The sequence below is a fragment of the Bradyrhizobium sp. genome (assembly GCF_004799445.1).
In the GTDB taxonomy this organism is placed as follows: Bacteria; Pseudomonadota; Alphaproteobacteria; order Rhizobiales; family Xanthobacteraceae; genus Bradyrhizobium.
The window spans coordinates 1-47,011 of sequence record NZ_SSNA01000208.1 but is presented as its reverse complement, the minus strand read 5'-3'; the positions used below and the strand labels follow the sequence as shown (position 1 = coordinate 47,011).

The 47,011-nt window shown below is 62.5% G+C and carries 41 protein-coding genes and 1 pseudogene; 30 read left to right on the top strand and 12 right to left on the bottom strand.

Annotated features, from left to right (window positions below; all coding sequences use genetic code 11):
• The 4 genes from E8A46_RS27450 to E8A46_RS27435 form a co-directional block, all read left to right on the top strand.
• Window positions 1-1,074: FAD-dependent oxidoreductase (locus E8A46_RS27450; protein WP_291567871.1), on the top strand; the 1,074-nt coding region annotated here is incomplete at its 5' end.
• A 502-nt stretch (window positions 1,075-1,576) separates the two neighbouring features.
• Entirely contained in the window at window positions 1,577-1,762 is a 186-nt protein-coding gene (locus E8A46_RS27445) for a hypothetical protein (RefSeq protein WP_291567870.1), read from the top strand.
• A 210-nt stretch (window positions 1,763-1,972) separates the two neighbouring features.
• On the top strand, window positions 1,973-2,203 hold the full coding sequence (locus tag E8A46_RS27440; RefSeq protein ID WP_291567884.1) for an ATP-dependent Clp protease proteolytic subunit: 231 nt from the start codon (window positions 1,973-1,975) through the stop codon (window positions 2,201-2,203).
• Between the two features lie 107 nt (window positions 2,204-2,310).
• Window positions 2,311-2,541 (top strand): hypothetical protein, encoded by a 231-nt coding sequence (locus E8A46_RS27435; protein ID WP_363252688.1) that lies wholly within the window; start codon window positions 2,311-2,313, stop codon window positions 2,539-2,541.
• Window positions 2,542-2,590: 49 nt separating this feature from the next.
• Here E8A46_RS27435 and ppsA read toward each other — a convergent pair whose 3' ends face one another.
• From ppsA to E8A46_RS27415, 4 genes are all read right to left on the bottom strand, one after another.
• Complete coding sequence (gene ppsA / locus E8A46_RS27430; RefSeq protein WP_291567868.1) at window positions 2,591-5,002, bottom strand: phosphoenolpyruvate synthase; 2,412 nt, start codon at window positions 5,000-5,002, stop codon at window positions 2,591-2,593.
• A gap of 12 nt (window positions 5,003-5,014) precedes the next feature.
• Window positions 5,015-5,155: a hypothetical protein gene (locus tag E8A46_RS27425; protein WP_291567866.1), complete on the bottom strand. Its 141-nt coding sequence runs from the start codon at window positions 5,153-5,155 to the stop codon at window positions 5,015-5,017.
• Window positions 5,156-5,399: 244 nt separating this feature from the next.
• Entirely contained in the window at window positions 5,400-6,344 is a 945-nt protein-coding gene (locus tag E8A46_RS27420; protein ID WP_291567864.1) for an ABC transporter substrate-binding protein, read from the bottom strand.
• A 35-nt stretch (window positions 6,345-6,379) separates the two neighbouring features.
• Window positions 6,380-7,624 carry an MFS transporter gene (locus tag E8A46_RS27415; protein ID WP_291567862.1) on the bottom strand — a complete coding sequence of 415 codons (1,245 nt, stop codon included), beginning with the start codon at window positions 7,622-7,624 and terminating at the stop codon, window positions 6,380-6,382.
• Between the two features lie 303 nt (window positions 7,625-7,927).
• Between E8A46_RS27415 and E8A46_RS27410 the strand changes: the two genes are divergently transcribed.
• Window positions 7,928-8,860 carry an N-carbamoyl-D-amino-acid hydrolase gene (locus E8A46_RS27410; protein ID WP_291567860.1) on the top strand — a complete coding sequence of 311 codons (933 nt, stop codon included), beginning with the start codon at window positions 7,928-7,930 and terminating at the stop codon, window positions 8,858-8,860.
• Window positions 8,861-8,898: 38 nt separating this feature from the next.
• Window positions 8,899-9,567 carry a flavin reductase family protein gene (locus E8A46_RS27405; RefSeq protein WP_291567857.1) on the top strand — a complete coding sequence of 223 codons (669 nt, stop codon included), beginning with the start codon at window positions 8,899-8,901 and terminating at the stop codon, window positions 9,565-9,567.
• Here the strand turns inward: E8A46_RS27405 and E8A46_RS27400 are convergent.
• Window positions 9,564-10,226, bottom strand: coding sequence for an aspartate/glutamate racemase family protein (locus tag E8A46_RS27400; protein WP_291567854.1), 663 nt, complete (start codon window positions 10,224-10,226; stop codon window positions 9,564-9,566). The two genes, E8A46_RS27405 and E8A46_RS27400, sit on opposite strands and share 4 nt — an antisense overlap.
• A 162-nt stretch (window positions 10,227-10,388) precedes the next feature.
• Between E8A46_RS27400 and hydA the strand changes: the two genes are divergently transcribed.
• From hydA to E8A46_RS27360, 8 genes are all read left to right on the top strand, one after another.
• Entirely contained in the window at window positions 10,389-11,858 is a 1,470-nt protein-coding gene (gene hydA, locus E8A46_RS27395) for a dihydropyrimidinase (protein WP_291567852.1), read from the top strand.
• Between the two features lie 53 nt (window positions 11,859-11,911).
• Window positions 11,912-12,889 carry an NAD(P)-dependent oxidoreductase gene (locus E8A46_RS27390; protein WP_291567850.1) on the top strand — a complete coding sequence of 326 codons (978 nt, stop codon included), beginning with the start codon at window positions 11,912-11,914 and terminating at the stop codon, window positions 12,887-12,889.
• A 1-nt stretch (window position 12,890) separates the two neighbouring features.
• Entirely contained in the window at window positions 12,891-13,652 is a 762-nt protein-coding gene (locus E8A46_RS27385) for an SDR family oxidoreductase (RefSeq protein WP_363252691.1), read from the top strand.
• A complete protein-coding gene (locus tag E8A46_RS27380; protein ID WP_291567845.1) occupies window positions 13,649-15,085 on the top strand; it encodes an NAD(P)/FAD-dependent oxidoreductase in 1,437 nt (478 codons plus the stop codon). The genes E8A46_RS27385 and E8A46_RS27380 overlap by 4 nt, the downstream gene beginning before the upstream one ends.
• Before the next feature lie 164 nt (window positions 15,086-15,249).
• On the top strand, window positions 15,250-16,866 hold the full coding sequence (locus E8A46_RS27375; protein ID WP_291567843.1) for an ABC transporter substrate-binding protein: 1,617 nt from the start codon (window positions 15,250-15,252) through the stop codon (window positions 16,864-16,866).
• Between the two features lie 13 nt (window positions 16,867-16,879).
• Entirely contained in the window at window positions 16,880-17,908 is a 1,029-nt protein-coding gene (locus tag E8A46_RS27370; RefSeq protein ID WP_291567840.1) for an ABC transporter permease, read from the top strand.
• Entirely contained in the window at window positions 17,908-18,756 is an 849-nt protein-coding gene (locus tag E8A46_RS27365; RefSeq protein ID WP_291567838.1) for an ABC transporter permease, read from the top strand. The genes E8A46_RS27370 and E8A46_RS27365 overlap by 1 nt, the downstream gene beginning before the upstream one ends.
• Window positions 18,753-20,465, top strand: coding sequence for an ABC transporter ATP-binding protein (locus E8A46_RS27360; protein WP_291567836.1), 1,713 nt, complete (start codon window positions 18,753-18,755; stop codon window positions 20,463-20,465). Before E8A46_RS27365 ends, E8A46_RS27360 begins: the two co-directional genes overlap by 4 nt.
• Here E8A46_RS27360 and garD read toward each other — a convergent pair.
• The 3 genes from garD to E8A46_RS27345 all read right to left on the bottom strand — a co-directional run bounded on the left by garD (window position 20,423) and on the right by E8A46_RS27345 (window position 24,580).
• The gene (gene garD, locus E8A46_RS27355; RefSeq protein WP_291567881.1) at window positions 20,423-21,952 is read right to left on the bottom strand and encodes a galactarate dehydratase; all 1,530 of its coding nucleotides are present in this window, start codon (window positions 21,950-21,952) and stop codon (window positions 20,423-20,425) included. The two genes, E8A46_RS27360 and garD, sit on opposite strands and share 43 nt — an antisense overlap.
• 136 nt (window positions 21,953-22,088) lie before the next feature.
• Window positions 22,089-23,546 carry an amidohydrolase family protein gene (locus E8A46_RS27350; protein WP_291567834.1) on the bottom strand — a complete coding sequence of 486 codons (1,458 nt, stop codon included), beginning with the start codon at window positions 23,544-23,546 and terminating at the stop codon, window positions 22,089-22,091.
• Window positions 23,543-24,580, bottom strand: coding sequence for an ABC transporter substrate-binding protein (locus tag E8A46_RS27345; protein ID WP_291567832.1), 1,038 nt, complete (start codon window positions 24,578-24,580; stop codon window positions 23,543-23,545). The genes E8A46_RS27350 and E8A46_RS27345 overlap by 4 nt, the downstream gene beginning before the upstream one ends.
• A gap of 266 nt (window positions 24,581-24,846) precedes the next feature.
• Between E8A46_RS27345 and E8A46_RS27340 the strand changes: the two genes are divergently transcribed.
• From E8A46_RS27340 to E8A46_RS30515, 5 genes and pseudogenes are all read left to right on the top strand, one after another.
• Window positions 24,847-25,338 carry a TRAP transporter small permease subunit gene (locus tag E8A46_RS27340; RefSeq protein ID WP_291567830.1) on the top strand — a complete coding sequence of 164 codons (492 nt, stop codon included), beginning with the start codon at window positions 24,847-24,849 and terminating at the stop codon, window positions 25,336-25,338.
• Complete coding sequence (locus E8A46_RS27335) at window positions 25,338-26,768, top strand: TRAP transporter large permease subunit (RefSeq protein ID WP_291567829.1); 1,431 nt, start codon at window positions 25,338-25,340, stop codon at window positions 26,766-26,768. Before E8A46_RS27340 ends, E8A46_RS27335 begins: the two co-directional genes overlap by 1 nt.
• 125 nt (window positions 26,769-26,893) lie before the next feature.
• A complete protein-coding gene (locus E8A46_RS27330) occupies window positions 26,894-27,760 on the top strand; it encodes an IclR family transcriptional regulator (protein ID WP_291567827.1) in 867 nt (288 codons plus the stop codon).
• A gap of 25 nt (window positions 27,761-27,785) precedes the next feature.
• Window positions 27,786-28,952 (top strand): zinc-binding dehydrogenase, encoded by a 1,167-nt coding sequence (locus E8A46_RS27325; protein WP_291567825.1) that lies wholly within the window; start codon window positions 27,786-27,788, stop codon window positions 28,950-28,952.
• An 82-nt stretch (window positions 28,953-29,034) separates the two neighbouring features.
• Window positions 29,035-30,275 (top strand): annotated as a pseudogene (locus E8A46_RS30515) (cation:dicarboxylase symporter family transporter).
• Window positions 30,276-30,451: 176 nt separating this feature from the next.
• Here E8A46_RS30515 and E8A46_RS27310 read toward each other — a convergent pair.
• The 3 genes from E8A46_RS27310 to gspD all read right to left on the bottom strand — a co-directional run bounded on the left by E8A46_RS27310 (window position 30,452) and on the right by gspD (window position 35,748).
• The gene (locus tag E8A46_RS27310; protein ID WP_291567823.1) at window positions 30,452-32,572 is read right to left on the bottom strand and encodes a hypothetical protein; all 2,121 of its coding nucleotides are present in this window, start codon (window positions 32,570-32,572) and stop codon (window positions 30,452-30,454) included.
• 280 nt (window positions 32,573-32,852) lie between these two features.
• Window positions 32,853-33,293, bottom strand: a complete 441-nt coding sequence (locus tag E8A46_RS27305; RefSeq protein ID WP_291567875.1) for a tetratricopeptide repeat protein — start codon at window positions 33,291-33,293, stop codon at window positions 32,853-32,855.
• A gap of 124 nt (window positions 33,294-33,417) precedes the next feature.
• A complete protein-coding gene (gene gspD, locus E8A46_RS27300) occupies window positions 33,418-35,748 on the bottom strand; it encodes a type II secretion system secretin GspD (RefSeq protein WP_291567821.1) in 2,331 nt (776 codons plus the stop codon).
• 375 nt (window positions 35,749-36,123) lie between these two features.
• Here gspD and E8A46_RS27295 point away from each other — a divergent pair, with 375 nt between their 5' ends.
• The 10 genes from E8A46_RS27295 to E8A46_RS27250 all read left to right on the top strand — a co-directional run bounded on the left by E8A46_RS27295 (window position 36,124) and on the right by E8A46_RS27250 (window position 44,438).
• Window positions 36,124-37,806: a GspE/PulE family protein gene (locus E8A46_RS27295; protein WP_291567873.1), complete on the top strand. Its 1,683-nt coding sequence runs from the start codon at window positions 36,124-36,126 to the stop codon at window positions 37,804-37,806.
• 9 nt (window positions 37,807-37,815) lie between these two features.
• Complete coding sequence (locus tag E8A46_RS27290) at window positions 37,816-39,030, top strand: type II secretion system F family protein (RefSeq protein WP_291567820.1); 1,215 nt, start codon at window positions 37,816-37,818, stop codon at window positions 39,028-39,030.
• A 15-nt stretch (window positions 39,031-39,045) separates the two neighbouring features.
• The gene (gspG, locus tag E8A46_RS27285; RefSeq protein ID WP_291567817.1) at window positions 39,046-39,546 is read left to right on the top strand and encodes a type II secretion system major pseudopilin GspG; all 501 of its coding nucleotides are present in this window, start codon (window positions 39,046-39,048) and stop codon (window positions 39,544-39,546) included.
• Complete coding sequence (locus tag E8A46_RS27280; RefSeq protein ID WP_291567815.1) at window positions 39,539-40,000, top strand: prepilin-type N-terminal cleavage/methylation domain-containing protein; 462 nt, start codon at window positions 39,539-39,541, stop codon at window positions 39,998-40,000. The genes gspG and E8A46_RS27280 overlap by 8 nt, the downstream gene beginning before the upstream one ends.
• A complete protein-coding gene (locus E8A46_RS27275) occupies window positions 39,975-40,385 on the top strand; it encodes a prepilin-type N-terminal cleavage/methylation domain-containing protein (protein ID WP_291567813.1) in 411 nt (136 codons plus the stop codon). The genes E8A46_RS27280 and E8A46_RS27275 overlap by 26 nt, the downstream gene beginning before the upstream one ends.
• The gene (locus tag E8A46_RS27270; protein ID WP_291567811.1) at window positions 40,382-41,200 is read left to right on the top strand and encodes a type II secretion system protein; all 819 of its coding nucleotides are present in this window, start codon (window positions 40,382-40,384) and stop codon (window positions 41,198-41,200) included. Before E8A46_RS27275 ends, E8A46_RS27270 begins: the two co-directional genes overlap by 4 nt.
• Window positions 41,201-41,202: 2 nt before the next feature.
• Window positions 41,203-42,144 (top strand): type II secretion system protein GspK, encoded by a 942-nt coding sequence (locus tag E8A46_RS27265; protein WP_291567808.1) that lies wholly within the window; start codon window positions 41,203-41,205, stop codon window positions 42,142-42,144.
• Between the two features lie 319 nt (window positions 42,145-42,463).
• A complete protein-coding gene (locus tag E8A46_RS27260; protein ID WP_291567805.1) occupies window positions 42,464-43,222 on the top strand; it encodes a PilN domain-containing protein in 759 nt (252 codons plus the stop codon).
• Window positions 43,219-43,776: a type II secretion system protein GspM gene (gene gspM, locus E8A46_RS27255; RefSeq protein ID WP_291567804.1), complete on the top strand. Its 558-nt coding sequence runs from the start codon at window positions 43,219-43,221 to the stop codon at window positions 43,774-43,776. The genes E8A46_RS27260 and gspM overlap by 4 nt, the downstream gene beginning before the upstream one ends.
• The gene (locus E8A46_RS27250) at window positions 43,773-44,438 is read left to right on the top strand and encodes a hypothetical protein (RefSeq protein WP_291567802.1); all 666 of its coding nucleotides are present in this window, start codon (window positions 43,773-43,775) and stop codon (window positions 44,436-44,438) included. The genes gspM and E8A46_RS27250 overlap by 4 nt, the downstream gene beginning before the upstream one ends.
• 14 nt (window positions 44,439-44,452) lie before the next feature.
• Here the strand turns inward: E8A46_RS27250 and E8A46_RS27245 are convergent, their stop codons facing one another.
• On the bottom strand, window positions 44,453-44,923 hold the full coding sequence (locus tag E8A46_RS27245) for an A24 family peptidase (protein WP_291567800.1): 471 nt from the start codon (window positions 44,921-44,923) through the stop codon (window positions 44,453-44,455).
• 359 nt (window positions 44,924-45,282) lie between these two features.
• On the opposite strand from E8A46_RS27245, the gene E8A46_RS27240 reads away from it, so the two are divergent.
• Window positions 45,283-46,995, top strand: a complete 1,713-nt coding sequence (locus tag E8A46_RS27240; protein ID WP_291567798.1) for an alkaline phosphatase family protein — start codon at window positions 45,283-45,285, stop codon at window positions 46,993-46,995.
• Window positions 46,996-47,011 lie beyond the last annotated feature (16 nt).

The window sequence follows — 47,011 nt, the reverse complement described above, 5'->3', positions numbered from 1 at the left end:
GCAGACCTCGGCGTCGCCATCAGATACAACGCAAAGGTCGCCAATATCGGGAAATCCGTGGCGGATGGCGGCTTTGACGCGGCCTTTTTGGCCGTGGGCGCCCACATCGCCAAGCGCGCCTATGTTCCCGCGGGCGAGGCGGCAAAAGTGCTGGACGCCGTGCAAGTGCTGCGCTCGATGGAGGGCGAAGACAAGCCGCTGCTCGGCCGAAAGGTTGTCGTTTACGGCGGCGGCAATACCGCGCTCGACGTCGCGCGAACCGCAAAACGGCTCGGCGCGGAGGAGGCTGTCGTCGTTTATCGCCGCACCCGCGACAGGATGCCCGCCCACGACTTCGAAGTCGAGGAGGCGCTCGAAGAGGGTGTGATGATGAAATGGCTGTCGACGATCAAGAACGTCGAGGCCGGATCGATCACAGTCGAGAAAATGGCGCTGGACGAAAAGGGCTTTCCGCAGCCGACCGGTGAGTTCGAAACGCTGCAGGCCGACTCGGTCGTGCTCGCGCTTGGCCAGGATGTCGATCTGTCGTTGCTGCAGGGTGTCCCGGGCCTCGAAGTCAGGGATGGCGTGGTTCAGGTCGGCCCCAATATGATGACCGGGGTGGCCGGCATTTTCGCCGGCGGCGACATGGTGCCGTCCGAGCGCACGGTGACCGTAGCCGTCGGCCACGGCAAGAAGGCCGCCCGGCATATCGATGCTTGGCTGCGCGGCGAGGTTTACACGCCGGCCCCCAAGCACGAGATCGCCACGGCCGATAAGCTCAACACCTGGTATTACGGCGAGGCGCCCAAGACGCTGCGGCCGGTGCTTGAGCTGGCGCGCCGCACCTCGACCTTCGAGGAGGTGGTCAAGGGCCTCGACGAGAGCAACGCGCTCTACGAGGCGCGCCGATGTCTATCCTGCGGCAACTGTTTTGAGTGCGACAATTGCTACGGCGTATGTCCCGACAATGCCGTGATCAAGCTCGGGCCGGGCATGGGTTTCGAGTTTAACCTGGATTATTGCAAAGGCTGCGGCATCTGCGCCCAGGAATGCCCGTGCGGTTCGATCCAGATGACACCAGAAGCGATATGAAACGAAGCGTGAGTTTCGAGAGAGAAGGAACGTCGCATCATTCACCGCGAGGCCAAAGGGCGCGGGACAGGTTGCGGTCCAACATCGAGGGGATTGGTCGGCAACGAAGCACCGTCGACCCGCATCACCTTGCTCAAAGGCCGGCGTTGACCGGAGTAGTCGATGCTCTGGGCGCCCATGGTCGCATGGAGGCAATACCGGCATGGTCGCGGCGCTTGAGGACGATGCCAGCCGAGAGTCGGCAGAAGCGGCCGTTATAAAAATGGGGCGGGCAGCTCGGACTGATCTAATTATGTCGGCGCGACAGCGCCGGCCTTCACCCGAGTGCGAGTCCAAACTAGCAATTGTACTATTCGTTGAGTTCGACATGACAATCACCAATGCTGCTGAAGCTTGGGCTCGCGAGCGAATTCATGCAGGACTCCAGGCTGTGGTGTTGTCCATATTTGACCCCGGGTGTCCTAAGTTCCACATTGCGGTGTCCTAATCTAAGGGAAAGCCAATGGTCGCCGAAGATGATCAAGCTTGGGATGAGTGGAGTGCCGCGCACCAAAAGCTCGGAAAAACACGAGCGGCTCTCAGAGAACTGAGGGACCTTCCATTGGAAAATCCCAAGCGAATGAAAGCAGCCGCAGCCGTAAAGCTTGCAGAGGCTGAACTTGCCTCCGCTGCAGCCAAAATCGACTGAGGCCACCCCAGAAGTTGGCGGGCTCTTTCATTCCTGTCTTTATTCACTCGTGGTTCTCGCGATCGCGGCGTTCGGATTGACGCTTTGCTTTTGCTTGTCGGCTAGTGTGACAATTTTCACCTTGTTGACGGAAATCAAGTCAAGGCCGGCTCCTCGTGTCAATTCTTATTTTTTTGCGCTGTCTTCCGACCTCCATGACATCGCGCTTTCATACCGCTCCAGGGCCACGCTACCGACATCATGCTGCACGCCCAGGAAATCCTGAACCTGAAGAAGCGGCTGAACGAGATTTACGTGAAGCATACCGGTCAGACCTTCAAGGCGATCGAGGATTCGCTGGAACGCGACAAATTCCTCACCGCCGAGATGGCGCGCGACTTCGGCATCGTCGACAAGGTGATCGACAAACGCTCCGAAGAGTCGACGCCAAAAACGCCGTAATAGGTCGTCTCGACCGACGTTCCCCAGATGACCACGGATCAGCATGAACGCTGGCATTCTGCTGGGTGCACGGAAGCCATAAGGCGGCGTCGGCACGGCTTCGGGCGTTGGTTGCGGCCCTATCAGTGGTCGGCTATCACTGGTTCGAGCATGCCGATCAGCCGGCCGAAGGACGTTTTGACGGTGAAAATTCGAACTACGGCTCGGTGACGATCGAAGATAACCCCTATGTCGAACTGACCGAGACGATGACCAGGATCAATGCCGCGGCGGAGCAACTTCAAGCGAAGGCCGCCCAGCCTCGCGAGCGGCGCAGGAGAGACCGGGCCGAATGTTGAAGGCTGGCACTCCCGTCGATGCCTGAGCGTCGCAAGCGCCCGGTTCCGTTCAAGCCTTGGCGTTCGCCGGATTGGCTTCGGCCTCGAGAACCACGGCCATGGTGCGAAACACGCTTGCGGGATTGACGCTGATCGAATCGATACCAAGCTGCGTCAGGTAGCGCGCAATCTCCGGGTAGTTCGCAGGCGCTTCCCCGCAGATGCCAACGTGACGTCCGTTACGCTTGGCGCCCACCACGGCCTGTCTGAACATCTCCAGCATGCCGGGATCGCGTTCATCGAAATCGAAGGCGACAATATCGGAATCCCGGTCGACTCCCAGCGTCAGCTGGGTGAGATCGTTCGAGCCGATCGAAAAGCCGTCGAACAACTCCGAAAACGCGTCGATCCGAATGACGTTGTTCGGAATCTCGCACATCACGTAGATCTCAAGCCCGTTCTCGCCGCGCTTCAGCCCGTTGGCCGCCATCGTCGCGATCACGCGCCGGCCTTCCTCGACGGTTCGGCAGAACGGCACCATGATGCGCAGATTGGAGAGACCCATTTCCTCGCGCACCCGGCGGAGCGCGGCGCATTCGAGGGCAAATCCCTCGGCATAAGCCGGGTGGCTGTAACGGGAAGCCCCCCGGAATCCCAGCATCGGATTCTCTTCCTTGGGCTCGAAGGCCTCGCCGCCGAGCAGGCTGGCGTATTCGTTGGTCTTGAAGTCGGAGAGCCGCACGATCACCGGCTTGGGATAGAATGCCGCGGCAATCGTGCCGACGCCTTCCGAGAGCTTCTGAATGAAGAAGTCGGAGGGGCTTTTGTAACCTTCAACCAGACGGGCGATCGCAGTTCTCGCCTTGGCCGAGGCGATCTTCTTCGGCTTGAGCAGCGCCATCGGGTGCACGCCGATATGCTCGCTGATGATGAACTCCATGCGGGCGAGGCCGACGCCGGCTTGTGGTTGCATCGCTACCCGGAATGCCATTTCGGGGGTGCCGACATTCACCATGATCGCCGTGTGCGGCTGCCTGAGCGTGCTCACGGGCGTTCGCGTAACGTCGAAAGCAACCGTTCCTTGATAGACATTGCCAATATCGCCTTCGGCGCAGGAGATCGTGACATTGGTCCCGGTCTTGAGCTTCTTGGTCGCATGCGTCGCCCCGACCACGGCGGGGATGCCCAGTTCCCGCGCCACAATGGCCGCATGGCAGGTCCGGCCGCCCTTGTCGGTGATGATGCCGGCAGCGATCTTCATGACCGGCTCCCAATCCGGACTGGTAGCCGGCGCGACCAGGATCTCTCCCGGCTTGAAGGCTGCGAGGTCTCGCGCGCTCGCAATCCGGCGCGTGCGCCCGGAGGCGATTTTTTCGCCCACCGCGCGGCCGGCGACGACGACGGAGCCGCGCCTCTTCAGCGTGTAGGTTTCGTAGACGTCCGGCGAGCGCTGCGAGGCAACCGTCTCCGGCCGCGCCTGAATAATATAGAGCTTGCCGTCGGAGCCGTCCTTGGCCCATTCGATATCCATCGGCATCGGCCCGCCGGCATGTTTCGAATAATGCGCCTCGATCCGCACGGCAAAGTCCGCAAGGCTCAGCACCTCGGTATCGGAAATGCAAAATCTCCGCCGCTCGGCTTCAGGCACCGTCCGGGTGAGCGTGGCATGCTTGCCGCCGCGCTTGCCGTAAATCATGCGGATCTGCTTGCCGCCGAGCCGGCGCCGCAGCACGCGGCGAAAGCCTTGGCTCAGGGTCGGCTTGTGAACGTAGAACTCGTCAGGATCGACCTGGCCCTGGACGATGGTCTCGCCGAGGCCGTAACAGCCCGTGATGAAGACCACGTCACGAAATCCGGATTCGGTGTCGAGCGTGAAGATGACGCCACTGGCTCCAATATCCGAGCGGACCATTTTCATCACCGCAACAGAGAGGAAGACTTTGAAGTGGTCGAAGCCGTTGTCGATACGGTAGGAAATCGCGCGATCGGTGAAAATCGAGGCAAAGCAGCGCCGGCAGGCTTCGAACAGATCCTTCGCGCCGCGTACATTGAGGAAGCTTTCGTGCTGGCCGGCAAAGCTCGCGGTCGGCAGATCTTCCGCCGTCGCGGAACTTCGCACGGCGACAGCGACGCCGGTCCCGGCCTCCCGTTCCAGCTGCCGATACGCTTCCACGATCTGTTCGCGGATAGGCCCGGTATCCATCGCCATGTAGATGACTTCGCGAGCTTTGGCGGCCCGGGCCGCAAGCTGCTTGATGTTGCGCTTGTCAAGACCGTCGAGCAGCCGATGAAGCTCGTCCGCGATGCCGGGTTGCGTCAGCGCGTCGCGATAGGCGTCTGCCGTGACGGCAAATCCATTGGGGACAGCGACCCCTTCGGACGCGAGAGCCGAATACAGTTCGCCAAGCGACGCGGTCTTGCCGCCGACAAGTCCGACGTCGCCCAAGCCAATTTCGAGAAAAGATCTGATATATTTTGCCATAGTACCAGTAAATCAGGCCGGATCTGCCCGGTATTGAGGGAGGTCAATCCTCTGGTCGAGATAGGCGATGAAGGCGTCCTCCAGTGTCTTGACTCCGCGCTTCTCGACCAGGGCTGCGGGCTTGTCCGTGACCAGAACGCGGCCTGCATGCATCAAAATTCCCTGTTACCCGCTAAAAATTCCCTGTTTCTTGAAATATTTTCCCTGTTAATTTTCATAGGGAATTGCGTGAGAAGTCACTGCAGCACAGCGGTTTGTTGCTGGGGAATCGGCTCTCAAAGCCCCAGGATCATAGAATTCCCTGTAAAATTCCCTGTTAGCAGGGAATTTGCATGGAGACGGGTGCTATCAACACTGCGTCGCCAGCCAGCCGCCTCATACGGGGTTTTCTGCCTGGTCACCGCGTCGCTTCGCTGTAGCCGAGATCGCAATATTTGGCCGGATCGTTTAGCTGCCTGGATGGAAGGCCGTAACGGCTGCGCAGGTCGAGAACGCAGTTGAGCCCCTCGCGGTCGATATCGCCGCTCCGGAAAAAGCCGTTCTTGGGATCGAGCAGTTCTGCGTAGCTGGCCTCGGCGATCTCCGGCTCCATCTGCGGAAGATGCCGACGCAGGATCGCGATCGCCTCGTTGCGGTTGGACGGATCATAGAGCCATGCAATCGAGCTGCGGTAACCGCTGATATAGGCGACGATCCGGGATCGGTTTTGCTGCGCCCAGGGCCGACGCACTGCCGCGACATTGCCCTGGTAGGCTCCGATCACGTCGGTGGCTTTCACGAGCTCGGTGAAGCCCTGGTTTTTCGCAAGGATATTGTAGGGCGCGGACAGCAATGTCGCCGCGTGACGGCCATCGCGCAACGCGTTCCAGCGCTGCACCATGCCGCCGGCGCGGACGATCTCGTAGTCGCCGCGGTCCTTGTCGAGGCCGTTCCGGCGCATGATCTCGTAAAGGACAAAGGCATAGCCGGTGGTCATCGCATCCACCGAGAGGGCTTTGCCCGCAAGCTCCGCGATGTGCTTGATCGAAGGCGACGCGACAAGGCTGAGAAACCCGCTGTCGCTCCCCATCACGGCCATGAAGTCGGGCTGCGGCCCGATCGGGGCCTCACCCTGTCCCTCGACATAAGCCACGATATTGTCGACGGCCGTCATTGCGATATCGAATTTGCCTTGGGAGAAATCAGTCATCTGCGTGACGGAATTGGGCGTGTCCTGAATCTGCACGGCGATGCCACGCCGGGCGAAGAAGCCTTTGTCCTCTCCGACGTAGAGGCCCCAGTTGAAGCCGCCGGGAAACACGTTGACGGTCATGACCGGCAGATCGCTGGCTTGGTGCGGCATCGGTTACTCGCTGCTCTGTTTGCTGACGCGGCCGGTCAAGCGGTCCGCATTGCCATCCGCTCCGGCCGCAGGGCGAGCGAAATCATCGCGCCGGCGAGGCAAAGCAGAACGAGCTGAACATTGCCCGCGACCGTCCATCCGGCGAGGCCAACGATCCAGCCGATGACATATCCGGCGATCGTCGCGGAGCCATACAGGCTCGTCACAAACACGCCGGAGGCGCGGCCGGCGAGATCCGCCGAAACCGACTTCACATGACAGGCGGCGAGGTTGACGAAGATTGTTCCGCTGAAGGTCGCGCCAAGCACCAGCGAGAGCGTGGCCTGCGTCGCGAAATCGATTGGGCCGTTGAACAGCAGGGCGGCGATCGCGCTTGCGATCAGGAAGCTCGTGCCGAGAATGAGTCGCGGCGAGAAGCGGTCACCCAGCCACCCGGACACGACGGATACCAGAACGCCAAGTCCATAGATACTCATCACCCGTCCTGCATCGGCCGGCGCGTAGTGCAATTGCTCGCGCAGGAATGTCGGATACATGCCGAGATACCCGTACAGTGCAAGGCCGAAGATGATACTCAGAATCACCAGCACGCTGGTATTGAGATTCTTGAGCGTTGTGGCCCCGCCTGTGGACAGCGTCGCTTCCCGTTGATTGGCGGTATTGGTTTCGCTCAGCCTCGGCCGCACCACGGCGGCGATCAGCGCCATCATCCCCAGTCCGATGACGCCGAAGATGATCATGGGTGCGCGCCACGTCGCATATTCGACCAGCAATTTGGCTCCGAGCGCCGGCCCGATCGCCGCTCCGCCCGCATAGGCGTAGTTCAGGATGCCGACGCCGGCGGCGCGATAGCGCGAGAAATAGCTGGAAAACACCGCGAGCAGCGCGGTGAGCTGCATCGCCTCGCCGATCCCGGTGATCGCCCGATAGAGCAGCATGTCGGCGAATCCGAACGCAACCACGGTGATGATCGTTGTCGCCGAATAGATCAGGATGCCGACCTGGATCACGGTCTTTCGGGAGTATCTCGACATCAGGTAGCCGGTCGGAATTCCCGCGAACGCCATGCCCAGCGTGAAGAACGTCGACATCAAGCCGGCCTGCGGCAGTGTGAAGCCGTATTCCCGTCTCACATCCGTGAGCATCAGCGGGAATAACGTGCGGTCCATCGCATTGATGCAATAGGAGCAGATCAGGACGGCGATGGCGGCAACGGCGATCGCGGTGTCGGAGGTGCGCGGCGTCTCTACGACATTCGCCGGCGCTGCAGTTTGGTCCATGATCCAGCCCTTCGTGATGCCAGTTCTGAGTTCATTGCCTGGGGTCCTTATGACCTTTCGGCAGCTCCGGATCAATTGCCGCGGCAGGGAACGTGACACCGGAGCAAGGCGGCCGGCAAGCGGCGTGCCGAGTCGATTTGCGAGGTAGGCCCCAGTTTGCCGGCCGAACCGAATTGACTCAGGGTTAGTCGGAATTCTAATACTCAAATCGATACCGGAAGGGACGGCGGAGTGCTTGTGTCCCTGAAATGCTGCATTTTTGGTCGCTGCAGCGCGAAATGAAGGCAACCAGAAAGCTCATCCATGCGCGTCATCAATGTCGCCGCCGCCCAGATGGGTCCGATCCAGCGCGCCGAAGGCCGGGAAGCCGTCGTCCCGCGCATGCTCGCTTTGATGGATCAGGCGAAGGCGCGCGGTGCCGATCTGATCGTTTACCCGGAACTGGCGCTCACCACGTTTTTTCCGCGCTGGTACATGGAGGATCAGGCCGAGGTCGACACCTGGTTCGAGCGCGAGATGCCGAACGCGGCGACGCTGCCGCTGTTCAAGCGCGCTGCGGAGTATCAGATGGCGATGAGCCTCGGTTATGCCGAGCTGACGCCGGACGGGCATCATTTCAACACCTGCATCCTGACCGACAAATCGGCCAGGATCGTCGGCAAGTACCGCAAGGTGCATCTGCCGGGCCATTCGGAATTCGATACCGAGCGCGCCTTCCAGCACCTCGAAAAGCGCTATTTCGAGCCCGGTGATACCGGCTTTCCGGTGTGGCGCACGATGGGCGGCATCTTCGGCATGGCGATCTGCAATGACCGGCGCTGGCCCGAGACCTATCGCGTGATGGGCCTGCAGGGCGTTGAGATGATCCTGCTCGGTTACAATACGCCCTCGGTCAATTCCCAGAAAAGCGAGGAGGGGCCGGAGAAGCGGCTGTTCCACAATCGCCTGTCCGTGCAGTCCGGCGCGTATCAGAACGCGACATGGGTCGTGGCTGTCGCCAAGGCCGGCGTCGAGGACGGCTTCCCGCTGATCGGCGGCAGCCTGATCGTGGATCCCAACGGCGAGATCGTCGCGGAGGCCACAACCGAAGGCGATGAACTCCTGGTCCACGCTTGCGATCTCGACGCAACCAGCTTCGGCAAGAACACCATCTTCGACTTCGCCCGTCACCGGCGCGTCGAGCATTACGGGCTGATTACCAGCCGCGTCGGTGCGGTCCCGCCGCCGGAAACCTGAGATTCAACGCCCCTTCGAAGGGGCTCAATAGGCTGCCGATGTCTGGATTCCTGCTCCGCGATCTCAGCCCGCATGACCGGTACAAGCTGCTCTGTGGGGTCGTGGTGCCGCGTCCGATCGCGCTGGTGACGACGCTCGACGCCAATGGCGCGGTCAACGCCGCGCCGTTCAGCTTCTTCAACGTGTTTTCCGAGGACCCGCCTCTGGTCGTGCTGGGGCTGCAGCACAAGGCCGACCGTACCCCAAAGGACACCACGCGCAACATTCATCGCGACGGCGAGTTTGTCGTCCATATGGTGGATGAGCCACTGGCGTTGGCGATGAACGATTGTGCGGTCGATTTCCCGGCCGGCGAAAGCGAGGTGGCGGCGACAGGGCTTGCGACCGTGCCATCGGTCAATGTCAGCGTTCCGCGGCTCGCCGCAGCACCTTTCGCGCTGGAATGCAAACGCAGTGTTGCGCTGGCCTTCGGGCCGGGGCGCGAGCTTCTGGTCGGCGAAGTTCTCCGCATCCATGCGCGCGATGGTTTGGTCAACGAGGCCAACATGTACGTCGATCTCGCGGCTTACCGGCCGATCGGCCGGCTATTCGCCAATCTCTACACCTATCAACGCGAGTCATTCGCGATGGATCGCGAGAGCCACGCGCAATGGAGCGCGCGCGTAACCGCCGGCAACGGCGCGGGCGAGGCGCCCAAGGAAAGCTAGTGCCGCGAAAACCGCACCGCGCCCAGCGCCATGGTAGCGGCGGCCTGCGTCGGATCGATCACGGGAATGCCGAGGGCGTCTTCGAGCTGATTTCGCAGGCGAGCCATGCCGGCGCAGCCCATGACAATGGTGCCGGCGCCGTCCTCGTCCTTCAGGGCGCGGCCGACCTCGATCATCTTGGCCAATGTTCCGTCGCCCGAGGCGGTTTCCGCCACGCTCATGTTGAGCGGCCGCTCGCCGGCCAGCCGGTCCATCAGCCCCATCTGGCGCAGATAACGGATATGCCGGCGTATCGAGCGTTGCGCGATGGCGATGACGCCAAAGGTTTCCGCGCGCGTCATCGCCGTCAGCACGCCGCATTCGGCGATGCCGAACACCGGCCGATCGGTTCCTTCCCGGCAGACATGCAGGCCCGGATCGCTGTAGCAGGCGATCACGAAGGCGGCGGCGCTGTTGTCGCTTTCGATCAGCCGGCGCAGCGGAATCGCCACGCTGTCGACATCGGACTGGCTCTCGATCCCGTAAGGTCCCTCGGCCAGCGTCGTGCAGACGATCTCCGGCCCGTCCACGAAATCGAGCGGCTTTAGCGCCTGTTCGATCCCCCTGGTCACGGTGACGTTGGAATTGGGATTGATCACGAGGATGCGCGGGCGGGACATGGTCTCTTCCTTGCAACTAAGCATGGCTTGCAGCAACGATCGTAGCTTGCAGCAACTTGCATAGTTTGCATAGTTTCGATTGCGCGGTCTCGGCCGTCCGACGGTTTCCCGCCGCGATCATCTTTTCCGGCCGGTTGGTCGAATAACGCTCTGGAGGACTTCATGACCGAACCCGCCTACGACGTCGTGATCCGCGGCGGACGCGTCGCAACCGCTGTCGACGTGTTCGAGGCCGATGTCGCCGTCGCGGGCGAGACCGTCGTTGCCATCGGCCGCAGCCTGCCGGCCGGCAAGCGGGAGATCGACGCGCGCGGCAAACTGGTCCTGCCCGGTGGCGTCGACAGCCACGCCCATATCGAGCAGCTGTCGGCGGCCGGTGTCGTGAATGCCGATACGTTCGAAAGCGCCACCACTGCCGCCGCTTTCGGCGGGACCACCACGGTCATCCCGTTCGCGGCCCAGCATGTCGGCATGGCGCTACCCCAGGTTCTGGCCGATTATCATGCACTCGCGAAAAAGGGCGCGGTGATCGACTATGCCTTCCACATGATCATCGCTGATCCGACCCGGGAGACATTGCAGAACGACATCCCGGCGTTGGTCAAACAGGGACACGGTTCGATCAAGATATTCATGACCTATGACTTGCTGAAGATCGACGACGAACCTTTGCTCGATATTCTGGTCGCGGCGCGCGAATCCGGCGCCATGCTGTGCGCCCACGCCGAGAACCATGGCATCATCGCCTGGATGGTGAAACGCCTGCTGGCGCGCGGCTACACCGATCCGAAATACCATGCCATCAGCCATGCGAGGTTTTCGGAAGCGGACGCCTTCAACCGCCTGATCGGGATGGCGGCGCTGGTCGATCAGCCGATCATGATCTTTCACGTCTCGACGGCGGAAGGTGCCAAGGTGATCCGCGACGCGCGGGGCGAGGGCCTGAAGGTCTTCGCCGAGACCTGCCCGCAATATCTGTTTCTGACCAAGGAAGATCTGGACAAGCCTGGCGTCGAAGGCGCGAAATGGATGTGCAGTCCGCCGCCGCGCGGCAGATCGGACCAGGACGCGCTGTGGCAGGCCCTTGCGCTCGGCGATCTCCAGACCATCTCGTCCGACCATGCGCCGTATCGTTTCGACGAGACCGGAAAATTGCGCGCCGGCCCCAATCCCAACTTCAAGCAGGTGGCGAATGGCTTGCCGGGACTGGAGGTGCGCCTGCCGCTGCTGTTCGATGCGATGGTGTCGAAGGGCCGCCTCAGCCTGGAGAAATTCGTCGAGTTGACGGCAACCGCGCCCGCCAAGATCTACAATTTGCATCCGCGCAAGGGTTCGATCGCGGTCGGAGCCGACGCCGACATCGCGATCTGGGACCCGGCGCGCGAAGTCACGCTGACGGATGCGATGATGCATGACCTTGCCGGCTACACCCCTTACGCCGGCCGCAAGCTGCGTGGCTGGCCGGTCACCGTGCTGTCGCGCGGGCGCGTGATCGTCGCCGACGGCAAGCGGACGGCCGAGCCCGGCTCCGGCCGCTTCCTCGCGCGCTCTGGCGGCGAAGCGGCGAAGCCGACCGGCCGGCTGGTGGCCGATATGGATCCGGCGCGGAATTTCGGCGCGACCTTGTTGTGAAAACGATGTGATCCAAGGCGCTTTCTGAAAAATCTGATGCGGGGGCTGGGCATTTGAAAATCCTGATCTTTGGCGGCACCGGTTTCGTCGGGATCAATATCGCCGCAGCCCTGCTCGCGCGCGGGCACGATGTGACGTTGTTCGACCGCGCGGCGTTGCCGCGTGCCGCGCAGCGGGTTTTCGCCGGCTACGGAGCGTTGCTGACGGTCGTTCAGGGAGATGTCACCGAGCCGCAAGCTGTCGAGAAAATCATCGCATGCGGCTTTGACGCGATCATTCTTGGGGCCGCGATTACCGCAAGTCCCGTGCGCGACGCGGCCGACCCCGCGTCGATCCTGCAAGTCAACCTGCTGGCTCAGGTGCCGATTCTGATGGCCGCGCGGCGCAGCGGCGTCGGACGTATCATCAATCTGTCGTCGGCCGCGGCGTATGGCGCTGCCGCCTTGCGAAATACATTGCTCGACGAAGAGACGGCGTGCGATCCCGTCTCGCTCTACGCTATCACCAAATATGCTTCCGAAAAGGTGGCGGCGCGTCTGGCCGCGTTGTGGCAATCCGATATCGTCAGTGTTCGGCTGAGCGCCGTATTCGGGCCATGGGAGCGGGCAACCGGGACCCGCGACACACCCAGCGCGCAAATGCAAATCATGGCGGCCTTGCAGCAGCGAGGGGAGGCCATACTGTCTCGCCCGGGGTTGAGGGACTGGATTTATGCGCTGGACGTCGCCGACGCCGTGGCGTTGCTCGTCGAGGCGGCAAGACCCAAACATCGCCTCTACAATATCTCGACCGGGCGTGAATGGTCGGCGCTGCAATGGGGACAGGATCTCGCCGCCCTCCATCACGGTTGGGTTTGCCGGCTGGCCGAGCCTGACGAAGCACCGACGATCGACCTGTTTAGCGAAGCCGATCGCGCGCCCTTGTCGGTGGTGCGCCTGGAACAGGAATTCGGTTGGCGTGCCCGGTTTGGCTGCGCCGATTCCGCGGCCGATCTGAACAATTGGTGGGCGCATCATGGGGAAGGAACGTGACATGCGGCTGAAGGGACGGATCGCTGTTATCACCGGGGCAGGGTCCGGCATCGGCCGTGCCAGCGCGCTGCTGTTCGCGGCGGAAGGCGCGTTCGTGGCACTTGTCGATCGCGATTCCGCCGGCCTGCAGGAAACGCTTGCAACCGTTCGTGCCGTGAATGGCGACGGATCGGAGCATTTGGGCGATGTCGGTAACGGTGATTTCGCCAAAACCACGGTCGAGGCGATCGTGTCGCACCACGGCCGGCTCGACGTGCTGATGGCCGCCGCCGGCTGGTCCTGCGGCGGGACGGTGGTGACGACCGATCCCACCGATTGGGACGCGGTGTTCCGCACACATGTCGGCGGCACCTGGCTGTGGTCGCGGGCCGCCGTGCCGCAGATGCAGCGACAGGGCAAGGGCTCGATCGTCACGCTCGCCTCACAACTCGCGATCGCCGGCGGACGAAACAACAGCGCCTATATCGCCGCCAAGGGCGCGATCATCAGTCTGACGAAAACGATGGCTGTGGATTTTGCGACCGACGGAATTCGTGTCAATGCGATCGCGCCAGGCGCCATCGACACGCCGATGCTGCGGCGAAGTTTCGCGCGGCATGCCGATCCGGAGCCGGTCCGTGAGGCGTCGCGGAATCGCCACGCCATGAAGCGGTTTGGCAGGGCGGAGGAGGTCGCCGAGGCCGCGCTGTATCTGGCCAGCGATGCGTCGTCGTTCACGACCGGAACGGTCATGGCGGTTGACGGAGGTTGGCTGGCCGCATGAGCAGCGCACTCATCGAACTCGAAGCTCAGGTCCGCGCCGATCTTGCCAGAACGTCGCATCCAAATGCGCCCTGGCTCGAACCGAAGCCGGCGCCGAATGGCAGGCCCGCGCTCGACGTGCTCATCGTTGGCGCCGGCCAATCAGGTCTGGCCACTGCCTTCGGCCTGATGCGCTCGCAGGTGACCAACATCCTGATCCTGGACAAGGCGGAGGAGGGGAAGGAAGGCCCATGGCTTTCCTACGCCCGCATGCACACGCTGCGCAGCCCGAAAGATTTTACCGGGCCCGATCTCGACATCCCGAGTCTCACCTATCAGTCGTGGCACGAGGCGCGATTCGGAAAGCAGGATTGGGAAAATCTCGACCTGATACCGCGCGATATGTGGGCGGAATATCTGCTGTGGTTCAGGCGCGCGGTAGGCTTGACGGTGCGCAACGGCTGCGAATTGCTCGAGATTGCGCCCGCGAAGGATGGACTGCTCGCCGCCACGGTGCAGAGCGCCGGCGCGGTCGAAACGCTCTATGCGCGGAAAATCGTGCTGGCGACCGGCCAGGAGGCCATGGGTAACTGGACTGTCCCTGAATCGCTACGCCATCTGCCGGCCAGGCGATGTGCCCGCACCTCGGACCCTATTGATTTCGAAACGCTGGAAGGCCAGAAGGTTGCCGTGATCGGCGCCGGCGCGACCGCCTTCGACAACGCGGCGACCGCGCTTGAGGCCGGGGCGGCCGAGGTACACCTGCTTTGCCGCCGAGCCGAAATCCAGTTGGTCCAGCCCTATCGATGGCTGACGTTTCGCGGCTTTTTGCGTCACTTCTGCGATCTCGACGATGCCTGGCGCTGGCGTTTCATGCGCGCCATCCTCGAGTTGCGGGAGGGATTCCCGCAGGCGACTTATGATCGCTGCGCGCGGTTTGCCAATTTCCATCTGCACGAGGGCTCGCCGGTCGAGGCGGCCCGCGAGGTCGGAAACGCGGTCGAATTGCGGACGCCGCACGGTATCGTCTTGGCGGATTTTGTCATCTGCGGCACCGGCACCCATATCGACTTCGCCGAGCGCCGCGAATTGAGAAGTTTTGCCGATAACATCGCGACCTGGGCCGACCGCTATCGGCCGCCGGAGAATGAGCGCAACGCGCATCTGGGCCGCTATCCTTATCTGGCCGACGATTACGCGCTCACCGAACGCGTGCCGGGAAAAACGCCATGGATTTCCGACATTCACCTGTTTGCATTCGCCTCAACCATGAGTTTTGGCCCCTCCGGCTCGTCAATCAACGCCATGACGACAGCCATACCCAAGCTGGTGTATGGTCTGACCCGAGGGTTGTTCCGCGCTGACCTTGAGCGGCACTGGCGGTCTTTCAAGGCGTACAATGTGCCGCAGGCCGTCATTACCCGGCAAAAACAAGCCGTAGAAGAAGGTGGGTGATCGTAATTTGCATGAACGTCATGAAAATGATCGGGTGCGGGCGGCTGGACTGCTCTGAAAGAATACCGCTTGGCGCATAATTTGCTTAGGATTGACCGCGGGATTGGTCGCGATCCCGAGACTCTTCTCGGGCGGGTTTCGTTATTGAATTCGGGGGATCAAGGATGCGGTTAAGGTATTGCGGGCCCTTTTTCAGCGCGGTCGGCGCGCTGGTGCTTCTGCTCGCCGCGGAGCCGGCTCTGGCGCAGTCGCGTGCCGAGACGCTGCGGTATGTCACCGGCGCATCGGTCAACACCCTCGATCCCAACGTCCCAGGCTCGACCCGCGAGGCTTTCGCGGTGAGTCTCAGTACCTATGACCGGCTGGTCTCGTTCGGCCGCAAGCAACTGAACGGTAAGTGGGTGTTCGATCTCGACAAGATCACCGGCGAGCTGGCTGAATCCTACGACGTCAGCCCCGATCTGATGAAAATCACGTTCCATCTGCGCAAGGATGCCAAGTTTCAGGATGGGACGCCGGTCACCGCTGATGACGTCAAGTGGTCGCTCGACCGTGCGGTAACGGCGCCAGTGCTCGGCAAGGCTCAGCTCCTCACGGGATCCCTGACGAGCGCCGATCAGTTCAAGGTGATTGATCCACTGACTTTCGAAGTGACGCTGCCGAAGCCCGACAAGCTCGCGCTGCCGAATCTCGCCACCGTCTATCCGATCATCATCAACTCCAAGGTCGCGAAGGCGAATGCGACGGCCGAAGATCCCTGGGCGATTTCGTGGCTCAAGGAGCACGCCGTCGGCAGCGGCGCCTATGTGATCGAGAGCTTCAAGCCCGGCGAACAGGTGATTATGAAGCGCAACGAGGCCTGGAACCGGGGATCGCCTGACAAGTCAGCATTCTTCAAACGGGTGATCGTGCAGACCGTGCCGGAGCCGGCGACCCGCGCCAACCTGGTTGAGCGCGGTGACGCCGATATCACAGTCGATCTGCAGGCCAGCGACATCCAGTCGCTGGAGAGCAAGGGCACCCTCAAGGTGATCTCGACGCCGCAATACAATTCCGTCACCTTCATTTCGATGAACAATACGATTCCGCCGTTCGACAACATCAACGTGCGCCGCGCCGTCGCCTACGCGCTGCCTTACGACGATATGTTCAAGGCGGCTCTGTTCGGCCGCGGAACGCCACTGTTCGGCGCCAGCTGGACGGATGGCAAGCCGACGACCAGCGCCTTTCCTTTTCCGCAGCCCATCAAGCTCGATCTCGACAAGGCCAGGGAGTATTTGAAGGCGGCCGGGATGCCCGACGGTTTTTCGACGACATTCAGCTTCAATGTCGGCCAAGCCTCGACCGCCGAGCCGATGGCTGCACTGGTCAAGGAATCGCTCGCCAGGATCGGCATCAAGGTCGATATCCAGAAACTGCCCGATGCGCAGATGTCGACGCAGATCAACGAGAAGAAGCTGCCGTTCTTCACCGAAGGCATCGTCGCCTGGCTGCCGTCGACCGACTATTTCTACCGCAATTTCTATACCGGCAATCAGCGCTGGAATTACAGCAGCATCAATAATGCGGAACTGACAGCGACCGCCCAGGAAGCGCGCTTCGAGCCGGACAAGGCCAAGTACGACCAGGACGGCCTGAAGCTCAACGCGATCCATTTCGCCGAGATGCCGCAGATTGCGCTTTGGCAGCCGAGCCAGGACGCCGTGATGGCAACCTCGATCGAGGGCTACACGTACCAGTTTCACCGCCAGGTCGATTATCGCGACCTTCGCCGCAAGTGACCCGCCGGCCGTCATGAAAAGCTTTGTCGCAACGGTGATTCGGGCGGGGAGGCGTTTCATGTCCTCGCTGCCCGCATTGTTCGGTGTGCTGGTCTTCACGTTCCTGCTGATGCGGGTTTTGCCCGGCGATCCCGCGGTGTTCTTTGCCTCCGGGCCCAATGCCGGCAAGGAGGAAATCGAGGTCATTCGCAAGCAGATGGGACTGGACAAGCCGGTGCCGCAGCAATTGCTGCTTTATTTGTATGATGTCGGCCGCGGCAATCTCGGCCGCTCCCTGATGACCGGGCAGGCGGTTACCACCGATCTCAGGGATCGCCTGCCGGCCTCGCTGGAGCTGACCCTGACCGCATTGCTGATCGCCCTGGTATCGGCGATCCCTCTCGGCGTGCTGGCGGCGTTGAAGCCAGGCTCCGTCATCGACCATGGCGTGCGGCTGTTTTGCGCGCTCGGCGTCTGCGTGCCGACCTTCGTATCGGGCCTGTTGCTGATCTATGTTTTCTATTACCTGCTGGGTCTGGCGCCCGATCCGACCGGGCGTATCGACGTCTTCACGTCGTTGCCGCCTTCGCGCACCGGTTTCCTGACCATCGACTTCCTGCTGGCGGGAGACCTCGACGGGTGGTGGGCGGCGTTTCGACAATTGATCCTGCCGGCAGCAACCATGGCCCTGTTCGTGATCGCGCCGCTGGCGCGTATCACGCGCGCGTCGATGCTGGTCTCGCTTGGCAGCGATTTCGTGCGCACGGCGCGCTCGGTGGGGCTTTCCTGGTGGCGCATTGTCGTGACCTATGCGTTACGCAACGCGATCCTTCCGGTCATTACCATTGCCGGCATCGTATTCTCGACCATGCTCGGCGCCAACGTGCTGGTGGAGAAGGTCTACTCCTGGCCCGGTGTCGCCTCCTATGCGCTGGATGCGCTGCTGTCGTCCGACTATGCCCCGGTGCAGGGTTTCGTGCTGCTGATGGCCAGCATCTTTGTCGTGGTCAATCTGCTGGTCGATGTTCTCTATGGCATTGCCGATCCGCGGGTGTCGATCTGATGGCCAGCGCGACCTTGCGTCACACCGTTTGGATCCTGCGCGGCAACCCGCTGACCGCGGTTGCCGCGGCGGGCGTCGTCCTGCTGATCCTCATCGCCATCTTCGGGCCGTCGATCGTGCCTTATGACCCGATCGCCTCGAATGTATCGCAGGCGCTGGCACCTCCGAGCGCGGCGCACCTTGCCGGCACCGACCAACTCGGCCGCGATACGTTCAGCCGGCTTGTGGTCGCAACCCGGCTCGATCTCGTCATCGCCGTCTCGGCGGTCGGCATCTCTTTCGTGCTTGGCGCCGTGATCGGCGCTTTCTGCGGTTATGCCGGAGGCCGGCTGGATCGTGCGGTCGGCCGTTTCGTCGATGTGATGATGGCCTTTCCGCTGTTCGTGCTCGCCATGGCCATGGTCGCGGCGCTCGGCAACCGCGTCGAGAACATCGTCATCGCCACCGCCATCATCAATCTGCCGTTTTACATTCGCTTCGCCCGCGCGGAGGTCAATGTCCGCCGCAACGTCGGCTGGGTGGAGGCGGCGCGTGCCGGCGGCGAAAGCAATTTTTCGGTGGTGTTGCGTTTCCTGTTGCCGAATGTGCTTCCGGCGATGGCGGTGCAGATGTCGCTCAATTTGGGTTGGGCCATCCTCAATGCGGCCGGGCTCTCCTTCATTGGGCTTGGCGTCAGGCCGCCGACTCCGGAATGGGGCATCATGGTCGCGGAGGGCGCGCGCTTCATCTCGACCGGAAAATGGTGGCTGGTCGCGTTTCCGGGGCTGGCGCTGATGCTGGCCGTACTGTGCTTCAATCTGCTCGGCGACGGGATGCGGGACATTCTCGATCCCCGAATGCGGACATGACCGGGCCGCTGCTGCAGATCGAAGACCTGCACGTTACGTTCTCGACACGCCGCGGCCTGGTCGAAGCGGTGCGCGGGGTGACGCTCTCGCTCGATCAGGGCGAAATGCTCGGGCTGGTCGGCGAAAGCGGTTCAGGTAAGTCCGTCACCGGATTTGCGACGACGCGGCTGCTGGACGTGGCCGGGCGGGTGACCGCCGGCCGGATTCTGTTTCGCGGGCAGGACATCACGAAAATCGCGGACAGCGACTTCCGCGTCCTGCATGGCGCCGCCATGTCGATGATCTTTCAGAACCCGCGCGCGGCGCTCAACCCGATCCGCGCGGTCGGCCTGCAGATCGCGGATGCGATCCTGAGTCACAAGCGCATGTCGAAGGAAGACGCGGCGGAGGAAGCGCTGAAACTGCTGCGCGCCGTTCAAATCCGCGATCCCGAAAAGCGAATGACGGCCTATCCGCACGAGCTATCCGGCGGGATGTGCCAACGGGTAATGATCGCGATCGCGATTTCCTGCAACCCGATGCTGTTGATCGCGGACGAGCCGACCACCGGCCTCGACGTCACCACGCAGAAGGTGGTGATGGATCTGTTAGTCAGGATCGCTGCCGACCGCGGCATGGCGACGATCCTGATCACGCATGATCTCGGCCTTGCGGCCCGCTATTGCCAGCGTGTCGTGGTGATGGAACAGGGCCGCCTCGTCGAGGAAGCCGCACCCCAGACCCTGTTCCGCCATCCGCGGCATGCCTACACTAGGCGCCTGGTGGCGGCGTCACCGACCGCGACCTCGCGGATTGCGGATCTGGTGACGGACGACGAGAGAAGTCATTACCTGGCCATGCTGGCGGCGTGCAAACCCCGGCCGGCGCCGGCGGCGGGCACGCCGCTGCTGCTGGACGTGAAAAATCTCGCCAAGCGCTACGATCAGGGACCGCCGGCGGTGGCCGACTTTTCCATGGCCATGGCGGCGGGCGAGAGCGTCGGTCTGGTCGGCGAATCCGGCTCCGGCAAGACAACGACGTCGCGCATGATTTGCCGCCTGATTGACCCCAGCGAAGGCACCATCCTGTTCGACGGGGAATCGATCGGTCATCTGCCCGCGCGCGACTTTCATCGCTCGCCGGTCCGAAAGGACATCCAGATCGTATTCCAGGATCCCAACGAAAGCCTGAACCCGCGTTTCACCGCCTTTGATTGCATCGCCCACCCGCTGCTGCGGCTTTCGGGGATGCGCCCCGGCGACGTGTTGCGGCAACGGGTCGAGCAATGCGCGCAGCGGGTGGGATTGCCGGCGGAGCTTTTGCCGCGTTTTCCGCATCAGCTTTCCGGCGGCCAGAAGGCGCGCGTCGGAATCGCGCGGGCGATCGCCTGCCAACCGCGCCTGCTGGTGCTGGACGAGCCGACCGCCGCGCTCGACGTCTCGGTGCAGGCGGTGGTGCTGCAACTATTGGACCGGCTGAGGCGCGAGGATGATCTGGCGCTGCTGTTCGTCAGCCACGACCTCAACGTGGTTCGCATGATGTGCGATCGCACCATCGTCCTGCGCAACGGCTGCGTTGTCGAGCAGGGCGAGAGCCGCGCGCTGTTCGACAACCCACAGACCGCTTACACGCGCGAACTGGTCGACGCCGTGCCGCATATCGGAGGGGCGCCGGCTGCAGCCGCGGCTCAGGTCACCGGCCCGGGCGTGAACAACGTCAGGTCGTTATGAATGCCCCAACGGTCGGACCACACTTTGGTGCGACCGCTCGCCACCTCCAGGATCAGCCGGAACAGATCCCAACCGGTTTGCTCGATGGTGGCTTCGCCGGTGGCGATGCGGCCGGCGTCGAAGTCGATGAGATCCTTCCAGCGTCGCGCCAGTTCGGTTCGCGTCGACACCTTGATGACCGGGGCGGCGGCGAGCCCATAGGGCGTGCCGCGCCCGGTCGTGAAGACCTGCAACGTCATTCCGGAGGCGAGCTGCAATGTACCGCAGATGAAGTCGCTCGCGGGCGTTGCCGCAAAGGTCATGCCCTTCCGGCGCACCCGTTCGCCCGGCGACAGCACGTCGACGATCGGGGTAGTGCCGGACTTCACGATCGATCCCAGCGACTTCTCGACGATGTTGGCAAGGCCGCCCTTCTTGTTGCCGGGCGTGGTATTGGCGCTCCGATCCGCGTCACCCTTGGCGAGATAATTGTCGTACCAGTCCATTTCGCGGATCAGCGCGCGGCCGACGTCCTCGTTGATGGCGCGCCGCGTCAGCAGATGAATGGCGTCCCGCACTTCCGTGACTTCGGAAAACATCACGCTCGCGCCGGCGCGCACCAGCAGATCGGCGGCGAAGCCCAAAGCGGGGTTGGCGGTCACGCCGGAAAATGCATCGGAGCCGCCGCACTGCAGGCCGACGACAAGGTCGGAAGCCGGACAGGTTTCGCGGCGGCGCTGGTTGAGCACTTTGAGCCGCGCGTCCGCCATCTCCATGATGGCATCGACAATGGCGCCGAAGCCGTCGAAAGCCTCGTCCTGCATCCGCACGATATTGCCGTCTGATCCCTCCGGCAGCAGCCGCTCGGGAACCAGTTTCTCGCAGCCGAGCCCGACCACCATGACTTCGCCGCCGAAATTCGGATTCATCGCGAGGTTTTGCAGGGTTCGGATCGGCACGATCGCCAGCGGCGCGGTGATCGCGACGCCGCAGCCATAATTGTGCGTCAGCCCAACGACGTCATCGACATCAGGATATTTGGGCAGCAACTCCGACTTGATGCGTTTGATCGCAAACTGCAGCGTCCCGGCGACGCATTGCACGCTGGTGCTGATGGCCAGCACGTTTTTCGTGCCGACGGAACCGTCGGCGTTGCGGAAGCCTTCGAACGTGTAACCCTCAAGCGGCGCTTGCGGCGCAGGAACCGACGTCGCAAGCTCGAGCTTGTCCAGTTCGGGCGGCGTCGGCATCTGGATGCGCGCCTCGTCGACCCATTCGCCGGCCAGGATCGGCTTCGCCGCCGTTCCTATCACCTCATTATAACGGCGGATCGCGGCGCCCTGCGGGATATCGGCAAGCGCGACCTTGTGGCCCTGCGGCACGAAGTTGCGCAGCTCAAGACCGCAGGCAAAGCGGGTCTTTGCAGGAAGCCCGAGATCGTTGACCACGATAGCCACGTTGTCGTTGGCGTCGAGCCTGATGTAGCGCGGCTCGTAGGCCTGCGCCATCGCACTTGCTGTCACGACGCTCTCCGTTTTGGCCCCATGCTCAGCCTGATAGGTATAGGCCTTTTCCACGATTGTATAGATTTTCGCACCCGGCACTCGGCGATGACGCGCCGTGGGAACCTTGCGGCGGCGATATTCAGCAGCAATGCGGCTCGGGAAGATAATGCCGGGCGACGGCTTGGTCGAGCGCCGACAACGCAGAGAGGAGTGTTGCGTTCTTGGCCATGCCCGATCGCATCTGCGACAGAACCTCATGTCGAATGGCGGACCTATCCACTCCGGTTACGCGGTCATCCCGGACGATGGTTCGGCCCCCGACGATCAATTCGCGGATGTGCCTGGCGGTTGCGCGCGAGAAAAGCATATTGATCGGTTCGATATCCTCGCGAAGGGCATCATTGTCGAGCGCCGTCCAGTCCAGGAGCAGCATGTCGGCGGCGGAGCCGGCCTCGATCAGGCCGCCATCGCTGACGTTTGTCACGGCAAGCCGGCCGTTGCCGACGGCGGCCTCAAGGGCTTGCTGGCGGGTCAGGGCGCGATCAAAGCCGGTACCTGCGTGCAGCAGGTAGGAGAGCCTCAACTCGCGCAAGGCATCATCGTCGTCATCGAGTGCCTTGCCGTCGATCCCGAGCGCAACAGAACAGCCGCGTTTTCTCATCTCTATGGCCGGCGCCAGGCCGGAGTGAAGGTGCAGATTGGAGCTGGTATTGACGGAAATGGTGACGCCGCGTTCGGCGAGCAGTTCCAGTTCTTCGGGCCTCGCCCACACGCAGTGGGCCAGCGTCAGGCGGGGCGAAAGCAGACCGATGTCATCGAGCATGCGCACGACGCCGTTTGGATAGGCGGTGTCGGCCCACTGCCGCTGATATTTTGTTTCCAGCAAATGCATGTGGACGCGCCGGCCGGTGCGCTGCGACGCCTGGGCCACGGCTTGCAGAAGTTCGTCGCTGCACCACTGCACGCCGTTCGGCCCATATTGGACATTGAATCCAGGTCCGTCCGCCGCAGCCGCGACGTCATCGACCAGCGCCATGTAGTCGGCCGGCGACAGCGGCTTGTAGATCAGGCGCCGTCCGATTTCGGATCGGGCTTCCGCAGGGAGCGCGGCCAGCAAAGCTTCGGAGCCGCCATAGACCAGCGGATTGCGGTCCTTCATCGATACCGCAAAGCCTGCGCGAATCCCGACATCGCGTGCCGCGCGCGCAACCTCTGCGGCCTCTGTCGGAAGGTCGGTCAATCCTTGTGTGCGCGTATAATGCACCATCACGGTGCCGGTGCCGCCGAGCGCGCTATTGGCGAACGTCAGGGCCGCGGCGAGATACGGATCGACGGAAGGAAAAAGTGCGAAATAGTGCAGCCATGATTCAAGCGGCTTGGCGTCGGCGCCGATCGAACTGGTGCTGATCGGCCGCCCGTGATCGTGCGCGTTGACCAGTGCGGGCATCGCCAGCAATCCGTCCGTGGCCGGCGCCGCGGCGGGCTCGATCGAGGAAAACCTGTCGCCCGTGATGGTGATGGCCTGTGTGCCCGTCGACGGCCGTGCGGTGCCGATCGCGTGCGCGCAGACGATGGTTCGCGAATTATCCTGGCTCACGGCACAATCACCGGCGGTATGCGGTCGGCCCTGGCGGGCAAGAAGGAGCGGTCAAAAATGTCGCTGGGAGGGGGCTGCCGCGACAGCTCGAACGACGTCGCGATCGTCGCGATCGCGGATTTCAACCGGATATCGCTGACGTCACCGATGCCAAGTTCACGCGCTTCCGGCGTGTCGATCAGGGTCCCGTAGACGTACAGCAAGCGACGCCGCTCGATGTCCTTGTTGATCAATGGTTCTTCGCCAGGCAGAAGGTCGATGGCGGCATCGGGATTTGCAACGGTTTCCTTCAATGACCGGTTGATGGCGCGCAACAATCCCTTGACCGCCTCGGGATGCTCCGTGGCGAGCTTCGGCGACACCATGATGCCGTTGGAATAGAGGTCGAGACCGAGATCCGAATAATACATCCAGCGAAAATCCTTGTCGGGGTCGAGCTTGAGCGAGACCAGGTTCATATAGCTCGTCGCCGTGAAAACCGCGACCGTATCGACCTGTCCCTGCAGGAGCATCTGCTCCTGCAGGCTCGGTGACAGCTGCGTGATGCTGATCTTGCCGTAGTCGATGCCATTCTGTTCGGCCAAAAGTGGCAATAGCTTGAACGAAGCGCCGCCGGCGGGTGAACCCAGCCTGGATCCTTCCAGGTCCTTCACACTCTTGATCGGACCGTTCGCCCTGGTCAGCAGCGCGAAGGGGGCCTTGCTGTAGATCATATAGACCATGACCGGTGTTTCGCCGGGCTTCGCCGCCGGGTTCTGGATGATGGCGTTGATGTCGCCGAAGCCGGCGTCATAGGCGCCGGACATGATCCGCGTCACCGTGGCGGCCGATCCTTCACCCTGGTCAATCCTGACATCGAGATTTTCCGCGGTGAAATATCCCTTCGCTTTGGCCCAGTAATACCAGGCGTGAATACCCTGAAGCTTCCAGTCCAGCGTGAACTTGATCTTGACCGGTTCGGCCGCAGCAACAGCGGTCGTCGCGGAAGCCAGGAGACAGCTCGTGATAGCGAGGGCTGACAAAAATCGATGCACCGTCGGGTTCTCCGCAGGTCTTGCCGTCCGTGACAACACCATGATGCCGCGGCCCTATCAGATCCGGATTTTCGGCAACGGACGACGTGCCGTGGTGGCTTGTTCGAGAGCTCGCTGACTTTGAGGTGTGGGGGTGAGCCTTTCAACAGCTAATTTTCTGGCACAGCGGTGCAGAAAAGGCAGCGCTCTGGCGGCGAGGGGATAAAGCCGGTAGCGTTGCGGTTGAGCGCCGTGCTCGGCCGGAATGCGACAGGAGCAATGGCAACGTGACGGTTTTCCTGCGCGGCCTCGATCGCCTGATCGGCTGGGTTGTGGCCGTCGCCAAATGGCTTGCGCTGCCTTTGATTGTCCTCTTGTTCCTGCAGTGGCCGTTGCGCGATCTGTTTCGCGGTTTCTCGCGGGAGGCCAACGATCTCGGGCAGGTGGCCTTTGCGCTTTTCGTCGCCGCAAGTGTCACTGCGGCGACGCGTGCGGGAACTCACCTGGCCGCTGATCTGCTCGCCCAGCGCTATTCCGCGCGAACGCGGCGACGCCTGAAGCAAATGGGTGCCGCCGCCGGGCTTCTGCCGTGGGCATTGTTTGTCCTGATTGCGAGCAAGACCACGGTCCTTTCCAGCCTTCGCGATCTTGAGTCATTCCAGGACAGCGGCAACTCCGGCTATTTCCTGGTCAAGCTTGCCCTATGGGTCATGGCGGCCTTGATCCTTGGCCAATCGCTGGTCGATATCTTCCGTCCTCTTGCGGCGGACGACACCTGATGGAATGGACCGGACTTGCGCTTCTTGGGCTGGTCGGCGTCGGCATCATTTCCACCGGCTTGCCCGCCGCGATCGTTCTTATCGCCGTGGCGACATTCGGCGCGATCATCGGCGTTGCGGCAGGCACCATTGAGGGTTCTACCCTTTGGGCGCTGCCGAGCCGGCTGATCAATCTGTTTGAAAACGATTTGCTGCAGGCCTTGCCGCTCTACGTGATGATGGGCCTGTTGCTTGACCGGTTGCCGGTCGCAGACGCGCTTTATCGCGCCGGCAATGCCGTACTTCCGCGCAGCCCGTCAGCCCCGCTGGTGTCGGGCATGATGCTCGGCGCGCTGCTCGGACCGATGAATGGTTCGGTCGGCGCCAGCGTGCTCGGTCTTTCGCGCGTCGTCTCGCCGCGCCTGGCGGCGGAGGGCATACCGGCGCCAAACCGTCACGCGATCATTGCGGTCGCCAGCACGCTTGGCGTGCTGGTGCCGCCCTCGCTGGTTCTCATCCTTCTGAGCGACGCGATGCTGTCGGCGCACACCATGGCGGTGACCGCCACCGGAAGGAGCGACCGCGTCGTCAATACCCAGGACATTTTTCACGCCGCACTTGTGCCGGGCGGGATCTTCCTGGCGCTGTGCCTGGCGTTATCCTGGATCGCGGGACGGACCGCGACAAAGTTGCCCGACCGCGAGCGCCTGACGGCCGGACAAGGATTACTCGCCGCCGTCGCGCTCGTATCGTTGATCGCGCTTCTTGGTGGGGTCGCGCTCGGCTATTTCTATGCCGTCGAGGCCGCCGCGATGGGGGCTTTTGCGCTGCTGGCCGCGGGTCTTTTGACCGGGCGTTTGCGCGGTGTGGTGCTGAATAAAGTGCTGAACGACGCGATCGCTCTCACCGGCGCGCTGTTTTCGTTGTTGCTGGCGGCAACGACATTCACCATGGTTTTGAGGCTGCTTGGGACCGCAGATCTCGTCGGCAAGATGGTTTCGTCGATTCCGGGCAGCGACATCACGGCGGTCGCCGTCGTGCTCTCTGTGATCGGGGTCAGCGCCTTCGTCCTCGATGCTTTCGAAATCATTTTCGTCATCGTGCCGATCGTGATTCCGCCGCTGCTGATCCGCATCGCCGATGCGCGTTGGGTGTCAGTGTTGGTGCTGTTGACCTTGCAGTCGAGCTTCCTGCTACCACCCTTTGGCTACGCGCTCATGATGGTACGCGGTGTTCTCAAGGAAACCGTCGCCTTCCGCTCCTTCGTGCGTTCCTTGGCGCCGTTTCTCGCGGCCCAATGGCTCTTGCTGCTGCTGGTGTTGTTCTTTCCGCAGTTGACCCATGTGGGGCAGTCTTCGGAGGACGGCTCGCGGCTGCCGGCGGCGCCCTTGTCCGATGCGGAATTCAACAAGCGTCTCAATGAGATGATCAAGCTGCCCGAACCCGAATAGCGCCCGCCTTGTCCACCATGTTTCATCTAATGAAAATGGTGTCTGCGATGTGAAAATTAAGTTGCGCCGGGAGCGGAGATTGGCCCTACTGGACCGATAAAAGGAAGACCGGGAGGACCGCGGCGATGGAATCCGAACGGGGCAGGGAGAAGCACGGCGTCATGCCGGCTCGTCCGCCCATGGGGCGCGACCATGGCGGCATTCAGGCGCTCGATCGTGCGTTCCTAATTCTGGATATTATCGCCGACGCAGGTGGCGAAGCGAAGCTGACCGAAATCGCCGGTATCGCCGGATTGAACGTCTCGACCTGCCACCATCTCATTTCGACATTGCACAACTGGGGCTACGTCGCGCGCGGCATCAATAGCCGCAGTTACGTTCTGGGCTCCCGGATCCTCTACCTCAGCGCGGCCTGCCTGCGCCAGGTCGACTTGCCGCGGCGCGCGCAGAGCTTTGTCGATCGCCTGAACGATCAGACCCGCGAAGCGGTTCAGCTTGCGATCATGCAGGATACCAATCTGGTCAATGTCCTGCATCGCGAGGCGAGGCATGCCGTTCGCGTGGATGCAGGCCGCGGCGGCAATTCGAATGCGGCCCACGCAACGGCCACGGGCAAGGCCATTTTGGCCTGGCTGCCGCCCAACGAACTGGATCGGATCGTCGCGGACAAGGGGCTGACGGCGTTTACGCCGCACACCATTACCGACATTGAGAAGCTGAAGGAAGACCTGCGGCTCACGCGCCGAAACGGTTTTGCAATCGATCGCGAGGAGTTTCAACTGGGTGTGATCTGCCTTGGCGCGGCCATTCGCGACCATGCCGGCGCTGTCGTTGGCTCGATCAGCGTCTCTTCTCCGGTTTTTCGCGCCACACCGGCATACATCGATCAAATCAAGGTTCATCTCATCGCGGCAGCCGACGAATTGTCGACGGAGCTCGGTGCGCCGGGCGCGATCCTGCGGGGATCAACCAAAAGCGTAGCGGCGGAATAGCGGTCAAACATACTCAGGAGAAACCATGTACAAGCCCGATTACGTCAAGACCTCGACTGATTTTCCTGTTCCTGAAACCATGCGCGCCTGGGTATTGGGTGATCCCGGTCAATTGACCCTGACGACGAAGCCCGTGCCGGTGCCGAAAAGGGCCGAGGTTCTGGTTCGCATCGACGCGGTTGCGATTTGCGCGACGGATCTCGAGATTATCCACCACGGTCCGCCGGCGATGATCCAGGGCGGGCTGCCCTACAACAAGAATTTCACGCCGGGCCATGAATATATGGGCACGGTGGCAGCGCTCGGACCCGGCGTCGATGAATACAGGATCGGCGAGCGCGTTACCGTCGAAATCCACGCCGGATGCGGACAGTGCAAGCGCTGCCGCGAGGGGATGTACACCGCGTGTCATAACTACGGTCTGAATTACGGCGACGTCGATAAGGGTCATCGCGCCAACGGCTTCACGACTGACGGCGGCTTTGCGGAATACGCCGTCAACAGCATCAACACGCTGGTTCGCATCTCGGACGAGATGTCGGACGAGGAGGCGACCCTGGTCGTCACCGCGGGTACCGCGATGTACGGGCTGACGGAACTCGGCGGCCTGGTCGCAGGCGAGAGCGTGGTCGTGACCGGTCCGGGTCCGATCGGTCTGCTCGGCGTGGCGGTCGCCAAGGCGCTGGGGGCGCAGCCGGTGATCCTGACCGGAACGCGCGACAACCGCCTTAAGATTGGTCTGGAACTTGGCGCCGATCACGTGGTCAACGCCAAGAACGAGGACCCGGTCGCCGCGGTTCGCAAGCTCAACGGCGGCAAGGGCGTCGACTATGTCATCGAATGTTCGGGGGCACCGGAGGCCGTTAACGAAGCCGCGCGCATGGTCAACCGTGGCGGCCGCATCTGTCTCGCCGCGTTCCCGGGCAAGCCGGCCGAGGTCGATATCGCCTACATCGTGCGAAACAACATCTACGTCTACGGCATCCGCGGCGAAGGCAAGAGCGCCACGCATCGCGCCGAGGCGTTCATGGCGCAGAAACGGTTCGACGCCACCAAGGTGCATACCCACACCTTCGCCCTGGAAGACCTGCCGACTGCCCTGCGATATGCCCGCGAGCGCATCGAGGACGCCATCAAGGTCGTCGTCAAGACCCATGGCCATGCCGCGATCAAGAGCGTGGCCGCCGAATAGTCCGGGATCGTTGCCGATGCGCTGACCACGTTCGCGGCCAGCGCATCGGCACGGTTCACGTTGATCAAGGCATTCATGCTGACTGGTTTGGAGTAGAATTGATGTCCGCGCTGGAAATCGATCATCAGTCCTCCAAAATCGCCGTCGCGGAATTGCCGACCGCAGCAGCGTCGCCCTCGGCGCCATCATCGGTTACATCGATCCGGATTTATCGATCGCCCTCAAACCCTATGGCGACGCCTTTGTGCGAGCAATCAAGGTCGTGGTCGCTCCGATCATCTTCACGACGATCGCGGTCGGTATCGCCAAGATGGGAGATATCCGCCACGTCGCCAATGTCGGGGTCAAGGCGCTGATTTATTTCGAGGTCGCCTCGACGCTTGCCCTGATCGTCGGAATGACCGTCGGCAACTTTTGGCAGGTTGGCGTCGGGCTCAACGCCGATCCGGCCGCGTTCGACCCCAAGGCTGTCGAAGCTTACGCGAAGCTCGCCAAGAACGTCACCATGTCGGACTTTTTCCTGTCGATGATACCGACTTCGTTTGTCGAGCCCTTCGTGAAGGGTGACATCATGCCGGTGCTTTTCATCGCCGTGCTGCTTGGATTGGGGCTCAGCCTGGCGCAGGCCCGGGCAAGCCGATGGTGGCGTTTCTGGAGTCGGCGTCGGTCGCGCTGTTCGCCATGGTGCGGATCATCATGCAGTTCGCGCCGATCGCAGCGCTTTGCGCCATGGTTTTCACCGTGGGCAAATATGGCCTGCGGACCCTGCTTGATCTTGGCCGGTTAGTCGCCTCCGTCTACGTCGTCAGCATCCTGTTCGTCTTGATCGTGCTCGGCGCGTTCCTGCGGCTGTCCGGATTCAATATTTTCCGGGTGCTGAATTATTTCAAGGACGAGATCCTGTTCGTGTTCGCGGCGACCTCGGCCGAAACCATGATGCCGCGTTCGATGCAGAAGCTGGAGGAAGTCGGCGTATCCAGGGAAGTGGTGGGGCTGGTGATGCCCGGTGGCTTCTCCCTGAACATGGATGGCACGGCGATCTACATGACCATGTCGGTGCTTTTCCTGGCTCATGCCTTCAATGTCCAGCTCTCGATCTGGCACCAATTGAGCGTGCTGTTCGTGATGCTGTCCACCTCGAAGGGCGCCGCCGGCGTCACCGGTGGCGGTTTCATCGCGCTCGCGGCCACGCTTCCCGTGGTGGACGCGGTGCCGGTCGCCGGCATCGCGCTGCTGCTGGGCGCGGATCGTTTCATGGCGGAAATCCGCGCCGCGACCAATCTGACTTCCAACATCATCGCGACCCTCGTGGTGGGGCGCTGAGTTGACGGCGTCGACATGAAGGTCGCGACCGCGGAGCTGCGGGCCGGCTTCGTTGAAACCGAGGAGACACAGGTCTCCGACGCCGTTCATGCCAGCGAAATGCGGCGCGCGCCATAAGCGCCAGAAAAAACCCGCCGGGTGTACCGGCGGGTCCTGTTGTTTCACTTTCCCAGGAGTTAGCGGTCGTCGTGACGTTCGTGATCACGATCATGATCGGCCAAATCCTGGACGCGATCGATCAACGCCCTGGCGCGGCGGCCAAGGCCATCTTCCGAATCTTCGTCAACCGGACGGTTGCCGAACGCCGCAGCTTCGAGCACTGCCTTGATCTTATTGGCCAGCTCATTTCGATCTTCGGTAATATCGGCGATTGTGTTGAGGTAACGGCCGTAAACCTTGTCAGTGTCCGTGACAGAGCGATTGGCATAAACCAGGCTCGCCCGGCCGAGTGCACCGAGAGGCGCATTGAGCTGCTTGTAAAGTTCCGCGAGTTCAACAAAGTTTTCCTGACGCTGACGAATGCCTGAAGGCAGCGCCCGTTGTTCCAGCCATTCCGACAGCACCCGGCCGTCATGCACATAGCTGTCTTTCAGGCCGAGCAGCGCCAGCAACGTGGGCCGTACGTCGGTGTGATCCGAGAACACCGCGTCGTGGCGGCCGAGTGGCTTCACGCCTGGGCCGACCATCGCAGCCCAGGTACGGGTGATATCCTTTTGGAAATCGCCGTGGTTCCAGGCAAAGCCCGGACCCACGAAGATGCAGTCGGTCTGGTTGACGCAGGCGCCGCCGTTTCCGGTCTCGAAGAAGTAGTTGTCGTTGCCGAACATGGTAAAGGTCGGGGTCCGCGCCGGGCTTGCGGTCACCATGTGCAGCAGTTTCATCTCCGCTTGATCGGCGAGCAGACGGGATAGCTTGTCGGTGTTGCCGGTCATCGGATTGGTGGCGACCAGCGCATTCAGGTCATGCTCCAGGGTGCGGGTAACGGTATCGGTCGGAGCGGGATTGCCGGTAATATAGACCGTTGGCGCGTCGTCGCTGTGCACCGAGAACGCGGTGGTGTTGGCGCGCTGCGTGATTACCAGCCGATTGATCAGCGCGTCGATCTCGCCCTTCTGACCCGTCGCGTAGGTGCAGGGGACGGTAACGCCATCGCAATTCGCGGGGCTTGGAGTGCCGCCGACGAAGTGGTCGTTCTCGTCCGGTACGACGACAAACAGCGTGTTGTCCTTGGTGATGCCGTCTGTCGCGAGCCGGGCAAAGAATTTGCCGAACGCGGTGTCGTATGACTTGAGCTGCGTGACGTAGCCAGCTTCGCCGGGGCCGAAGGTGCCGGACCCAGCATGGTTGTCGTGCGCGTCGGCGATGTAGAGGTACACCACCGGCACGCCGGCCTCGAGCATCGTTGCCGCATAACCCAGCGATTGGGTGGCAGACGGGTTGAAGGTATTGGGGAATCCGGGATTGCCCGCGGCGGTCTGAATGACGTTGCCGTCAAGGTCCTTCACCGGGCCGCTCGGCGAGATCACTGGTTGTACGTGGAGATTGCCGTACAGCGCCTTGAAGCCGGCATACCCGCCAGGCTCGTCGGCGAGCAGATCATCCCTGCCATTGCTGTTGTTGCAGAGCGGGCTGTTCTGCGCGCAGTGAATGGCGATACCGAGGAAATCGGCGTTGGCCTTGTCGCGCAGCGCCGAATTGTTCGCCTCGATGCCTTCCGGCGAGCTGGCGCCAAATACGGTGTTGACGTCAGCAGGCACGCTCTCGAACTCGATATTGGCGACGGAGAATGCCCCGACGTCGCAACCAGCCCGGGTGAATGGCACCCAGGGTGCCGGCGAGGTCTTGCCGAGTTCATTGATCATTTCAGGCTTGCCGTCACCGGCCAGCGCCGTCCAGTACAGGAACGAACTGTTGAAGCTCACGTTGCCATCGGGCTTGAAAAAGCCGTAGCTGTTGGCGACGGGAATTCCCATACGCTCGCCATATACGCCGGTCAGCGCGGTAAGAATGTCGGTCGCGGTGTGGGAAATCAGCGGGGTGTGATGATTGCCGCTGATCGTGCCGTTGTTCTGGATGAAGTTGAACAGATTCGGCATCTGTTCGAGGTCGGACGGAACGTTGGGGTTGTCGCGCCGCAGGTGCACGTTGTCGAACGTGATATAAATAACGTGTTTGACCTGACCGCCCGGAGCGTTCAACTGACACGCCGCGGAGGCGGATTGCGAAGCGGCGCCCAGAAATACAGCGCCAAGCGCCAATGGAATTGACGCGCCAAGAAGAGCCTTCAATCGTTTCATCGTCATCTCCTGCTGTCGGCCAGGATGATTGAGTGAAAAAAGCGCAGCATATCTGCCGACGTCGGGAGATTACATTGCCGGATGTTTCGGGCGATTGACGCGCACATGACGCTTGCAAGGCGCGCGTTGATCCGGCCCCCTAAGTACTTTTCAGGGAAGGAATTTGCGTCTCAAAAAATACGCCAGGAAAACACGGGGCGTTCTTGTTTGTCGGTCCGATGCTGTTGCGCGACCGGCGGAACGTTCATAGCCCTCTGCGCGGCGCGCCGCAGATTGGTTTTCACCATCCTCCGGTGGCCCAGATCAAGGCGAGCCGCTGGCCTTCAACGATCTGATCGGACGTCATTTTCGAAGCCACCGCATCGCGCAGTCGCCGGTAATAGTCGCGTTCGCGCTCGGACGCCTTGGCCGCAGCCAGATCAAGCCATTTGTAGGAAAGAATCACGTTCTTCGGCACGCCGTGACCCTTGTCGTAGCTCAAGCCGAGCCTGCTCTGGGCGAAGACATCACCCTGAACGGCCGCGCTCCGATAGAGGTCGGCGGCGGCGGCGAAGTTCTGCGGCACACCGAAGCCGTTCTCGTACATGAAACCGAGCTGACCCTGCGCACGGGGATTGCCACGAGATGCCGCCGGAGCTAGTTCGCGGACAGCGCGCGAGTAGTCACCCCTGGAATAGGCCGCGGGCCCGCGCGTCGATGCGCCCGCGAAGGCGGCCCGCATCGTTCCGGTGCCGAACACGAGGACGGCAAACAAGATCGCCAGCAGGGTCGATCTCGCCGCGATCAAGTTCAGGATTGCTGAGCAAGCCCTCTCGAAGGGGATGCTGGGCAGTTGCGTTCTCGTATCAGTGAACGCTTTGAACGCGATTGTCATTTGCAACACTCGTGCTGATGGTGCCGCGGAGCCTTGATCGAAGTTCCTCGGCAACGAAATGCGCGTCCAGGCTGTCGCGGATAATCTGGGGACGGATGAAGATGATCAATTCGGTGCGGTTGACCGTCTTGTCCTGATGCGCGAAGGCGTCGCCGATTCCCTGAAGTTGATCGAGCAGGGGAATCCCGTTTCGATTGAGGTTCTGCTGCTCGCTGATCAGGCCGGCCAGCAGTACCGTCTGCCCGTTGGCCACGGAGATCGAGCTCTTGACCTTTCGTTCGGAAACCGTCGGGGTCAAACTTGTGGCGGTTTGCGGCGAGACGTTGCTGATCTCCTGTTCGATATCGAGTCTGACGTTTCCGTTGACGTTGATGCGTGGAGAAACCCGCAGAATGATGCCGGTGTTGCGATAATCGATGGTGTTGACGACCGTGTTGCTCGTCGTCAGCACGGTGGCGCTGCCGGTGGAGACCGGTACGACGTCGCCGACCTGAAGGGTTGCGGCCTGATTATTGACCACGACGAGGGACGGATTGGACAACACTTTCACGCCGGTGACGGTATGCAGAGCGTCCAGGATGGCGCCCGGCTGTGCTTCCGACCCGAGCAGGAAATTGAACCCGGGTACCGCGCGACTGATGAACGTGTTGACCGCGGTTCCGGCGACCGCCGCGGTGCTGGCGGCGGCGCTGGTGGCTGGTGTCGGAACGGACGTCGATTGAGTGTTGAGGAGGGAGCCCTGGTCGGGTCTTAGTCCCAGATTGTGGCTGGTCAGGTAGAACTGAACGCCGTAGGAAAGTTCGTCGCTGAGGGTGACCTCGGCGATGGTGGCGTCGATCGAGACCTGCAGCTGCGGTTGATCGACCTGCTGCAGCGTCGATTCGATGATCCGGTAATTGCCTTGATCGGCGTAGATCAGCAGGGTGTTGTTGACGCTGTCCGCGGTGATCCGCACGCCCTGCATCAGTGGCTGACCGTTACCGGACCCGGAGCCGCCCTTATCGAGTGATCCGGCATTTCCGCCTGCCGGCGCACTAGCCGTCGGCGCGCCAAAGCCGGAATTGGTTCCGGACCCCGAGCGCGAGCCAAAGCCGCCGGATGACGAAGCCGGACTGTTGGCGACGCTGTTCAGAGAAAGCCGGTCGCCGGCGCTCGCCGATGAACCCGACCCGGGCGCGATCTGGTTATCGGCGCTGTCGAGCAGGCTTCCCGAGGAAGCGCCGCCGCCGAACATGTCGGTGAGCACGCGCGCGATCTGGCGGGCATCGCCGTACTTCACCCGGTACACATGGACGCTGGTCCGGGTGCTGTCGGAACGATCGAGCCGCTTGATCCAGGTCGCGGCGGTATGCAGCAGTGCCGGCTTCTTGCTGACCACCAGGATCGCGTTGAGCCGACCGACCGCCTGAAACTTGACCATGCTCTGGCTGAGGCCGTTTTCGCCGGAATCCACAATCTTTTCGAGTTCCGCGATAATCGGCTCCGGACCGCTGTTGACGACGGGGAAAATCCCGACCGATTGCCCCCGCATCCAGTCGAGGTCGAAGCTCAACGCGGTATCCACCGCCGTCCGACGCTCCGCGCCGCTACCCTGGATCAGAAGCAGGTTTCGCGTCGCATCGGCGCGCACCATTCCGGGCTTGGTCGCGAAACTGTCCATCAGCTTGAGCAGCGTCGGCGCGGAGACAAATTGCAGGGGCACCACGGAGACACCGTAGCCGGGTTCAGGGCTGGAGGCCGCGGCATCGACCCGGCCAGTGCCGATGGCGTCGCCGAGCGGCGTCAGACGGTAGCCGGCGGTGTCGCGAACAAGCACGATCCCGCTGATCCGAAGGGCATTTTCGAGCACGTAGATAATGTCAGACTTGGCCACCGGCCGCACTGAAACCAGGCTGACAGTGCCTTGCACCCGCGGATCGATCGTGTAGCCGGTTTGCAGAATGTCCCCCAGAACCACTTTGGCCACGGTGGCGACCGGCGTGTTTTCGAAATTGAGCTCGAAGCCGCCGCCGGATGAGACCGGTTGCGGGCGTGCCTCCGAGATGTCGGTGACCTCAGTGCCCTGGAACACGGCCGGCTGAGCTCGCTGGCCGGTATTGGTCGCCGGGGCGTTCGCCTGCTGGGGATAACGAGGCAAGGTGTCGAGCGAACGCACCTTGTCGAGCACGTCGATATCGCCGCTGTTGGAACTCGTGGTGGCCGAGTTGCAGGACGCCAGCGCGACGACGGACGACAATATGAAGGCAGCATAAACGCTGCGACCGACCGACGGGGGAAGGCCCCGGTTGCCGACACCTGTCATGTTTCAGCCGATCCAACTCTTTTTACTTCGGGGCTCAGGGTCCTCAGGGGGGAGGGGGACGCGAGCTGGTCCGCACTATTAGCGGCGGAACATGACAGTAATAATTGCGGACCGAGGCCGATGGATCAGGGCCAACGCGGGCAGCGCCGATCCTTGATCCAGGACAGGGGGTCCAAGGCTGATCTTAATGCCTGATTTTAATGGCTGTTTTTCAAGACTGGTTTTCTGATGAGGCCGATAGTCCTCGCGCTTCGTACAGCTGTCATGTTTCGGATCAATAACCTCTCGGCGGCCGACAACTGGCGGCCGACGGGTGACCCGGTGCGCCGTGGTCCGCTGATCGGCCCCAGGAAACGCGGCGCGACTGGAATGCCAATGATCAGCGACGAATCCTTACAGTTCGCGGAATATCTTCGTCGTCACAATCATCTGACGAAGGCCGCCGCCAATGGCGAGCCGGCCGAGCAGGGCGGTGCCGGGCGTCAGCAAGGCAAGCTTTGGGAGCTTACTGACCTTTCGGCCAGCGAGTTCGCGGACGAAGCCGCTCGTTTCGCCGATCTCGATCGGGTCTCCTTGCAGGACATGCTGTCTGCACCGGCCCTGGGGGAGGCATTCTCCCAGCGTTTTCTTCGGGAAATGATGGTTTTCCCCTATCAATCCGCCGATGGAGGCGCCGTGTTGGCGGTCGCGGATCCGACCGATACGGCGGCACGGCGTGCCGCGGAAATCGTGCTCCGGACCGAGGTCACGATCAAGGTGGCGTCCGTCGAGGATCTCACGGTGGTGCTCGATCGCCGCCTCGGCGACGACGATATCGAGCTCGGCGGCGGCAGCGAGCCGCATCGGCCGCGCGAAGATGATATCGAAAGCTTGCGGGACCTCGCCAGCGGCGCGCCGGTGGTTCGCGCCGTCAACGATCTCCTGGAAAAGGCGGTGGAGCTTCGCGCCAGCGACATTCACATTGAGCCGTTTCAGGCCGGGCTGGTGGTCCGCATGCGCATCGACGGCTTGCTGCGACCGGTCGCGGCGCCGGCCGGCGTGTTGCCGCAAGCCGTCATTTCGCGCATCAAGATTGTCGCGAACCTCAATATCGCGGAGCGCCGGCTACCGCAGGATGGCGCCGCGCGGCTGCGCGCCGGGCGCGCGGATATCGACATTCGTGTCGCGATCATGCCGATGCAGCATGGGGAATCCGCGGTCATACGCATCTTGCCCAAGGATCGCGGGCTGCTGGTCGTCGAGAAGCTGGGATTCTCGCCGGCCGATGATGTCACGCTCAGACGATTGCTGAAGCTGCCCCACGGCATGATCGTCGTCACCGGTCCGACCGGAAGCGGCAAGACCACGACGTTGGCGACAATTTTGTCGATCCTGAACGAGCCGGGCCGGAAGATCCTGACGGTCGAGGACCCCGTGGAGTACGACCTGCCCGGGGTCAATCAGGCCCAGGTCAAGCCCGCGATCGGCTTGACCTTCGCGGCGGCGCTGCGCTCGTTCGTGCGCCAGGATCCTGATGTCATCATGGTTGGCGAGGTGCGCGATTCCGAAACCGCGCATGTCGCGGTTCATGCGGCCCTTACCGGTCACCTTGTTCTGACCACCCTGCACACCGAGTCGGCCGCCGCCGCGGTGCCGCGTCTTCTCGACCTCGGCGTCGAAGGGTATCTGCTGCGCTCGACCTTGAGAGCCGTGGTCGCGCAGCGGCTGGTTCGGCAACTGTGCGACCGCTGCAAAACGCCAAAAATACTGAGCGAGGCCGATTTCGCCGAAGATCCTCGACTCGGCGCGTTCGGCTTCCAATGCGGCGAGACGTTTCAGGCACCTTTCGGGTGCGAACGCTGCGGCGGCACCGGCTATCGCGGCCGGCTCGGCGTGTTCGAGATCCTCGAACTTAGCAACGAGATCCGTGAACTGGTCGGGGAGAAGACCGATGGACTCAAAATCGACCAGGCGGCGATCCGCGCCGGAATGACGACGATGCTCGACGACGGCGTTGCGAAATGTCGCGCCGGCCTGACTTCGCCTGCGGAAATACTCCGCGTTACGACCGTGCGGTGAGGTGAGATCGTGCCGAATTTCCGCTACCGGGCGCTGACGCAGAACGGAGAGATCGTGCATGGCACGCTCTCGGCTCCGACCGCAAGGGAAGTTGCGCACCGGATCGAGTATCTCCGGCTGCTGCCAATCGAGACCATCGAAGACAAGGCGACGGCGGCCGCAGCGGGCGGCGGTTTCGGTCTTTTCGGTCGGCCGGGCCCGGCGGAAGTGACGACCTTCACCAGGGACCTCGCGCTTCTGCTGAAGGCGGGGGCGCGTCTGGACGATGCACTTGAATTGCTCGCGTGCGACGCGGATGTCGGCCGGCTGCGTCCGGTGGTCGGCAAGCTGCGGGCCGCGGTTCTGACCGGCGAAAGCTTCGCCGGCGCGGTTGCGGGACACCCGGCGCTGTTTCCCGCCATGTATGTCGCGCTGGTTCGCGTCGGCGAAGTATCGGGCACGCTCGATCAGGTGCTTGAGATGCTGGGAACGGAGCGGGCGCGGGCCGAGCAAATGCGCCGCAAAGTCACGGATGCGATGCAGTATCCGGCCTTCGTTCTGATCGCCGCGGCCTGTGTCATGCTGTTCTTCATTCTGTTCGTTCTGCCGCAGTTTTCGTCAGTACTGCAGGACTTCGGCGCAAAATCGGACTCCGCGCTCAGCGTCTTCATCAGGCTGTCGGATTTTCTTCGGGCCAACGCCGCCGGCGTGATGCTCGCCGCCGCTCTGGCCGTGGCGAGCCTGTGGTGGCTGCTTCGCCGGCCGGGCGCGGGTGCCGCGATCATGACCGCGGTCTCCGCCGTGCCCGGCATAGCCAGCGTCTTCCAGTTTTACCGCACCAGTCTTTTTTGCCGCAATCTCGGCGTTCTGCTCGGCTGCGGCGTCAATCTCACGGCCACCCTGCGCATCCTGGTCGACATCATGGCGGTCACCGGAAACGTCGCGACCTGGACGGCGGCGGCGGATCGCGTCCGTCACGGCGGCAAGCTTTCGGACGCTCTGCTCGCGTCGAGCAACATGCCGCCGATGGCGATCCGGATGCTGCGGCTGGGCGAGGAAACCGGGCAATTGCCGGTGCTGGCGGGCCGGGTCGCCGAGTTCTATGAGGCGAAATTGCAGCGCAGCCTTGACCGCATCGTCGGCATCATCGGGCCGCTCGCCATCATCACCATCAGCACCGTGGTCGGGGGATTGATCGTATCGGTCATGACTGCGCTGCTGTCGGTTACGCAACTGGTCGGATAGAGCAAGGGTTGGTTCATGATGCAGTCGGCAAGACGGGTTGGCAGGTTTTTCGCCGGGAGCGCCCACGACAGGCGCCGGCAGGATTTGGGCCAGCAGGGCTTTACGCTGGTCGAAATGCTGGTGGTGATCACCATCATCGGTCTCATCATGGGTCTGATCGGTCCGCGGGTTCTCAATTATCTCAGTGAATCGAAGGTCAAGGCGGCGAAGATCCAGCTGCAGAGCTTCTCCAGCGCGCTCGACCTGTTCTATCTCGATGCCGGCCGTTTTCCCTCGACGTCGGAAGGCCTGACGGCGCTGGTCCAGCGTACGCCGGGTATCGCTGCCTGGAACGGGCCGTATCTCAAGGGCGGCGCCGTGCCGAACGATCCCTGGAATCATCCCTATTTGTATCGCTCGCCCGCGGAACGCGGACCCTACGATATCATGTCGTACGGATCGGACGGCCAGGAAGGCGGCAGCGGGATTGCGGCCGACATTTCGATCGACAATCTGACCAACGCTAAAAATGAGTAACGACAGGGAAAACGGCTTCACCTTGCTTGAGATGGTGTGTGTGCTCGCGCTCATCGCCATGATGGCGGCCGTGCTGTTGCCGTTCATCCCGCATCAGACATCCCGCTCCCGGCTGCAGGCCTACGCGCTGCAGACCGCGACGCTGCTGAAGGCGGATCGCAACGCGGCCATCCGGCGCGGGGTGGATGTTTCCACGCTGGTTGACACCGGAAGCCGCTCGATCCGGTCAGGCGCGACCGCGGATACGATCCGGATCCCGGACGACGTCCGTTTCGACGCGCTGCTGCCGCAAACCTGCAACCGGCGTGCCGCCCTGTCGACCATCAGCTTCTTTGCCAGCGGCATGTCGTGCGGCGGCGCCATCGCACTGACCCGACTCGATGCGGGCTATGAAATTCGCGTTAACTGGCTGACGGGAAGGATCGAGATTGTTCCACACACCGCCACAAATTGACCGTCGCGATGCCGGCTTCACGATCATCGAAGTGTTGATCGCGCTGGCGGTCGTTGCCGTTTCGATTCTGGCGATCGGATCGGTGATGTCGACAAACGTCCGTGGTGTCCGCTTGCTCGAGCAGCACGTGACACTGATGCAGACCGCGCGTTCGGTCATGACCGCGGACATCCCGCCACGCGCCGAACTGGGCCTCGGCGCGGTGTCGGGCCAGGAGAATGACTACCGTTGGAAGATCGATATCGGCCCGCTCGGCGAAGACTGGGCCGTGCCAGGCGCGGACGTCGCCTGGATTCCCGCGCTGGTCAGAATTCAGGTGCGGTCCCCTTCAGGGGCGGTGTCGGACCTTACAACGGTTCGCCTGATGCGGGGGCCGCCGAAATGAGCGGCTTGCCTGCAAAGCCACGGGCCGGCGAGGGCGGCTTTACGCTGATCGAGACCCTGGTGTCGTTGGCGTTGATGGGGCTGGTGCTTTCGGCGCTGGCCAATCTCACCGCGCAATGGCTTCCGAACTGGAATCGCGGCTTTGAGCGCATCCAGCGCAGCGAACTGATCGGCATCGCGTTGCAGCGGATCGGCGCCGACCTCGCGGCCGCCGAATATGTGCCGGCCAATCGCCGCGAGCGCCATCCGTTGTTCGATGGCTCGGAACTGTCGGTCACGTTCGTGCGCACCGCATTGGGTCCGAACACCGGGCCCGGGTTGGATGTGGTGCGGGTCGGCGAAACCACCGATCCTCTGGGCTTCGCAACGGTCCGTTCGCGTTCGTCGTTCCGGCCGTTGCCGCTGGGTCCTTCATTGTCCGAACAACTTCATTTCGGCGAACCGGTCGTGCTGCTGCGCGCGCCGTTTCGGCTGTCATTCGCTTATGCAGGCCAGGACCGGGTCTGGAAAAGCAGCTGGCACGACTCCGAAAAACTCCCGGCGGCGATCAAGCTGACGGTGCGGGACGCTGCGAGCGAACGTATCCTTTCGATCTCGACGATTGCGCCGGTTCATGTCCAGTCGCCTGCGCAAGCCGATTGCGCGCAGCCGGAGGGCGGCTGCGAGGCCAAACCGGATGCTGCGATCAATCCCCAGGGAGGTTCACAAGGAAGTCCGCAGGCAAACTCCCAAGGAAACCCTCAAGGAAACCCTCAAGGAAACCCTGAGGGAAGTTCGCCGCAAATGGGCAATGCCACGACCGGGCAGGGAGGTTAGCGATGGCAGGGCAATCTCGACGCGCGGACGCAGCAGCCTCGGAGCGGGGCTTCATCATCGTTGCCGTGCTTTGGATTCTGGTGGCGTTGTCGGCGCTGGCGACGATCTTCTCGGTCTATCTGTCCAATTCGGCTCAGGCGCTGGCCGTCACCGATACCGGATTGCAGACGGAAGCTCTGATGTCGGCCAGTCTCGAACTGACGACCTATCAGTTGCTGCTCGCAGGTGACAAGGCGCGCCCGGCGCAGGGGTCATTCCACTTCCGGCTCGACAAGGCCGAGGTTCTCGTCAGCTTTACGTCGGAAGCCGCGCGCGTCGATCTCAATTTCGCGTCCAGGGAAATGCTGGCCAATCTGTTTGCCGTCCTCGGCGCCAATGAAAAGATCGCCACCGAGGCTGCCGACCGGATCATCGGGTGGCGGACGCAGCCCAAAGCCAACGCCGCCAACGAGGAGGAGGCGCTGTATGGCGCCTCGGGCCTCACTTACTCGCCACGACAGTCGTTGTTTACCCATGTCAACGAACTCAGCCTCGTTCTCGGCGTGCCTCCGGAACTGGTCGACCGCGCTTTGCCGTTTGTGACCGTCTTCAGCGGATCGCCCGAGATCGATGCCCTGACCGCGCCGCCCGAGGTGATTGCCGCATTGCCCGGCATGACGCCTGCGGCCCTGAATGATTTCCTGAAGCAGCGGCCGGCCTTGCCGAGGGACCAGTCGGCGATCGCTGCCGCACTCGGGCCTGCCCAGGCCAGCGCGGCCATTCCCAAGAGTAAATCCTTTCGCGTCCTGACGACGCTCAGCTTCGACAATGGTCGCCGGACCTCCTCGGAGGTTGTCATCGCGTTGGGCGAGGACAAGGAAAAGGACAAGGATCCCTACCAGGTGCTGTCGTGGCGGGACGACGTGGAATCCGGCCACCGGCCGCGGAAACTGGCGGGCGGTTGAGATCATGATATCCGAAATCAAAACCCTGTTCGATGAATGGATCGCAGCCGTGGCCCGGGCCGTCAATTCCGGGACGGGTCGGTATGCGCTCCGGCGGCGGATCCTGCTTAGCGAAGATAGCGACAACACGTTTACGGCCAGGATGATATCGGCGCGAAAGGACCCGGCGCTGCCTGAAATTTCGTTTGGCCTCTCGCATGGTCAGCCCGATCCTCCCTTGCCGGCGGATTGGCAGGCGGCGTTTCGTGGCAGCCGCATTGAAGCGCTGATGACGCCCGGCCAGGTATTGTTTCGATCGCTCGATTTTCCAAAACAGGCGGTGGATTTCCTCGATGGCATGATCCGCGCGCAGATCGACCGCCTGACGCCCTGGACCGCGGACGATGTGGTATTCGGCTGGAGCCCGCCCCAGGCCAATCCCCGCGAGCGGGTCGAGTTGACACTGGCCGCGACATCGAGACAGCAAATCCAGCCACTGCTTCAGCTCGTGACCGACCTGGGGGCGGCATCGATTGCCGCGTTCGCCCTGCTTCCCGCCGCGACGGGGGCGCCGGCGAAGATCAAGGTCTTCGACCAGCCGCTCCGCGGAGCCGCCGGTCGGGCGCCGGATGTGCCGCGCATGTTGCGCCTCGCATTGCTGTCCGCCGGTCTTGCGGCCGCGGCCTCGCTGATCGCCGCGGCCTACATCGGCGGCGCGCTTGAGTCCGAGCAGCAACAACTGACGCGCCGGATTTCGGAGCGTCGCGTCGCGCTGCGTCTCAACCCGAACGCCGGCGGGTCGGCGCTGAGCCTCCTTGCCAAGCGCAAGCAGACCAGCCCATCGAGCGTCGTCGTGCTCGAGGCGCTCTCGCAGGCGCTGCCGGATAGTACCTATGTGACGGAGCTGCGGATCGAGGGCGACAAGGTTCAGGTGATCGGCCTGACGCAGGATGCGCCGTCGTTGATTCGATTGATGGAGCGGTCGCCGCAATTTGCCCGCGCGACGTTTTTTGCGCCAACCACGCGTGCGCAGAATGACCCGGGTGAGCGGTTCCACATCGAAGCCCGTATCACGCCTACTTTTGGATCGGGCACATGAACCTCCCTGCGACTTTAAGAAAATCGCTCACAACCTCGCCCTCCGTGGCCGCGGCGGCCTACGCCGGCCTGATGCTCGCGCTGCTGGCGATGGTTGCAAGCTCCATTGTCGACATGCTCGGCCAGCGGGAAGCGGTGGCCGCTTCGGCGGCGATGCTGGAGCAGCTTGAGGGCCGCAAGGCGCGCGCACCCGGCGGAGGTCCGGCCGAAACGGGCATGCCGTCCGGCTCGGCATTTCTGGAAGGGGCGACGGTCACCGTCGCGGGAGCCGCTCTGCTGCAGCGCGTTGCGGGCGCGGTGACGAAACAGGGCGGCAATGTCCTGTCGTCGCAGCTCGATGTGCAAGGCACGCCGTCCAAGGCAGGATTTGTCAGCATGGTCGCGAGTTGCGAGCTCGATCAGCCAGCCCTGCAACCGCTAATCTACGATCTCGAAGCCGGAATGCCGTTCCTGTTCATCGATCAGCTCGCTGTTCAAGCCCCGACGACCTCGTCCGGTGAGGGGAAATTGCGAATTCTGCTGGCGGTGTCGGGGCAATGGCAGGGTGCGAAATGATGCGGAAATTGGCGATCGGAATCACGGTTCTGGCACTGTCGGTGTATGGGGGCATATCGGCGTCGACCTCTGCTGTCTCCAACGATGCGCTGGACGATCAGGCGGAGGGTCCGCGCATGGGAGCTGCGGCAGCCTCGACCTGGACCAATCCCGCCGCCACGGTGGTGCAGGTCACCGCCACTTCGCCCGCGCCGGTTGCACCAGGATCCGAGCGGACGCTGAGCGCCAATCCGCTGTGGGCCATGCCGCTCGCCCAATTTCCGGTCACGCGCGACCGGCCGATCTTTTCGCCATCGCGGCGGCCGCCCGCCACTGCCGTCGCACCCGTTGTGGCGCCAAAGGTGGCCGCTATGCCCAAACCAAGGGAGCCCGAGCGTCCGCAGCTCACTTTGGTCGGCACCATCGCAAGCGACGAGGAGGGTTTCGGAATCTTTGTGGATCAATCGACCAAGGCGGTGCTCCGCCTGAAGGTTGGCGAAGACTTTCGGGGCTGGAAGCTGCGATCGGTTCAGGGCCGGGAAACGGCGCTGGAAAAGGATCAACAGGTCGTCACGCTGGCGTTGCCGCAACCGGGCGTGGGACAGGTGACCAGTGAAGTCCCTCCGCCTCCACCGGCGCCGCCAAGACTGCGGTCGTCCGAGTCGCGACCGGAACGGCGCTAGTTCTTGTCCTGTGCTCAGCAACACGACCCGTATTGTTGAACAGCTGACGTGAACAACAGACCGATCGCCAGAAATGGCCCGAACGAGATGGATGATTGACCGGTCAATTGCCGTCCAGCCAATTGCATGACGCCGGCGCAGGCCAGCGCGGTCAGCGCCGCCACCAGCACGAGCACGGGAAGGCCTGCAACGCCGCTCCAGATTCCGGCGGCCGCGAGGAATTTGACGTCGCCCAGCCCCAGACCCTGGACTTCCCTGAAAGTGAAATACAGCCGTCTCAGGAGCCAGAAGGTGGCTCCGATGGCCGCCCCCTCGCAGGCCGCTTCCAAACCAGCCGGCGCGCCACCGATGATCACGGCCTTCGACAGTCCGAGACCCGCGATCGTCAGGTTCAACCAGTCCGGAATGATCCCGTGGCGGATGTCGATCCAGGCAAGGACGGCGCTGAGCAGGCATAGCAATGCAAAGGATACGACGATGACCACGCCGGGTGCCCCATTCAGTACAGTTACCCGGCCGACGTTTAGCAGATCGTCGAAACGGCGTCGAAAATCATTCTTGAAATCACCTTGTTCAAGATACCCGCCTCCAGTCCAGGCCTCGGAAGCGGAATAAGTGGTTCAGCTCGCAGATCATAACGTCATCAGCGGGCGATACAGGGCGGGTCGCAATCCTATCACAGGGGTGAAAATGAAAATCGGCTTTCGGCGAAGCTCGATCTGCTGCAAGCCCGGCTTATCGGCTTGACGTCAAACTGACACAGCCTCGTCATTTGCAGCAGATTATAAGTCGTCGCGCCCAACCTTTTTCGAGGGGGGAGATGAGAAAGAATGCGAGGGATAAGATGAGAAAGAATTTGCTTTCCACTGCTGCGATGGTTGGCGTCGCGGCTGCGTTTGCCTGGAGCGGCGCGGTTGTCGCTGATGATTTCGATGGCCGCGGTCCGGACTTCGGTCGGCACGACAATGACGGCCATCACGGTAGCCCGCAGAACGAGGCGCGGACCGCGACCCCGATCAAGCATCTCGTGATTATCTTCAACGAAAATAGGTCGTTTGATCATTACTTTGCCACCTACCCGAATGCGACCAACCCTCCGGGCGAGCCGGTCTTCAAGGCGGCCCGCAACACGCCGGCGGTGAACAATCTGGCCGCGAATCCGTATCTGCTCAACAATAATGGCAACTTCACCAACCCCGCCAACGGCAGCGGCGCCGCCAATCCGTTCCGCATCGATCGCACGCAGGTGAACACGGCCGGTCAGGGCCATTCCTATACGCCCGAGCAGGAGGCCTATGACAACGGCGCGGCCGACCTCTTCCCGAAGTTTACGGGCCATGGCACCACGGGCGGCGCCGGCGCCTTCGGCACCAACGGCATGGTGATGGGCTATTACGATGGCAACACGGTCACCGGCATCTGGAACTACGCGCAGCATTTTGCGATGAGCGACAATGCCTATACCGACACTTATGGTCCATCGACCCCCGGCATGGTCAATGTGATCGCCGGCCAGACCAATGGCGCGAAGGCCATCGTGGGCAACCCGTCCATGATCAGCGACGGCGCAGGCGGTTTCACCCTGATCGGCGATACCGACCCCGGTTTTGACGTGTGCTCCAGCACCACGAGCCAGGTCATGATGACCGGCAAGAACATCGGTGATCTGCTCAACGCGGCCCATCTCACCTGGGGTTCGTTCGCGGCTGGCTTCAACCTGCAAACCGTCAACGCGAACCAAACCACCGGCTGCAAGCGCAGCACCTTTTCAGCCGTCATCGGCGGCAGCCCCAACGATTACATTCCGCATCATATCTGGTTCCAGTACTACGCATCGACCGCCAACCCGACCCACGCCCGCCCGAGTTCAACCCAGGCGATCGGCTACAGCACGATGGGGAACGGCGGAACGGCTGACCCCGCCAATCATAGCTATGACCTGAACGACTTCTACGCGGCGGTGAAGGCCGGCAACTATCCCTCGGTCTCCTACGTCAAGATGCCGGCCTATCAGGACGGTCACCCGGGCAATTCCGATCCGCTCGATGAGCAGGAGGGAACGACCTCTCTCATCAACTTCCTGCAGCAGCAGCCTGATTGGCAGAACACCGCTGTGATTCTCACCTATGACGACTCGGACGGCTGGTACGACCACGCCTATGCCACGCCCACGAGCGCATCTTTTGACGCCACCGCCGATCAGGTGAACGGCCCCGGCAGATGCGGCTCGGGCACTCAGCCCAACGGCCTGAACGGCACGCCTGTCAACGGACGCTGCGGTCCCGGCACGCGCATCCCGTTCATCGTGATCTCGCCCTTTGCCAAGCACAACTATGTCAGCCATGAGCGGATCTCGCAGGCCTCCGTGGTGCGCTTCATCGAGGATAACTGGTTGCACGGCGAGCGCATCGGCGGTGGCTCCTTCGATGCCAGCGCCGGTTCGATCCTCGACATGTTCGACTTCCGTCAGGAAGATCGCGACGACAAGCTCATCCTCGATCCGTCGACGGGCACCGTGGTTGCGAGTTCGCACGACCACGACCACGACCACGACTAAGGCCACTGAGCGATTG

Bases quoted from the DNA above. Each gene is read 5' to 3' on its own strand.
- E8A46_RS27445 (WP_291567870.1), top strand. From the start codon at position 1,577: ATGGTCGCCGAAGATGATCAAGCTTGGGATGAGTGGAGTGCCGCGCAC.
- ppsA (WP_291567868.1), bottom strand. From the start codon at position 5,002: ATGGCAAAATATATCAGATCTTTTCTCGAAATTGGCTTGGGCGACGTC.
- E8A46_RS27425 (WP_291567866.1), bottom strand. From the start codon at position 5,155: ATGCATGCAGGCCGCGTTCTGGTCACGGACAAGCCCGCAGCCCTGGTC.
- E8A46_RS27420 (WP_291567864.1), bottom strand. From the start codon at position 6,344: ATGCCGCACCAAGCCAGCGATCTGCCGGTCATGACCGTCAACGTGTTT.
- E8A46_RS27415 (WP_291567862.1), bottom strand. From the start codon at position 7,624: ATGGACCAAACTGCAGCGCCGGCGAATGTCGTAGAGACGCCGCGCACC.
- E8A46_RS27410 (WP_291567860.1), top strand. From the start codon at position 7,928: ATGCGCGTCATCAATGTCGCCGCCGCCCAGATGGGTCCGATCCAGCGC.
- E8A46_RS27405 (WP_291567857.1), top strand. From the start codon at position 8,899: ATGTCTGGATTCCTGCTCCGCGATCTCAGCCCGCATGACCGGTACAAG.
- E8A46_RS27400 (WP_291567854.1), bottom strand. From the start codon at position 10,226: ATGTCCCGCCCGCGCATCCTCGTGATCAATCCCAATTCCAACGTCACC.
- hydA (WP_291567852.1), top strand. From the start codon at position 10,389: ATGACCGAACCCGCCTACGACGTCGTGATCCGCGGCGGACGCGTCGCA.
- E8A46_RS27385 (WP_363252691.1), top strand. From the start codon at position 12,891: ATGCGGCTGAAGGGACGGATCGCTGTTATCACCGGGGCAGGGTCCGGC.
- E8A46_RS27380 (WP_291567845.1), top strand. From the start codon at position 13,649: ATGAGCAGCGCACTCATCGAACTCGAAGCTCAGGTCCGCGCCGATCTT.
- E8A46_RS27375 (WP_291567843.1), top strand. From the start codon at position 15,250: ATGCGGTTAAGGTATTGCGGGCCCTTTTTCAGCGCGGTCGGCGCGCTG.
- E8A46_RS27370 (WP_291567840.1), top strand. From the start codon at position 16,880: ATGAAAAGCTTTGTCGCAACGGTGATTCGGGCGGGGAGGCGTTTCATG.
- E8A46_RS27365 (WP_291567838.1), top strand. From the start codon at position 17,908: ATGGCCAGCGCGACCTTGCGTCACACCGTTTGGATCCTGCGCGGCAAC.
- E8A46_RS27360 (WP_291567836.1), top strand. From the start codon at position 18,753: ATGACCGGGCCGCTGCTGCAGATCGAAGACCTGCACGTTACGTTCTCG.
- garD (WP_291567881.1), bottom strand. From the start codon at position 21,952: ATGGCGCAGGCCTACGAGCCGCGCTACATCAGGCTCGACGCCAACGAC.
- E8A46_RS27335 (WP_291567829.1), top strand. From the start codon at position 25,338: ATGGAATGGACCGGACTTGCGCTTCTTGGGCTGGTCGGCGTCGGCATC.
- E8A46_RS27330 (WP_291567827.1), top strand. From the start codon at position 26,894: ATGGAATCCGAACGGGGCAGGGAGAAGCACGGCGTCATGCCGGCTCGT.
- E8A46_RS27325 (WP_291567825.1), top strand. From the start codon at position 27,786: ATGTACAAGCCCGATTACGTCAAGACCTCGACTGATTTTCCTGTTCCT.
- E8A46_RS27310 (WP_291567823.1), bottom strand. From the start codon at position 32,572: ATGAAACGATTGAAGGCTCTTCTTGGCGCGTCAATTCCATTGGCGCTT.
- E8A46_RS27305 (WP_291567875.1), bottom strand. From the start codon at position 33,293: ATGCGGGCCGCCTTCGCGGGCGCATCGACGCGCGGGCCCGCGGCCTAT.
- gspD (WP_291567821.1), bottom strand. From the start codon at position 35,748: ATGACAGGTGTCGGCAACCGGGGCCTTCCCCCGTCGGTCGGTCGCAGC.
- E8A46_RS27295 (WP_291567873.1), top strand. From the start codon at position 36,124: ATGATCAGCGACGAATCCTTACAGTTCGCGGAATATCTTCGTCGTCAC.
- gspG (WP_291567817.1), top strand. From the start codon at position 39,046: ATGATGCAGTCGGCAAGACGGGTTGGCAGGTTTTTCGCCGGGAGCGCC.
- E8A46_RS27280 (WP_291567815.1), top strand. From the start codon at position 39,539: ATGAGTAACGACAGGGAAAACGGCTTCACCTTGCTTGAGATGGTGTGT.
- E8A46_RS27270 (WP_291567811.1), top strand. From the start codon at position 40,382: ATGAGCGGCTTGCCTGCAAAGCCACGGGCCGGCGAGGGCGGCTTTACG.
- E8A46_RS27265 (WP_291567808.1), top strand. From the start codon at position 41,203: ATGGCAGGGCAATCTCGACGCGCGGACGCAGCAGCCTCGGAGCGGGGC.
- gspM (WP_291567804.1), top strand. From the start codon at position 43,219: ATGAACCTCCCTGCGACTTTAAGAAAATCGCTCACAACCTCGCCCTCC.
- E8A46_RS27250 (WP_291567802.1), top strand. From the start codon at position 43,773: ATGATGCGGAAATTGGCGATCGGAATCACGGTTCTGGCACTGTCGGTG.
- E8A46_RS27240 (WP_291567798.1), top strand. From the start codon at position 45,283: ATGAGAAAGAATTTGCTTTCCACTGCTGCGATGGTTGGCGTCGCGGCT.